58 protein-coding genes and 1 pseudogene (2 of these 59 cut by a window edge) are annotated in these 54,289 nt (G+C 68.3%); 17 read left to right on the top strand and 42 right to left on the bottom strand.

Annotation, left to right across the window (positions count from 1 at the left end):
• Positions 1-156, top strand: the 3' end of a protein-coding gene (locus KW83_RS09365; RefSeq protein ID WP_036177742.1) for a DUF6478 family protein. The gene continues 597 nt to the left of window position 1, outside the view; only the last 156 of its 753 coding nucleotides appear in the window; its start codon lies beyond the left edge, outside the window; its stop codon occupies positions 154-156.
• A 465-nt stretch (positions 157-621) separates the two neighbouring features.
• Here KW83_RS09365 and KW83_RS19130 read toward each other — a convergent pair whose 3' ends face one another.
• From KW83_RS19130 to KW83_RS09345, 4 genes are all read right to left on the bottom strand, one after another.
• Positions 622-1,074, bottom strand: a complete 453-nt coding sequence (locus tag KW83_RS19130) for an OmpA family protein (RefSeq protein WP_161785475.1) — start codon at positions 1,072-1,074, stop codon at positions 622-624.
• A gap of 454 nt (positions 1,075-1,528) precedes the next feature.
• Complete coding sequence (locus KW83_RS09355) at positions 1,529-2,095, bottom strand: peroxidase-related enzyme (protein ID WP_036177740.1); 567 nt, start codon at positions 2,093-2,095, stop codon at positions 1,529-1,531.
• A gap of 11 nt (positions 2,096-2,106) precedes the next feature.
• Complete coding sequence (locus KW83_RS09350) at positions 2,107-2,808, bottom strand: GNAT family N-acetyltransferase (RefSeq protein ID WP_036177738.1); 702 nt, start codon at positions 2,806-2,808, stop codon at positions 2,107-2,109.
• On the bottom strand, positions 2,805-3,536 hold the full coding sequence (locus KW83_RS09345) for a competence/damage-inducible protein A (protein ID WP_036177736.1): 732 nt from the start codon (positions 3,534-3,536) through the stop codon (positions 2,805-2,807). The genes KW83_RS09350 and KW83_RS09345 overlap by 4 nt, the downstream gene beginning before the upstream one ends.
• 46 nt (positions 3,537-3,582) lie before the next feature.
• Between KW83_RS09345 and sfsA the strand changes: the two genes are divergently transcribed.
• The 3 genes from sfsA (at position 3,583) to KW83_RS09330 (ending at position 6,316) form a co-directional block, all read left to right on the top strand.
• Positions 3,583-4,287, top strand: coding sequence for a DNA/RNA nuclease SfsA (gene sfsA / locus KW83_RS09340; RefSeq protein WP_036177734.1), 705 nt, complete (start codon positions 3,583-3,585; stop codon positions 4,285-4,287).
• Between the two features lie 69 nt (positions 4,288-4,356).
• Positions 4,357-5,166, top strand: coding sequence for a type I methionyl aminopeptidase (gene map, locus KW83_RS09335; protein WP_036177732.1), 810 nt, complete (start codon positions 4,357-4,359; stop codon positions 5,164-5,166).
• A gap of 16 nt (positions 5,167-5,182) precedes the next feature.
• Positions 5,183-6,316: an MFS transporter gene (locus KW83_RS09330; RefSeq protein ID WP_161785474.1), complete on the top strand. Its 1,134-nt coding sequence runs from the start codon at positions 5,183-5,185 to the stop codon at positions 6,314-6,316.
• On the opposite strand, the gene rsmD is transcribed toward KW83_RS09330, so the two are convergent.
• Both rsmD and KW83_RS09320 read right to left on the bottom strand, forming a co-directional pair.
• Positions 6,303-6,860, bottom strand: coding sequence for a 16S rRNA (guanine(966)-N(2))-methyltransferase RsmD (gene rsmD, locus KW83_RS09325; protein ID WP_036177727.1), 558 nt, complete (start codon positions 6,858-6,860; stop codon positions 6,303-6,305). The two genes, KW83_RS09330 and rsmD, sit on opposite strands and share 14 nt — an antisense overlap.
• Positions 6,857-8,059 (bottom strand): NAD(P)/FAD-dependent oxidoreductase, encoded by a 1,203-nt coding sequence (locus tag KW83_RS09320; protein WP_036177725.1) that lies wholly within the window; start codon positions 8,057-8,059, stop codon positions 6,857-6,859. The genes rsmD and KW83_RS09320 overlap by 4 nt, the downstream gene beginning before the upstream one ends.
• Before the next feature lie 72 nt (positions 8,060-8,131).
• On the opposite strand from KW83_RS09320, the gene KW83_RS09315 reads away from it, so the two are divergent.
• A complete protein-coding gene (locus KW83_RS09315; RefSeq protein ID WP_036177724.1) occupies positions 8,132-8,617 on the top strand; it encodes a peroxiredoxin in 486 nt (161 codons plus the stop codon).
• 45 nt (positions 8,618-8,662) lie between these two features.
• Here the strand turns inward: KW83_RS09315 and KW83_RS09310 are convergent, their stop codons facing one another.
• The 7 genes from KW83_RS09310 to KW83_RS09280 are packed head-to-tail and all read right to left on the bottom strand — an operon-like array spanning position 8,663 to position 15,389.
• Positions 8,663-9,598 (bottom strand): mechanosensitive ion channel family protein, encoded by a 936-nt coding sequence (locus KW83_RS09310; protein WP_036177722.1) that lies wholly within the window; start codon positions 9,596-9,598, stop codon positions 8,663-8,665.
• Entirely contained in the window at positions 9,598-9,891 is a 294-nt protein-coding gene (locus tag KW83_RS09305; RefSeq protein WP_036177720.1) for a 4a-hydroxytetrahydrobiopterin dehydratase, read from the bottom strand. The genes KW83_RS09310 and KW83_RS09305 overlap by 1 nt, the downstream gene beginning before the upstream one ends.
• Positions 9,888-11,069, bottom strand: a complete 1,182-nt coding sequence (locus KW83_RS09300) for a GNAT family N-acetyltransferase (RefSeq protein WP_036177718.1) — start codon at positions 11,067-11,069, stop codon at positions 9,888-9,890. Before KW83_RS09300 ends, KW83_RS09305 begins: the two co-directional genes overlap by 4 nt.
• 60 nt (positions 11,070-11,129) lie before the next feature.
• Positions 11,130-11,876 carry a glycerophosphodiester phosphodiesterase family protein gene (locus KW83_RS09295; RefSeq protein ID WP_036177716.1) on the bottom strand — a complete coding sequence of 249 codons (747 nt, stop codon included), beginning with the start codon at positions 11,874-11,876 and terminating at the stop codon, positions 11,130-11,132.
• Positions 11,873-12,334, bottom strand: coding sequence for a RidA family protein (locus KW83_RS09290; protein WP_036177714.1), 462 nt, complete (start codon positions 12,332-12,334; stop codon positions 11,873-11,875). The genes KW83_RS09295 and KW83_RS09290 overlap by 4 nt, the downstream gene beginning before the upstream one ends.
• A gap of 14 nt (positions 12,335-12,348) precedes the next feature.
• On the bottom strand, positions 12,349-13,653 hold the full coding sequence (locus KW83_RS09285; protein WP_036177712.1) for an HlyD family type I secretion periplasmic adaptor subunit: 1,305 nt from the start codon (positions 13,651-13,653) through the stop codon (positions 12,349-12,351).
• Entirely contained in the window at positions 13,650-15,389 is a 1,740-nt protein-coding gene (locus KW83_RS09280) for a type I secretion system permease/ATPase (protein WP_036177710.1), read from the bottom strand. The genes KW83_RS09285 and KW83_RS09280 overlap by 4 nt, the downstream gene beginning before the upstream one ends.
• Positions 15,390-15,509: 120 nt before the next feature.
• On the opposite strand from KW83_RS09280, the gene KW83_RS09275 reads away from it, so the two are divergent.
• On the top strand, positions 15,510-15,914 hold the full coding sequence (locus KW83_RS09275; RefSeq protein ID WP_036177708.1) for a hypothetical protein: 405 nt from the start codon (positions 15,510-15,512) through the stop codon (positions 15,912-15,914).
• 7 nt (positions 15,915-15,921) lie between these two features.
• On the opposite strand, the gene KW83_RS09270 is transcribed toward KW83_RS09275, so the two are convergent.
• Positions 15,922-17,892 (bottom strand): lytic transglycosylase domain-containing protein, encoded by a 1,971-nt coding sequence (locus KW83_RS09270; protein WP_051928398.1) that lies wholly within the window; start codon positions 17,890-17,892, stop codon positions 15,922-15,924.
• A 120-nt stretch (positions 17,893-18,012) separates the two neighbouring features.
• On the opposite strand from KW83_RS09270, the gene dapA reads away from it, so the two are divergent.
• Positions 18,013-18,888: a 4-hydroxy-tetrahydrodipicolinate synthase gene (gene dapA / locus KW83_RS09265; RefSeq protein WP_036177706.1), complete on the top strand. Its 876-nt coding sequence runs from the start codon at positions 18,013-18,015 to the stop codon at positions 18,886-18,888.
• A gap of 24 nt (positions 18,889-18,912) precedes the next feature.
• Here dapA and KW83_RS09260 read toward each other — a convergent pair whose 3' ends face one another.
• A complete protein-coding gene (locus KW83_RS09260; RefSeq protein WP_036177704.1) occupies positions 18,913-20,052 on the bottom strand; it encodes a hypothetical protein in 1,140 nt (379 codons plus the stop codon).
• A 447-nt stretch (positions 20,053-20,499) separates the two neighbouring features.
• On the opposite strand from KW83_RS09260, the gene smpB reads away from it, so the two are divergent.
• The 4 genes from smpB (at position 20,500) to KW83_RS09240 (ending at position 23,626) form a co-directional block, all read left to right on the top strand.
• Positions 20,500-20,973 carry an SsrA-binding protein SmpB gene (gene smpB / locus KW83_RS09255; protein WP_036177700.1) on the top strand — a complete coding sequence of 158 codons (474 nt, stop codon included), beginning with the start codon at positions 20,500-20,502 and terminating at the stop codon, positions 20,971-20,973.
• Positions 20,974-21,157: 184 nt separating this feature from the next.
• The gene (gene sseA, locus KW83_RS09250; protein WP_036177698.1) at positions 21,158-22,009 is read left to right on the top strand and encodes a 3-mercaptopyruvate sulfurtransferase; all 852 of its coding nucleotides are present in this window, start codon (positions 21,158-21,160) and stop codon (positions 22,007-22,009) included.
• Positions 22,009-23,193 (top strand): amino acid aminotransferase, encoded by a 1,185-nt coding sequence (locus KW83_RS09245; RefSeq protein WP_036177696.1) that lies wholly within the window; start codon positions 22,009-22,011, stop codon positions 23,191-23,193. The genes sseA and KW83_RS09245 overlap by 1 nt, the downstream gene beginning before the upstream one ends.
• A 52-nt stretch (positions 23,194-23,245) precedes the next feature.
• On the top strand, positions 23,246-23,626 hold the full coding sequence (locus KW83_RS09240; RefSeq protein ID WP_036177694.1) for a rhodanese-like domain-containing protein: 381 nt from the start codon (positions 23,246-23,248) through the stop codon (positions 23,624-23,626).
• 334 nt (positions 23,627-23,960) lie between these two features.
• Here KW83_RS09240 and amt read toward each other — a convergent pair whose 3' ends face one another.
• A complete protein-coding gene (gene amt / locus KW83_RS09235; protein ID WP_036177692.1) occupies positions 23,961-25,268 on the bottom strand; it encodes an ammonium transporter in 1,308 nt (435 codons plus the stop codon).
• 28 nt (positions 25,269-25,296) lie between these two features.
• Positions 25,297-25,635 carry a P-II family nitrogen regulator gene (locus tag KW83_RS09230; protein WP_036177690.1) on the bottom strand — a complete coding sequence of 113 codons (339 nt, stop codon included), beginning with the start codon at positions 25,633-25,635 and terminating at the stop codon, positions 25,297-25,299.
• Positions 25,636-25,895: 260 nt separating this feature from the next.
• Between KW83_RS09230 and KW83_RS09225 the strand changes: the two genes are divergently transcribed.
• A complete protein-coding gene (locus KW83_RS09225) occupies positions 25,896-28,091 on the top strand; it encodes a transglycosylase domain-containing protein (RefSeq protein WP_235191397.1) in 2,196 nt (731 codons plus the stop codon).
• Positions 28,092-28,151: 60 nt separating this feature from the next.
• Here KW83_RS09225 and KW83_RS21905 read toward each other — a convergent pair whose 3' ends face one another.
• The 9 genes and pseudogenes from KW83_RS21905 to rsfS all read right to left on the bottom strand — a co-directional run bounded on the left by KW83_RS21905 (position 28,152) and on the right by rsfS (position 34,445).
• The gene (locus KW83_RS21905) at positions 28,152-28,616 is read right to left on the bottom strand and encodes an integrase core domain-containing protein (RefSeq protein WP_407667855.1); all 465 of its coding nucleotides are present in this window, start codon (positions 28,614-28,616) and stop codon (positions 28,152-28,154) included.
• A pseudogene (locus KW83_RS21900) lies at positions 28,508-29,071 on the bottom strand (DDE-type integrase/transposase/recombinase); the annotation flags it as partial. The gene KW83_RS21905 and the pseudogene KW83_RS21900, both read right to left, overlap by 109 nt.
• A 91-nt stretch (positions 29,072-29,162) precedes the next feature.
• Positions 29,163-29,318 carry a transposase gene (locus tag KW83_RS21895; protein ID WP_407667853.1) on the bottom strand — a complete coding sequence of 52 codons (156 nt, stop codon included), beginning with the start codon at positions 29,316-29,318 and terminating at the stop codon, positions 29,163-29,165.
• A 224-nt stretch (positions 29,319-29,542) separates the two neighbouring features.
• Positions 29,543-29,824, bottom strand: coding sequence for a hypothetical protein (locus tag KW83_RS09215; protein WP_036177686.1), 282 nt, complete (start codon positions 29,822-29,824; stop codon positions 29,543-29,545).
• Positions 29,821-30,300, bottom strand: a complete 480-nt coding sequence (locus KW83_RS09210) for an RNA pyrophosphohydrolase (protein WP_036177684.1) — start codon at positions 30,298-30,300, stop codon at positions 29,821-29,823. The genes KW83_RS09215 and KW83_RS09210 overlap by 4 nt, the downstream gene beginning before the upstream one ends.
• Positions 30,297-31,658, bottom strand: a complete 1,362-nt coding sequence (locus KW83_RS09205; protein ID WP_036177682.1) for a S41 family peptidase — start codon at positions 31,656-31,658, stop codon at positions 30,297-30,299. The genes KW83_RS09210 and KW83_RS09205 overlap by 4 nt, the downstream gene beginning before the upstream one ends.
• Positions 31,659-31,917: 259 nt before the next feature.
• Entirely contained in the window at positions 31,918-33,441 is a 1,524-nt protein-coding gene (gpmI, locus tag KW83_RS09200) for a 2,3-bisphosphoglycerate-independent phosphoglycerate mutase (RefSeq protein ID WP_036177674.1), read from the bottom strand.
• A 61-nt stretch (positions 33,442-33,502) separates the two neighbouring features.
• The gene (gene rlmH / locus KW83_RS09195; protein ID WP_036177672.1) at positions 33,503-33,973 is read right to left on the bottom strand and encodes a 23S rRNA (pseudouridine(1915)-N(3))-methyltransferase RlmH; all 471 of its coding nucleotides are present in this window, start codon (positions 33,971-33,973) and stop codon (positions 33,503-33,505) included.
• A gap of 1 nt (position 33,974) precedes the next feature.
• The gene (gene rsfS / locus KW83_RS09190) at positions 33,975-34,445 is read right to left on the bottom strand and encodes a ribosome silencing factor (RefSeq protein ID WP_081904537.1); all 471 of its coding nucleotides are present in this window, start codon (positions 34,443-34,445) and stop codon (positions 33,975-33,977) included.
• A gap of 135 nt (positions 34,446-34,580) precedes the next feature.
• Between rsfS and KW83_RS09185 the strand changes: the two genes are divergently transcribed.
• On the top strand, positions 34,581-35,537 hold the full coding sequence (locus tag KW83_RS09185; protein ID WP_081904536.1) for a YihY/virulence factor BrkB family protein: 957 nt from the start codon (positions 34,581-34,583) through the stop codon (positions 35,535-35,537).
• Here the strand turns inward: KW83_RS09185 and KW83_RS09180 are convergent, their stop codons facing one another.
• Positions 35,538-36,269 (bottom strand): Crp/Fnr family transcriptional regulator, encoded by a 732-nt coding sequence (locus KW83_RS09180; RefSeq protein ID WP_036177670.1) that lies wholly within the window; start codon positions 36,267-36,269, stop codon positions 35,538-35,540.
• Between the two features lie 83 nt (positions 36,270-36,352).
• On the opposite strand from KW83_RS09180, the gene KW83_RS20555 reads away from it, so the two are divergent.
• Positions 36,353-36,745 carry a hypothetical protein gene (locus KW83_RS20555; RefSeq protein ID WP_152563540.1) on the top strand — a complete coding sequence of 131 codons (393 nt, stop codon included), beginning with the start codon at positions 36,353-36,355 and terminating at the stop codon, positions 36,743-36,745.
• Here KW83_RS20555 and KW83_RS09175 read toward each other — a convergent pair.
• The 3 genes from KW83_RS09175 to KW83_RS20930 all read right to left on the bottom strand — a co-directional run bounded on the left by KW83_RS09175 (position 36,690) and on the right by KW83_RS20930 (position 37,614).
• On the bottom strand, positions 36,690-37,052 hold the full coding sequence (locus tag KW83_RS09175; protein ID WP_036177668.1) for a hypothetical protein: 363 nt from the start codon (positions 37,050-37,052) through the stop codon (positions 36,690-36,692). The genes KW83_RS20555 and KW83_RS09175 overlap by 56 nt on opposite strands.
• Positions 37,053-37,057: 5 nt before the next feature.
• Positions 37,058-37,363, bottom strand: a complete 306-nt coding sequence (locus tag KW83_RS09170) for a DUF883 family protein (RefSeq protein WP_036177666.1) — start codon at positions 37,361-37,363, stop codon at positions 37,058-37,060.
• An 86-nt stretch (positions 37,364-37,449) separates the two neighbouring features.
• Positions 37,450-37,614 (bottom strand): hypothetical protein, encoded by a 165-nt coding sequence (locus tag KW83_RS20930; RefSeq protein ID WP_161785473.1) that lies wholly within the window; start codon positions 37,612-37,614, stop codon positions 37,450-37,452.
• Positions 37,615-37,714: 100 nt separating this feature from the next.
• Here KW83_RS20930 and KW83_RS09165 point away from each other — a divergent pair, with 100 nt between their 5' ends.
• Positions 37,715-38,317, top strand: coding sequence for a PRC-barrel domain-containing protein (locus KW83_RS09165; RefSeq protein ID WP_036177665.1), 603 nt, complete (start codon positions 37,715-37,717; stop codon positions 38,315-38,317).
• A gap of 8 nt (positions 38,318-38,325) precedes the next feature.
• Here KW83_RS09165 and KW83_RS09160 read toward each other — a convergent pair whose 3' ends face one another.
• The 6 genes from KW83_RS09160 to KW83_RS20550 are packed head-to-tail and all read right to left on the bottom strand — an operon-like array spanning position 38,326 to position 44,019.
• Positions 38,326-39,039, bottom strand: coding sequence for a gamma-glutamyl-gamma-aminobutyrate hydrolase family protein (locus tag KW83_RS09160; RefSeq protein ID WP_036177662.1), 714 nt, complete (start codon positions 39,037-39,039; stop codon positions 38,326-38,328).
• Positions 39,036-39,992, bottom strand: coding sequence for an amidoligase family protein (locus KW83_RS09155; protein ID WP_036177660.1), 957 nt, complete (start codon positions 39,990-39,992; stop codon positions 39,036-39,038). The genes KW83_RS09160 and KW83_RS09155 overlap by 4 nt, the downstream gene beginning before the upstream one ends.
• Before the next feature lie 34 nt (positions 39,993-40,026).
• Positions 40,027-41,580: a phospholipase D-like domain-containing protein gene (locus tag KW83_RS09150; RefSeq protein WP_036177658.1), complete on the bottom strand. Its 1,554-nt coding sequence runs from the start codon at positions 41,578-41,580 to the stop codon at positions 40,027-40,029.
• The gene (locus KW83_RS09145; protein ID WP_051928396.1) at positions 41,577-43,292 is read right to left on the bottom strand and encodes a sensor histidine kinase; all 1,716 of its coding nucleotides are present in this window, start codon (positions 43,290-43,292) and stop codon (positions 41,577-41,579) included. Before KW83_RS09145 ends, KW83_RS09150 begins: the two co-directional genes overlap by 4 nt.
• Positions 43,293-43,295: 3 nt before the next feature.
• Positions 43,296-43,862 carry an RNA polymerase sigma factor gene (locus tag KW83_RS09140; RefSeq protein ID WP_036177656.1) on the bottom strand — a complete coding sequence of 189 codons (567 nt, stop codon included), beginning with the start codon at positions 43,860-43,862 and terminating at the stop codon, positions 43,296-43,298.
• Positions 43,855-44,019 (bottom strand): NepR family anti-sigma factor, encoded by a 165-nt coding sequence (locus KW83_RS20550; RefSeq protein ID WP_235191396.1) that lies wholly within the window; start codon positions 44,017-44,019, stop codon positions 43,855-43,857. Before KW83_RS20550 ends, KW83_RS09140 begins: the two co-directional genes overlap by 8 nt.
• A 111-nt stretch (positions 44,020-44,130) precedes the next feature.
• On the opposite strand from KW83_RS20550, the gene KW83_RS09130 reads away from it, so the two are divergent.
• Entirely contained in the window at positions 44,131-44,955 is an 825-nt protein-coding gene (locus KW83_RS09130) for a response regulator (protein WP_036177652.1), read from the top strand.
• A gap of 303 nt (positions 44,956-45,258) precedes the next feature.
• Here the strand turns inward: KW83_RS09130 and KW83_RS09125 are convergent, their stop codons facing one another.
• The 4 genes from KW83_RS09125 to KW83_RS09110 form a co-directional block, all read right to left on the bottom strand.
• Entirely contained in the window at positions 45,259-45,450 is a 192-nt protein-coding gene (locus tag KW83_RS09125) for a DUF1328 family protein (protein ID WP_051928395.1), read from the bottom strand.
• Positions 45,451-45,562: 112 nt separating this feature from the next.
• Entirely contained in the window at positions 45,563-50,332 is a 4,770-nt protein-coding gene (locus KW83_RS09120; RefSeq protein ID WP_036177650.1) for a translocation/assembly module TamB domain-containing protein, read from the bottom strand.
• Positions 50,333-50,341: 9 nt separating this feature from the next.
• A complete protein-coding gene (locus tag KW83_RS09115) occupies positions 50,342-52,126 on the bottom strand; it encodes an autotransporter assembly complex protein TamA (protein WP_235191395.1) in 1,785 nt (594 codons plus the stop codon).
• 81 nt (positions 52,127-52,207) lie between these two features.
• A complete protein-coding gene (locus KW83_RS09110; protein ID WP_081904535.1) occupies positions 52,208-53,074 on the bottom strand; it encodes a formate/nitrite transporter family protein in 867 nt (288 codons plus the stop codon).
• Positions 53,075-53,155: 81 nt separating this feature from the next.
• Between KW83_RS09110 and KW83_RS09105 the strand changes: the two genes are divergently transcribed.
• Positions 53,156-53,413, top strand: a complete 258-nt coding sequence (locus KW83_RS09105; protein ID WP_036177646.1) for a DUF7218 family protein — start codon at positions 53,156-53,158, stop codon at positions 53,411-53,413.
• Between the two features lie 3 nt (positions 53,414-53,416).
• On the opposite strand, the gene KW83_RS09100 is transcribed toward KW83_RS09105, so the two are convergent.
• The gene (locus KW83_RS09100) at positions 53,417-54,094 is read right to left on the bottom strand and encodes an FAD-binding oxidoreductase (protein WP_036177644.1); all 678 of its coding nucleotides are present in this window, start codon (positions 54,092-54,094) and stop codon (positions 53,417-53,419) included.
• A gap of 54 nt (positions 54,095-54,148) precedes the next feature.
• Positions 54,149-54,289: the final stretch of a 15-cis-phytoene synthase gene (gene crtB, locus KW83_RS09095; protein ID WP_036177642.1), read on the bottom strand. It continues 873 nt past the right edge of the window; 141 of the gene's 1,014 nt are visible here — the last part of the coding sequence; its start codon lies beyond the right edge, outside the window; the stop codon is at positions 54,149-54,151.

The raw sequence follows: 54,289 nt of genomic DNA, 5'->3' as shown, positions 1-54,289 counted from the left end.
GGCATCGCCGTGACCGAGTTCGACCTTGCCTACGCAGGCCTGGGCGGCTCGCGGATCGACCGCGCCTGGATTGACGTGATCCTGCAAAAGCCCGCGCTGAACCGGCTGGTCCTCGGCGATTTTGTCTGCAGCCGCCGCCTCAGGGCCGAACTCTGACAATCTGCCCGCGCGCTCTGCTGTGCGCCAGGATACGGTGGCCGTTCCTGCCACTGTTGGCCACAGCAAGCATTCGCAGCGTACTGGCTCTGTCAACGCATGTCGTGAGGCGACGGGTTGCCGCGGTAGAGCGGTGTTTCGTCCGTTCAGCCGACAATGCGTCGGCCGTGTGCCTTTCCGTTTCTCAAGTCCGCTTTCACGGCGGGGGGATGCCCCGAAACTCTGCCGATAGTTCCCAATCGGCCGTGTCGGCTTTCGCCGCCGCCCAAGAAACGCCGCTGCCGAGCAAGGTCCACGCTTGATGGACGCGCGGGCAGTGTGGGGCGCAGCCCTGGGTGCCACGGCCCTTTGCCGGACGGGCACCGGCTCGCTCCCACTCCGCCGGGCAATGACCTCGGATTACGTCGGTGGCGCACACACGGAACGGCAGGCAGCGGGGCAGACATGCACCGGACCGAAGCGCGGCTAGCGGGTCAGGACGACCTCGACCCGCCGATTGACGCGACGCCCTTCCGGGGTGGTGTTGGCGGTCCGCGGTGCCAGAAAACCCACGCCCTGCGCCGTGATCCGCGAACCATCGATGCCGTAGGTCTCTACCAAGGCGTCGCGCACGGCAGAAGCCCTGCGGCGGGACAGCGCCATGTTCGGACCCAGCGCACCGCGGACGTCGGTATGGCCGACCAGCGCTATGCGCGCGTCGGGCCGGTCCCGGAGCCCCTGGGCCAAGGCCTGGAGTGACCGGAACGGCCCGCCCTCCAGCGCCGCGGAGCCGGTGGCAAAAGCCAGGTCGTCCAGAGGCGCGTGCCCCTCCCGCTCCAGCTTGGCCCATATATCACCGGACGAGAGCGCCGCCCCGGCCGCATCGGAACGCACCGCAACCGGATCCGGTGCGCCTTCGGACACCGTGGTGAGCTGCACGTAACCGCTTCCCCCGGCCTGACTGATCAGCAGCGCGGCCAGCCCCCCCCCCGGATGCCGCGCCCAGGACATACCGATAGTCGCCGAGATCTACGAACATGTCCGGCGCGGGCAGCGTCGGCGTCGAAAACCTGAAATCGTATCCGCCGCAGGTTTCCGCCGCGCAGTCATAGACCACATCATAGCCCGCAGCGCGGATCTGGTCCGCCAGATCCCGGGCCAGCGCGCCGGTATCCACCGCGCCCGCGATGCGCCAGGCCGTACGTCGGACGGTGCCTTCGGCGGTGCGCATCCTCTGCCCGGCATCGGTCCAGGGACCGGCGGGCAGGGACAGCTCTCCGGTCTCCCGCTCCTCCGCCGTCTGGGTGGACGGGGCCGGAAAGGTCAGGTCCAGGGCTGCGGCCGGCCCCGCCGCACATATTAGAAAAAGGACCGCCGCCCTCACGCCGGGCGCCTATCGCGCGCGCGCGTGATACTCGTCGTTCGGCCGCATTTCCGACGCCGTCGCCACCCGGTTGGTCATGTTGAAGAACCCCGCCACCGACGCGATGTCCCAGATGTCCCGGTCCGAGAACCCGGCCGCGCGCAGCGTGGCCCGGTCATCCTCGGTCACCGTGGCACAGGATTCGGTCAATTTGGTGGCGAAGGCCAGCATCGCGCCCAGGCGCGGACCGAGGTCCGCGACCCGCCAGTTCATGACGATCTGCTCGCCCAGGATCGGGTCCCCCGACAGTTCCCGCACCGCCGCACCATGGGCGACCAGGCAATAGTAGCAGCGGTTGCAGGCCGATACCGCGACCGCGATCATCTCCCGCTCAAGCTTGCTGAGGTTCGACTGTCCCAGCATCAGGTCGTTGTAGAGCGCGGTGAAGGCGTTCAGCTTGTCGATGTCGAAGGCGTAGGCGCGCAGCACATTGGGCACCAGGCCCAGTTTCTCGGCGCAGATGTCGAAGTATTTCGCGGTCGCTTCGGGCAGCGGGTCCACCTGGGGCAGGTCGAGCGCGGTCGGCTGGTCGGTCATGGGCCGGATCCTCAAGGTCTGAGACGATAGTGATAACACCGACCGCCCTGCAATCCGAGACCCCGATAGAGCGCGATCGCGGGATCGTTGGCCTCTGTCACCAGGACGGAAAGGCAGTCGGCACCGCGATCCTGCCCCCAGCGCGCGGCATGGGCCATCATGTGGCGGCCGAGTCCCCGGCGTCGATGCGCGGCGCGGATCTCCAGCGCATGGACGACGACGGCGCGGCCGGACAGGGCGACAAAGCACGTGCCCGAGGGCTGATCCGACACGCGTCCCAGGATCGACACCCTGGGCACCGCGACCCGTTCCATCACCGCGATGCGGTCGGGGCCGATCCGCCCCTCTGCCCAGATGTCGCGCTGGACACGCAGCGGCGGCCAGACGGTGAAACCGCTGACCGGGGGCGGTGCATGGGCGGCAAGGGGGGCCGTCGGCCCCTGGAGCAGCAACGTCGGATCGAGCACCAGATAGCCGCGCTCGGCCAGCATCCGGTCCAGCTCCCGCTGATCCGGCGCGACAGAGACCAGCGCGCGGCGCCCGGCCCCGTCCATGGCGCGCTCTGCGCGCGCAAGGTCGTCGTGGGTGGGGACGCCATCGCAGGTCGCGGCCTCGACCCGCTTGCCGCCGCCGCCCTCCCGCAGGGTGAACGGCCCGATCCGCCGCGTGTTGACCGGCGGCCAGGTTTCGGCCAGCAGGCGCGCGACACTCATTCCCGCGCCTCTGGAAAAGCGGCGCGCAGCTTGCCGATCGCGGCGCCGATCTCATCGTCGTCCGCCCCGCGCACCACGACGGCGACGCGGTAGCCGTCGCCGGTCCAGGACGGATAGCTGCCCAGGGACAGCGCCGGATGCTCCTGGGCGACGCGGGACAGCGTCTGGGCGATATCGCCCTCCCCCCGGTCGAGCGTCAGGGTCCGGCTGGCCACCGGCGTACCGCCGGCAAGGCGCGGCAGAAGGCCCGCCAGCATCGCATCGAAGATCTGCGGGACGCCGGCCAGGACGTGGATGTTGCCCAGAGAGAACCCGGGCGCGGCCGAGACCGGATTCGCGATCAGCGTCGCACCGTCCGGGATCCGCGCCATGCGCAGCCGGCTGTCGTTCAGTTCGGTGCCGCGCTCGGCATAGTGCCGGGCCAGGATCTCGCGCGCGTCGTCCCGCACGCCGATGGGCGCGCCGGTGACGGCGGCGATGCAATCGGCGGTGATGTCGTCGTGGGTCGGCCCGATTCCACCGGAGGTGAACAGGTGGTCGTGGGTTTCGGAAAGCGCCCGCGCCGCCGTGGTGATCGTGTCCGCGACGTCCCCGACGACGCGGATCTGGCGCAGGTCCATGCCGTGGAGCGTAAGCGCCCGCGCCAGGGCGTGTGCGTTGGAATCGCGGGTGCGGCCCGACAGGATCTCGTCGCCGATGACCAGCATCGCGGCGGTGGGGTTGGGCATGGGGCTGTCCTTGCGCATGGGTCCATGGGCGGTATAGCCCCCCGCCATGCGCTTTCAAACGCCCCTGATCCGCGGCCATCTGGTCCGCCGATGGAACCGGTTCCTGTCCGAAGTCACCCTGGACAGCGGAGAGACCGTGCGCGCCCACTGCCCGAACCCCGGCGCGATGCTGGGCCTGACCGCGCCCGGACTGCCCGTCTGGGTAGAGCCCAACGACGATCCGGGCCGCAAGCTGGGCCATGGCTGGCGGCTGGCCGAACTGCCCGGCGGACATTGGGCGGGGATCGACACCTCCGTTCCGAACCGCGTCGTGGGCGAGGCGCTGCGCGCCCGCGCCGTGCCGGAGCTGGCCGCCTACGGAACCGTCCGCCCGGAGGTCCGCTATGCCATCCGCAGCCGTGTGGATTTCCTGCTGTCGGAACCCGGCCTGCCCGATGCCTATGTGGAGGTGAAGAACGTCCACCTCCGCCGCGACGGCGACTGGGCGGAGTTTCCCGACTGCGTGACCGTCCGGGGCGCGCAGCACCTGGACGATCTGGCGGGCATGGTGGCGGAGGGGCACCGGGCGGTGATGCTCTATCTGGTCCAGCGCACGGATTGCGCGCGCCTGCGCCTGGCCCGCGATCTCGACCCGGCCTACGGGACCGCCTTCGACCGGGCGGCGGCTGCGGGGGTGGAGACGCTGGCGTGGGACACTGCGATCTCGCCCGGGGGCGTGTCGATCCGGGCACCGCTGCCGTTCTCGCCCTGAACGCTTCGCGGTGGAAACCGTACGATTCAGGCCTTATATTGCACCGCAGAAAACAATCGGAGACCGGTTTTGGACGAATCCACCGGCAGGCTGACCAAGGACGGGATCCGCATCCATGAGGCTGCGGACTTCTCCGGCATGCACGAAGCCGGCCGTCTTTCCGCGCAGATTCTGGACCGGATCGCGCCGCTGGTCACGGTCGGGCAGACCACGAAGGAGCTCGACCGCCTGATCACCGGCTGGGTGGAAGAGGCGGGCGCGACATCGGCCACGATCGGATACCGCGGCTACCAGCACGCAAGCTGCATCAGCGTGAACCACGTGGTCTGCCACGGGATCCCGGGCGACAAGCGGCTGAAGGACGGCGACATCCTGAATATCGACGTGACGGTGATCGTGGACGGCTGGTACGGCGACACCAGCCGGATGTACGTGGCCGGCAAGCTGGGACGCAAGGCCGAGAGGCTCATGCAGGTCACCCATGACGCGTTGATGGTCGGGATCGAGGCGGTGCGTCCCGGCGCCACTTTCGGGGATATCGGCCACGCGATCCAGACCTTCGTCGAAGGGCGCCGCATGAGCGTGGTGCGGGATTTCTGCGGCCACGGCCTGGGCCGGGTGTTCCACGCGCCGCCCAACGTCCTGCATTACGGCCGCCCCGGCACCGGTCCGCGGCTGGAAGAAGGCATGTTCTTCACCATCGAGCCGATGGTGAACCTGGGCCGGCCGGAGACCAAGGTTCTGGCCGACGACTGGACCGCCGTGACGCGGGACAAGTCGCTGTCGGCCCAGTATGAGCATTCGGTCGGCGTCACCGCCCAGGGCGCGGACATCTTCACCCTGTCGCCCGCCGGCCTTTTCCACCCCACATATGCCTGAGGGCGATCACCGCGCGGTGATCTGGACCCTCTCGGCATCGAACTTCGTCATCGGAATGGGGGCGTTCGTCCTGATCGGACTGGTGGCGCCCATGGCCGAGGGGCTGGGCATCCCGCCCGCGCGGATCGGCGCGGCGATGACCACCTATGCGCTCGCCTATGCGGTGCTGTCGCCGGTGCTGGTCGCGCTGACCGGATCGCTGGGGCGCCGGCGGCTGCTGGCGATGGCCTTGGCGCTCTTTGCGGGCGGAAACCTGATGACCGCTCTCGCGCCATCGGAAACCGTGATCCACCTGTCCCGCATCGTGGCCGCCGCGGGGGCGGGCATGTTCACGCCGGTCACGTCCTCCGTCGCGTCGGCGCTGGCCGCGCCTGGCAAGCAGGGCACCGCGCTGGCCGCCGTTATCGTCGGGCTGACGGTCGCCCAGGTGGCCGGCGTGCCGGTGGGAAGCTTCGTGGGCTACACCTTCGGCTGGCGGGCGGGATTTGGGCTTGTCTGCCTGCTTTCGCTGCCATGCCTGTGGCTGATCTGGACGCGGGTGCCGCGCGGCCTGTCGATCCCGCCCGCCGGCCTGTCCGACCTGGGCCGCACCCTGTCCAACGGCCCCGCGATGCTGGCGATCCTCTTCACCGCGACCTTTCTGGGCGGGATCTACGTGGTCTACACCTATCTGTCGCCCCTCCTGACCGACACCATGGGATACACCCGCAACGGTGTGACCGCAGCGCTGCTGGTCTTCGGCGTCGGCGCGGTGCTGGGCAATATCGCCGGGGGCTGGATGGCCGACAGGCTGGGGCCTGTGCGCACGCTGCTGATCCTATCGGGCGGGCAGATGCTGACCATGCCGCTGCTGTCGCTCCTGCCCTTCGCGGATTGGGCGGTGTTCGCGCTGATCGGGGTCTGGTCGCTTCTGGGCTGGTCCTTCATGGCGGCACAGCAGGTGCGCATCCTGGGCATCCTGCCGGAGCGCCCGGGCGTGGTCCTGTCGCTCAACGCCGCGGCGATCTACATCGGCGCGGCGGTCGGATCGGCCGTCGGGGCCGTGGCGCTGGGCCGCGCCGGCTACGCAGCGCTGGGCCTGAACGGCGGGGTCGTGGCGGCCGGCGCGGTGGCCCATGTGCTGATCTCGCGCCGGATCAGCGGGCGGTAGCCACCGTGATCCAGGTGTCGCCGTAGCGGCGCGCGTCGGCACGGATCAGCGCGTCGGGCAGATCGGCCTCCCGGCTGTCCTCCCAGACCACCAGCGCGCCGGGTGCGATCCAGCCGCCCGCCAGCGCCGCCTCCATCGCCCGCCGCCCCAGGCCCGTGCCGTAGGGCGGGTCGAGGAACACCAGCCCGAACGCCGCCTCCGCCGGTCCCAGCCGCGTCGCGTCGCGGCTCACGATCCGCGCCCGCGCGTTCTCTTTCAGCGTGCCGATATTGGCGATGAGCAGCCGCTGCGCCACGCGGCCGGACTCCACGAACACCGCCTGCGACGCCCCGCGCGACAGCGCCTCCAACCCCAGCGCGCCCGTTCCGGCAAAGAGGTCGAGCACCCGCGCACCCGTCACCGGGTCTGCGAACCGGCCGCCCTGGAGCATTCCGAACAGGCTCTCGCGCACGCGGTCGGTGGTGGGGCGCAGATGCGCGGCCGTATCGCCCTTGCCGACCGATGCCAGCACCCGGCCCCGGTGCGTGCCGGCGATGATCCTCATGTCAGCAGGGATTTGAGGTCGGTCTCGGGGTCGGTCAGCGCGTCGGGGTCCGGTGAGCGGCCGGCTTCCAGCAGGCGCTTGCCCACCATGTAGGCCCGGCTGTCGTTCACCCCGTCCACCGCGCAAAGCACCTCGCCCCGGTAGTACCAGTGCGACACCGGCAGACCGTCTCCGCGCACGATGACCCTGTCGTAGCCTGTATTGAGGCCCGCGATCTGAAGCTTGACGTCGTATTGATCCGACCAGAACCACGGCAGCGGCACGTAGGGCGCGCCGGCGCCCAGGATGTTGCGCGCCACGGCGGCGCCCATGTCGATGGCGTTCTGCACCGACTCGATCCGGATGCGGGCGCCGCGAAAGGGGAAGGAGGCGCAATCCCCCGCCGCCCAGACATGCGGGGCAGAGGTGCGGCCCAGGGCGTCCACCTTGACGCCGCCCTCGGTCTCTATCGCAGCCGCTTCGGCGATGGCGCAGCGTGGAAGGAGACCGATGCCGACGATCACCAGGTCGGCGGCGATCCCGGTGCCGTCCGCGAGCATCGCGCCGGTGACGCGTCCCGTTCCCGTCAGCCGCTCCAGCGTGACGCTTTCACGGATATCGACGCCCTGCGCGCGGTGCAGGCGGCGCATGACATCGGCGGTCGGGGCGGACGCGACGCGGCCCAGAATTCGCGGCCCGGATTCAATCACCGTGACATCGGCGCCGAGTGTCCGCGCGACGGCGGCGGCTTCCAGCCCGATATAGCCGCCGCCGACCACCAGCACATGTTTCGCGGCCCGCAGCGGCGCCTCCAGCGCGTCGATATCGGCCAGGGTGCGGATGGTGAACACGCCCTCCAGCGTTCCGCCGGCCTCCGCCGGCAGGGTCCGCGCCACCAACCCGGTGGTCAGGGCAAGCGTGTCATAGGCCAGCGTGCCGCCGCCCACCCGCACCGTCCGCGCGGCGGTGTCGATGTCGGATGCCGCCTGCCCCAGCCTGAGGTCGATGGACCGCTCCGCGTACCAGGCGCGGGGTCGGAGGTAGAGCCGCTCGCGGGCGATGTCCCCCAGAAGATACCCTTTGGACAGGGGCGGACGCTGATAAGGCGGCTCGGGCTCTGCGCCGACAAGGGTGATGCGGCCGTCGAACCCCCCGTCCCGCAATGTGGCGGTCAGGGTCTGGCCGGCCTGCCCGGCCCCGATGACGACAACGTGGGACATGGCCCCTCCCTGCTGGCAACCGCGCCCCGTCCGGCTATATCCGGGCGACACCGGATGTCAAAGGAGCCCGACATGCCCATCGCCCAAGGCGACACGCTGCCCGACGCAACGCTTCTCAGGATGGGCGAGGACGGCCCCGAGGACGTGCGCCTGTCGGACCTTCTGACCGGGCGCAAGGTGGTGCTCTTCGGCCTGCCCGGCGCCTATACCGGCACCTGCACCACAGCGCATGTGCCGTCCTTCATCCGCACCATGGACGCGTTCCGCGACAAGGGCGTGGATGAGGTCATCTGCATCGCCGTCAACGATCCCTTCGTGATGGCGCAATGGGGCAAGGACACCGGCGCGACCGAGGCCGGGATAACCATGCTGGCCGACCCCGGCGCCGAGTTCACCAGGGCGGCGGACATGGCGTTCTCCGCGCCGCCGGTGGGGTTCTACGACCGCTCGCGCCGCTATGCGCTGGTGGCCGAAGACCGCGTCGTCCGGGTGATCCAGGAGGACCAGCCCGGCGTCTGCGACCGCGCGGGCGGCGAGGCCCTGGTGCAGTCGCTCTGAACCGCGGCCAGATTTTCGTACCGAAAATCTGCTGCGACGGCACGCTCAGTCCGCGACGATACCGCCGTCTTGGCGCACCTCATCCTCCGAACTGTGGCGCTTGGGCCCGTGATCGGGTGCCGCGCCGCCGTCGCGCTCGATATGGAGCGTCCGGGTCGGGAACGGGATGGCCACGCCCGCGGCGTCAAGCTCTTCCTTCACCTTGCGCTTCATGTCGGCCTGATAGGCGAAGTAGTCGTCCGCCGAGACCCATGCGCGGCATAGAAAATCGACGGAGGATGCGTTCAGGTCGTTCACCTGCAGGAAAAGGTCCTCGTCGGTGAGCGTGCGGGCGTCGCCCAGGACGGTCTCGCGGATCACCCGTTCGGCCTGGGCCAGGTTGGCGCCGTAGCCGACGCCGAAGATCCATTCCGCCCGCCGCCGGTCGTAGACCGAATAGTTGACGATGGTATTCCCCCAGACCTGGGAGTTGGGAATGATGATCTGGGCATTGCCGATGCTGGCGAGTTCGGTGAAGTTCAGGGTGACCTCCTTGACCGTGCCCATCTGGCCGCTCACCTCGACGAAATCGCCCTCCTTGATCGGGCGGAAGAAGATGATCATCACCCCCGCCGCGACATTGGTAAGCGTGCCCTGAAGCGCCAGGCCGACGGCCAGCCCGGCGGCGCCGATGGCCGCGACGATGCTGGTGGTCTGCACGCCGAAGGTATTGAGCACAAAGAGGAACGTGAAGGCGAGCACCACGTAGCGCGCGACGTTGCCGAGAAAGTTGAACAGCGTCGTGTCGAGCTGCGGACGTTTGCCGCCGATGTTGCGGATGCGCCGCTTGAGCCAGCCGGCGATGGCGTATCCCACGATCAGGATCGCGATCGCCGCCAACACGTTGCCCAAGAGCGATACCAGCATCTGCACGCTCAGAAGATCGCGGATCGACGTGCCGTTCAGATTGAACGACAGGATCGCATCGACGACACCGCCCATTACGCCAGCCCGTCCATGATGTCGGCCAGCGCCACGTCCTTGTCGCTCAGACCGTCGACGTCATGGGTGGTGAGCGTGACCGTCACCCGGTTGTAGGTGTTCGACCACTCCGGGTGGTGGTTGGCCTGTTCGGCATGGATCGCGGCTTTTGTCATCCAGCCGAACGCGCCGACGAAACCGTCGAACTTGAACGATTTGGTGATCGCGTCGCGGTCCTCGACCTCGCTCCAGCCGGTGGCTTTCAGCCGCTCCAACGCCTCGGCGCGGGCCGCGCCCTGCAGTTTCTCGGTCATTCGCGTTCTCCTTCGACCTTTCTGAACGGGCCGTAGCTGGTCAGGATCTCGATTTCCTCGTCTACCGCGGCGCGTTCGGCAACCAGAAAATCCTCGACCGCCGCGCGGAAACCCGGCTCTGCGATCCAGTGCAGCGAATGCACGGGATGGGGGAGGTAGCCGCGCGCCAGCTTGTGCTCTCCCTGTGCGCCGGCCTCCACCCGGGTCAGCCCGTGGGCCAGGGCCCAGTCGATGGCCTGATAGTAGCAAAGCTCGAAATGCAGGAACGGCACCTCGCGCGTGCAACCCCAATAGCGGCCATAGAGCGTCTGACGGCCGACGAAGTTCAGCGCGCCGGCCACCGGCGTGTCGCCGTCATAGGCCAGGCACAGGAGCGTGTCGTTCCGCAGATGCGCCTGGACTTCGTCGAAGAAACCGCGCGTCAGGTAGGGCTGGCCCCATTTCCGCGCACCGGTGTCCTGATAGAAGGTCCAGAACGCCTCCCAGTGGTGCGGTTCGATCTGACCTCCCGTGAGGTTGCGGAAGGTCAGCCCTGCGCCCCGCGCCTCCCGCCGTTCGCGGCGGATGGTCTTGCGCTTGCGAGAGGAGAGCGAGGCCAGGAACCCGTCGAAATCGCGGTAGCCATCGTCGAACCAGTGGAATTGCTGGCCCGTACGGTGGAGAAGGCCCATCGCGGCGCCCGCCTCGGCCTCCGCCTCGGTGCAGAACGTGGCGTGGAGCGTGGCGATGTCGTTCTGGTCGGCGATGCGCACCGCGCCTTCGACAAGCGCGGCCAGCGCGGTGTCGGCATGGTCCGGACGGGTCAGGAAGCGCCGTCCGGTGGCCGGCGTGAAGGGCACGGCGATCTGCAGCTTGGGGTAGTAGCGCCCGCCGGCGCGCTCATAGGCATGGGCCCAGGAATGGTCGAACACGTATTCGCCCTGGCTGTGGCCCTTGGCGTAGAGGGGCGCGCAGCCGATGATCTCATCGTCGGCGCGGGCCGTCAGGTAGTGCGGCTCCCAACCGGTGCCGCGCCCGACGGAGCCGGAGGTTTCCAGCGCCAGCAGGAACCTGTGCGTGGTGAACGGGTCCAGCGGGCGGCCGCCGTCCGCCGTCTCCGGGCAGGCGCAGGCATCCCAGTCGGAAGGGTCTATGGCGGTGAGCGATCCGTGGGAGGCGATCTCGATCCGGGCGGTCATGGCACGGGAAGTGGTCCCTTGCCGACCGATATCAACCCGGCACCATGCCGCATCGCGGCGTCAGGGGCGGAACCCCTCAAAGGTGATCTGGTCGGCGGTTTTCAAGGCGATGCGGGCCTCGGCTTCCGAGCGGACGGTCCAGCACAGGATCGACGCGCCCCTTGCCCTGAACCCGGCGACACGCACGTCCCGGAGATGCCGGTGATCGTGGCTGACGAAGGCCAGGGGCGCGTGGGACCCGTCGGCGGAAGACAACGCGTTGCGGGGCGGCGCCGCCAGGTCGGCGGCGTCGTCGGCCGCCGCTCCGGTGGTCAGGCCAAGGGGGATGTCGGAACCGATCTGGGCGATCTCGCGGATCGCGTCGGGATCGAAGGACATGATGGCCACCCTGGCGCCCGTCCGGTCCCGCGCCGCGCGGCAGGCGGCGCCGGCCGCCCGGGCCAGCGCGGCGCTGCCGCCCGGCTGGGCCTTGATCTCCACCAGCACCGGGACCGCGGCGCCGATCGAGGCCAGCACGTCCGCCAGCGGCAGGATGGTGTCGCCGCTGCCGGTCAGCCGCACCGTGGCCAGCTGCGCGGCGGTGAGGTCGCGCACCGCACCCTTCAGCGCGGTCAGCCGGCCGAGCGTCGCATCGTGGAACACCACCGGCACACCGTCGCGGCTGATCTGCACGTCAAGCTCGATCCCGTAGCCTGCAGCGACGGCGGCGCGGAACGCGCCGGGGCTGTTTTCGATCCTGCCGACCGCGCGGTCGTGCAGGCCGCGATGGGCGAAGGGGCGTTTCAGGAACCCCTCCGGCAGGGTCACGCGACCTCGAAGATCGCTTCGATCTCGACCATGACGCCCATCGGCAGAGCCGCAACGCCAACGGCCGAGCGGGTATGCCGCCCGGCCTCTCCCAGCGCCTCGGCCAGGAGGTCGGAGGCACCGTTCACCACCTTCGGCTGGTCGGTGAAGCCGGGATCCGACGCGACGAAGGCGGTCAGCTTGACCACACGGGACAGCCGGTCCAGGTCGCCGTCCAGCGCCGCCCTGAGCTGCGCCAGTAGCGACAGGGCGCAGGCCCGTGCCGCGGCGCGGCCGGCATCGATGTCGTCGGGACCGGACAGGGTTCCGGTAATCATGCCGTCGGGACCCTGGCTCACCTGCCCGGACACGAACACCAGGTCGCCCACACGCATGTAGGGCACGTAGTTGGCCGCCGGTGCGGGAGCGTCCGGCAGGGTGATGCCAAGCTCGGCCAGGCGGTCGTCGATTTGTCCCATGTGCTCTCCTCTGCTCAGCCCTCGCGGAAGGCGCGGGTGAAGTAGTCTGTCAGAGGCTTGGTCAGATAGGCAAGCGGCGTGCGCTCCGCGGTCCTCAGATAGGCCTCGACCGGCATGCCGGGGATCAGCGACAACCCGTCCGGCAGAAGGTCGATCTCACCGGGGGCGAGCACGATCTCGGCGCGGTAGAAGGGCTGTCGGCTGGCCTCGTCCACGAAACTGTCGGCGGACACGCGCAGCACCTGGCCGCTGAGCTCCGGCGTGGTGCGCGCGTCGAAGGACGGGAACCGCAGCACGACCTGCTGTCCGATGGTCACCTGATCCACATGGATCGGCGGCACGCGGGCCTGGATGACCAGCGGACGGTCCTGGGGGACGATGTACATGACAGGCTCCGCCGGCCGGACCACCGCCTGCGGCCCGAACACCGTCAGGTCGTAGATCACACCGCCCACCGGTGCCTCGATCTCGGTCCGGGCGCGCTGGTCGGTCAGGGCGGCGACCTCCTCGCGCAGTTCGGTCTCTCGAACGCCGAGATCGCGAAGCTGGGTGATCGCGTCTTCGCGGCGCTGCACGGTATAGGTCAGGATCTGGTTGCCGATCTCGCCGATGCGCTCCTCTGCCTCTCCGCGCTGGGCCACGAGTTCGCCGATCTGACCCTGCAGCCTGGCCTGCTCGCGGCGCAGGCCGAGGACGCGCCCCGCCTGCGCCAGGCCCCGGTCCAGCAGCGTCTGCTGGTCGGCCACTTCCTTGCCCAGAAGGTCCACCTGCGCGCCGAGCGCCTCTTGCTGGGCCGCGATGCCCTCTATCTGGAGCCGGATCTGCTGCTCGCGCCCGGAAAGCTGGGAGACGGTGGTCTTGGCGGTATCGCGGCGCGCCCGGAACAGCCGCAGCTGGCCCTGCACGAAATCGTCGATCTCCGGATCGGCGGCCGCCGCGTCGCGCAGGGCCTCCGAAAAGACCACCTCTGGCGCGTCGTCGCGCTCTGCTTCCAGACGGGCGCGGCGGGCGCGCACCTCGGCCAGCTGCGCCCGCGCCGAGGCCAGGCGGCTGTCGAGAACCGTGGTCTCCAGCAACACCAGAACATCGCCGCGCGCGACCTGGTCGCCCTCCTGGACCCGGACCTCCCGGACGACGCCGCCATCGGGATGCTGGACCACCTGGCGGTTCTGGTCGACCTCGATCTGCCCGGTCACCACCACGGCGCCCGAGATCTGTCCCAGCGCCGCCCAGGATCCGAAACCGCCGACCAGCAGGACAAGCGTTAGAAGCCCCAGAATCACCGGCCGCCGGGCCGACCAGTCGCGCGGCGCGCTCATGTCAGGCCCCCCGGATCGGCGGTGGCGGCGATCTCCCGGTGGTTGGAGACGGACTGTTTCAGCACCTCGTCGCGCGGACCGTAGGCCCGGCGGATGCCATCCTGAATGACCATGAGAGTCTCGCACCCTTCGATGGCAGACGGACGGTGCGCCATGATCAGGACAGACCCGCCGCGTGCCTTGATCCGATCCATGGCACGGTTCAGCGCCACCGTGCCTTCGTTGTCGAGGTTCGAGTTCGGCTCATCCAGGACCAGCAGGACCGGGTCGCCGAACATGGCCCGCGCCAGGCCGATACGCTGCATCTGTCCGCCCGACAGATGACCCGTCGCGCTGGACACCTGGGTGTTGTAGCCCTCCGGCAGCCGCACGATCATGTCGTGGGCGGCGGCGCGCTGCGCGGCGGCGACGATCGCCTCGTCGTCGGCATCGGGCTGGAGGCGGGCGATGTTCTCCGCGATGGTCCCATCGAAGAGCTGCACCCGCTGCGGCAGGTATCCGATATGCTGTCCCAGCACGTCGGGTTCGTACTGGTCGAGCGTGGCGCCGCCCAGCCGGATGCGGCCCCCGGCGGCCGGCCAGACGCCGACGATGGCGCGCGCCAGGGTGGACTTTCCGGACCCGGACGGGCCGATCACCCCGACCGATTCGCCGGGCCGGACCTCGAACGACACCATGCGGACGGACGCCTGGTTCTGGCCGGGGGGGATAATCGTCACCTGCTCCACGGACAGATGGGCCTCTGGCCGCGGCAGGGCGGTGCGCGCAGGCTCCGGGCCGACGGCGGACAGCAGATCCGCAAGGCCGCGCCAGCCGCTCAGGGCGCGCTGGACCAGCGGCCACTGGCCGATCGTCACGTCGATGGGGGCCAGCGCCCGGCCCAGCAGGATCGACGACGCGATCATCGCGCCGGGGGTCAGCTGCTCCTGCAGCACCAGCCACGCGCCCAGCGCCAGCACCGCCGATTGCAGGAACAGCCGGAAGGTCCGCGTCCCGGAAGAGAACCCGCCGGTCAGGTCGGCTCCCTTGATCTGGGCGCGGAGCGCATGGGAGCGCTCTTGCTGCCAGCGCGAGAACGCCGCCTTCTGCATCCCCAGAGAGCGCACCATCTCGGCCTCATGCCGGATCTGCTCGGACAGGCGCTCCGAGCGGATGCCCGCTGTCTGCGCCCGCGCCTGCGCTCCGCGCGACGCGGTCTGGTTCAGCATCGCCACCGCCACCAGGATCGCGGCGCCGCCCAGTGCCAGCCAGCCCATGAGCGGGTGGAACACGAAGATCAGCGCCACGAAGAACGGCGTCCACGGCATGTCGAAGAGTGCGCTGACCACCGGAGAGGCGACCATCCGCTGGACCGATTCGAGATCGGCCAGGTAGTTGCGGGAGGCATCGTGCCCCGGCGCATTGGCCGAACGGCGGACCATCGCCTCGAACACCCGGCGGTCGAGCCGGGACTGGAACCGCGCGCCGGCCCGGGCCAGGATCCGCCCCCGCGCGAAGTCCAGCAGACCCATCATCGCGAACAGGAACGCCATCAGGAGCGTCAGGGCCATCAGCGTCGCCTCCGACCGGGAGCCGAGGACCCGGTCGTAGACCTGCAGCATGAAGAGCGGACCGGTCAGCATCAGAAGGTTCACGAAGAACGAAAACAGCCCCACGGACCAGAAGAGACCGCGGCTTTCGCCGCGGACGCTCACAAGCTCTGCCCGTCCCTGTCTGGTGTCCGTTCCCGGCCGCATGGCGTCTCCGTGGCTGTGCGAACTTGCTCGTGCGCCGTGTCATCCTAGTTTCGGGGGATTACCGGACCGTTAATCAGTTTCCAACAAGGTGCCCGAAAACCAAGCGGGGAGACGCTGTCCATGATCCGAATTCCGGCGGCCTGTCTGGCCGGTGCCATTGCCCCCGCGGCCCTTGCGCAGGATCTCAGCTTCGAAGGGCTCTGGCGCGCCAACCCCACCACCGAATGCGCCTATACCGGCGGCGAGGGCACCGCCCTCAAGGTCGAGGACGGCGTGCTCTACGGGGTCGGCAACCAGTGCGAGATGACCGCACCGGTGGAGGTTCGGGACATGCAGGCGGTGCTCTACGACATGTCATGCACCGGCGAGGACGAGACGTTCACCGAACGCGCCCTGTTCATGGAGGCAGCGGACGGGGGGCTGTATCTCATCTGGGACGGCATCGCCTTCAAGTACGAGTCCTGCGGCGCGGATGCCGCCGTCGGCACGGTGACCACCGCCGATCAGCTGGGAATCGCCGACTGAGAGCGGGTCACCGCCCCTTCAGCTCCGCGGTGAGGCCGATCTGCTGTCGCGACGTTCCCAGCCTGGCCCGGTAGACTGGCAGTGATTCGGCCACGCGCATGACGTAGTTGCGCGTCTCGTCGAAGGGGATCATCTCTATCCAGTCGATCACGTCCACATCCGCGTCGCGCGGATCGCCGCGTTCCTTCATCCAGCGCAGCGGACGGCCCGGGCCGGCATTGTAACCGGCGGAGACCAGCACCGGGTTGCGTCCGAACCGGCGCTCCAACCCGGCCAGGTACGCGGTGCCGAGCGTCGCGTTATAGCTGGGATCGCTGAAGAGCCGGTCACGCGAATAACCGATCCCCAGCGAGGCGGAGACCTCTTTGGCGGTGCCGGGCATGAGCTGCATCAGACCGCCCGCGCCGACGCCGGAGGAAACCACCGGGTCGAACTCGCTCTCGCGGCGGGCGATGGATAGCGCCAGTTCGTGGGAGACGGGCAACGTGTCGAGCCCCAGGTCCACGACCGGATAATAGGCGCGGGGCAGGACGATGCCGTTGCGGGCAACCGCCTTGGCGATCAGCAGCCCCAGGTGCGGCTCTCCCAGAGCCAGGGTCACGTCGGTCAGGGTTCCGGCCTCATCTGCCTCTAGATCCGCGGCCAGGTCGGTCAGAAAGGTCTCTGCCAGATCGCGGGCGCCGGCGGCCTGGAGCAGCATGGCGGCCTCGAAGCGCGAATCGTCTGTAAAGGAGACCTCCGAGAGCGGCGGATAGGTCTCTGTCCCCGACAGGCGCGGGTCGAGCGGCATTCCCGCGGCCTCTGCGGCAAGCAGCCCGTAGAAGCTGGTCTGCCACTGGCCGCCCTCCTCATAGGCGGCCTGCGCCTCCGCGTCCTGGCCCAGAGCCACATGCGCCCGCCCGATCCAGTAGCCCGCGCGCCCCAGCGATATCGGCGTGAACACGGCCTTGCGGAAGCGCAGGAAGTGACGCAGCGCATCCTGCGGCCGATCGAGCCGCCGCAGCGCCAGATAGCCCGACAGCCATTCCAGATCCGCGTAGTCGGATCCCTCCGTGAGCCAGTGCGACGAGGCCACCGCATAGGACGCGTCGACATCGCCGGAGCGCATCAGGCGGCGGGCCAGGTCGCGCCGGCCCCGCGCCCAAGCGGAGGGATCGCCCAGCGTCTCGGCCGATACGGACTGCTCGCGCAGCAGGGTGGCGGCGGCGTCGTACTCCTCGGCGGTCAGAAGCCGGCGGAACTCCGTATAGGCCAGGCCCGGATCGGCGCGCATCGCGGCGGGCAGATCGCTTGCCGCGCGCCCGGCGGACGTTCCCTGCAGCGCCGACAGCCGCGCCTGGATCAGCGCGCCGGCGTCGCCCTCTGCCCGTTCGCCGCTTCGCGACAGCGCCTGGCCGGCGCCGTTCCAGAACATGGCATCCGCCCGCACCGACTCCAGCGGGGTGAGCACGCCGGGGTAGAGGTCCAGAAGCCGCCGTTCCGCCGCATCGGTCATGGAGAGCGCGGTCCAGGCCAGGGCCGCCTGCGCCTCTGCATCGCCGTCCCGGCCGAGCGCGCGGTACGCGTCGATGAGAGACACCACCCCCTGCCCGGTCGCGGGCGCGCCGCCGTCGAAGAAGGCGACGATGCGGGCGGCCTCTTCCGGGCCGTCGGGCAGGAGCGGCAGGGACGACTCCGCCCCCCGGCGCACGCGGTCCAGCCCGGGCCAGTCGGGACGCCGGGCGACCAGCGCCATGGCGGCCTCTGCCGTGCCGAAACCCGCGCGCAGCCACAGCCACAGGACGATATCCTCCCCCACCGGACCGGCACGGGCGCCCGCCTCGACCGCCGCCAGCCAGCGCCCGCCGGCGACGTGATCCATGGCCTCGGCGATGCCGACATGCTGTCCGCCGGTCCCGGGCGGCTCCTGCGCCGTCACGCGGGCGGCGAAAGGCGCCGCAATGACAAGGACGATGGCGAAAAGCAGGGGATGTCGCATGGCGCGCATCCTTATCCGACGCGCCCTCACAGGCCAAGACACGACCTTGGCAACCTGGACCGGCGCGCATAGGGTCCGCGCCATGCCGGGGCGTCCCCGGCCAGCGCTGGGGAGAGCACCATGTTCGCAGGGTCGATCGTCGCATTGGTCACGCCGTTCCGGGACGGCGCGCTGGACCTGGACGCCTTGAAGCGCCTGGTGGACTGGCATGTGGAAGAGGGCACCAGCGGCATCGTTCCCGTCGGCACCACCGGCGAGACGCCGACCCTGACCCATGCCGAGCACGAGACCGTCGTGGCCGAGGTCACCCAGGCCGCGGCGGGCCGTGTCAAGGTCATCGCGGGCGCCGGTTCCAACAACACCGCAGAGGCGATCCGCCTGGCCCGGCACGCCCGGGACGTGGGCGCGGACGGCGCGCTGGTGGTGACGCCCTATTACAACAAGCCCACGCAGGCCGGGCTCTATGCCCATTTCGAGGCCGTGCATGAGGCCACCGACATTCCGATCGTCATCTACAACATTCCCGGCCGGTCGGTGGTGGACATGACCCCCGCCACCATGGGCGCGCTGGCCAAGCTGCCGCGCATCGTCGGCGTGAAGGATTCGACCGGCGACGTGGTGCGCGTGTCCCAGCAGCGCCTCACCTGCGGCCGGGATTTCGTCCAGCTGTCGGGAGAGGACGCCTCGGCGCTGGGGTTCAACATCCATGGCGGCACCGGCTGCATCAGCGTCACCGCGAACGTGGCCCCGCGCCTCTGCGCCGAATTCCAGGCGGCCATGGCGGAGGGCGACTGGGCAAGGGCGCAGGACTATCAGGACCGGCTCCTGCCGCTGCATCAGGCCGTGTTCACGGAGCCGGGACTGGTCGGCGCGAAATACGGGCTGTCGCTGCTGGGGCGCTGCTCGGACGAGGTGCGCTTGCCGCTGGTTGCGCTGACCGAAGGCAGCCGGCTGATGCTCAAATCCGCGATGGAGCGGCTGGGCCTATTGGGCTGACCGCCCGGTCCCTGCCCCGCCGGCTCAACCGGATCGCGCGGACGCTCCCGCCGGGCCGGCCGGCGGGAACACCCGGTCCAGCAGCCGGTCCACGGTCCTCGCGTAGCCCGCCGCGATCCGCCCCGGCAGCGGACCCAGAACCGCGTGGATCAGCGATCCCTCCCGCAGCCGGTCGACGGAAAGCGCCACCAGCACCACCATGAACAGGCCGATCAGGTAGAGGCTGACCGCCACGCTCTCGCCCCGGTAGACCGGGAGGGAGGTCAGAAGGATGTTCCCGAACCCGTAGAGGAACAGCGTCTGCCGGCCCAGAAAGCACAGCCCGTCGATCAGCGCGGCGACACGGCCCAGCAGCGAGCAGACCCAGATCAGCAGGGCCGAGCCAAGGATGCCGAACACGTAGTAGTCGGGATGATCCCCCGACCGCTTGGCCCAGGTCACAAGGTCGCCGATCCCCGCGTAGGAGACCTCGCCCAACGTCATCCAGAGGCCCAGCAAGGCCATGGCAAGGACCAGGCCGGGCAGCACGGCACTCCTGTTTCCGTTCATCGCCTCGCCGATCCAGAACCCGAAGGCGACGAAGGCGAAGCTGGGAAAGATGCTCGGGCCGAAACCGCCCGCGGCATAGCCGAACAGGAAATCGAGGAAATAGATGCCGGGCACGCCCAAGCCGGCCAGCGCGACCTTCATGGTCCACCCGACCAACGCCACCGCCGCGAGCGCCGCGCCGCCGTATCGCCGGAACAGGGGCAGGATGAGGATTATGACAAGGAACAGGATCGCGTAGAGCTTCAGGATCGTCCCGAACCGTCCGTTCGCGGTGTAGGTCACCGCTTGAAGCGCATCGAACCAGCCCATCTTGCCGGTCAGGAATCCGGCGATGGTGATGAGAGCGAAGAGCACATAGCAAAGAATGGCCCGCTCGGCCAATCGCCTCCGCATGCCCGTCAGGTCCGTCCCTCTGCGAAGCCTGCGCAGATAGACGATTTCCAGCATCGCGCCCAGCAGCACCACGAAGGTCGGCGTGGCCAGCCGTGTCAGGGGGCTGACCGGATTGTCCGGTCCGAACACCACGAAAGAGTGGGACAGCATCGCCAGCATCACGGCGACACCCCGCGCCGCATCCAGCGAGACGATCCTCTTGCGCGCGCCGCCATTCCCCATGTCTCTACCAATCCTGTCAGGCCGTGCCGGTGGTCGCTGTCCGCGGCACGAAGGCCGGACCCCTGGTCGGAGCTGGCCAACGGGCGAAAATCAGGTCGCGTGCAAACCGGACCGGTTCGCGGGACCATAGGTCCATTTCCCCACCCAACGGATTCAAAGCGACGAATCAGATGAGCATCTGGCCGGCTCTTCCGGTAGGTGCAAGGGGTCTCCTGCGCCCCTTAGCGGGAATCGCCTGTACCGATTCGCGCCCGGCCCTTCGCCCTTTCCTTTCGATTTCCCTGCCCCACCGTGACGTCGGGACAGCATGTGTACAGGTGGCGTACCCTGCCGGGACGCCCTGACGACCGGGTCGGCACGGGGGGGGGGGCACGCCCCGCGCACGCGCGGTGCATGCGATGCCGACAGGTGGTGGACAGGGCGGGCGGGCCTCCCTAGATCGATGGCATGGCCAAGCCCAGCGACAATCCGAACTACAAGGTGATCGCCGAGAACCGGCGCGCGCGCTACGACTACGCCATCGCGGACGACCTGGAATGCGGCATCCAGCTTCAGGGGTCCGAGGTCAAATCCCTGCGCACCGGGCAATCAAACATCGCCGAAAGCTACGCCACCGTGGACGACGGAGAGCTGTGGCTGGTGAACGCCTACATCGCCCCCTACGACCAGGCGATGTTCGGCCATGAGGACCGGCGCCGGCGCAAGCTGCTGGTCAACCGCAAGGAACTGGCCAACCTGTGGTCGGAAACCCAGCGCAAGGGCATGACGCTGGTGCCGCTGGTGCTCTACTTCAACCATCGCGGCATCGCCAAGCTCAAGATCGGCATCGCCAAGGGCAAGAAGGCCCCCGACAAGCGAGAGACGGCGGCGAAACGCGACTGGCAGCGCCAGAAGCAGCGCCTTCTGAAGGAGCACGGCTGACCCGCGCGCCGATTCGCGCGCTGCGCCCCGGGCCCGGGGTGCCCGCGCCCGTCTCTTGAACGTTTCGTGCGTGCGCCCTGCCCCGGCGATGCACGTTCTTGCGTTTCCCCGAATGCCCGCTTGCCAGGCCAATCCCCCGATACTACCGCTTTTCCGGACCTTTCATGCCGCCCGAGGAGCGCCCATGACCGACGATCCGAAAACGCTCGTCTCGACCGACTGGCTTGCCCGCCACCTGGACGACCCCGACCTGCGCATCATCGACGCCTCATGGCACATGCCCGACGCGGGCCGCGACGCCCGGGCCGAGTTCGCGGACCGCCACATCCCCGGCGCGCGGTTCTTCGACATAGACGAGATTTCGGACGCGCGGTCGGATCTGCCGCACATGGCTCCGCCGGCGGAAAAGTTCATGTCGCGGCTCAGGGCCATGGGCGTGGGCGACGGCCATCAGGTGGTGATCTACGATTCGGCCGGCATCTTCTCCGCGCCGCGGGTCTGGTGGCTGTTCAGGCTGATGGGCAAGACGGACGTGGCGGTTCTGGACGGCGGGCTGCCGAAATGGCTGGCAGAGGGCCGCGCGACCGAGGACATGCCCCCCGTCATCCGCGACCGCCACATGACCGTCAGCCGCCACAACGCGCTTTTGCGCGACGTGACCCAGGTGGCCGAGGCCTCGAAGCTGGCCGAGCAGATCCTGGATGCCCGCGCGCCCGAGCGGTTCCGCGGCGAGGTGCCCGAACCCAGGCCGGGACTGCGGGCGGGACATATTCCGGGCTCCAGGAACCTGCCCTTCGGTGAGCTGCTGTCGAAGGACGGCACGATGAAGGACCCGGACGCCCTGCGCGCCGCCTTCGAGAACGCCGGGGTGGACCTCAGACGCCCGGTCATCACCACCTGCGGATCCGGCATCACCGCCGCGGTGCTGGCGCTGGGGCTGGCGCGTGTCGGGCATGACGCCTGGTCGCTCTACGACGGATCATGGGCCGAATGGGGCGCGTTCGGCGACCTGCCAGTCGCAACGGGAGCAAGCTGATGCTTGGCAATCTCAAGGACCAACCGGCGGACAAGATCCTGATGCTCATGCAGAGCTACAGGGAGGATCCGCGCGACGACAAGCTGGACCTGGGCGTGGGCGTCTACAAGGACGCCGCCGGTCGCACGCCGATCATGCGCGCGATCAAGACCGCCGAGGATCGCCTGCTCCAGACGGAAACCACCAAGAGCTACGTGGCCCTTGGCGGCGACGCGGCCTTCGCCGATGCCATGCGCGACCTGGTGCTGGCCGAAAGCGTCGCCGCCGACCGGGTGGCGGGCCTGGCGACGCCGGGGGGTACCGGCGCCTTCCGGCAGGGCGTCGATCTGGTGCGCATGGCCAACCCGGACGCGCGGTTCTGGGTCTCTGCCCCGACCTGGCCGAACCACCTGTCGATCCTCAGGACCGTCGGTCAGCCGTTCTCGGAGTATCCCTATTTCGACGCTGCCACGGGCGGGGTCGATTTCGACGGGATGATGGCCGACCTGGACGGCGGCGTGGCGGCGGGCGACGTGGTCCTGCTCCATGGCTGCTGCCACAACCCGACCGGCGCAAACCTGACCGAAGATCAGTGGCACCGGGTCGCGGATCTGCTGCTGGCGAAGAGGGCGACACCCTTCGTCGACATCGCCTATCAGGGCTTCGGCGACGGCCTGGATGCCGACGCCGTGGGCGTACGCCATCTGGCCGCGACCCAGCCGGAGATGCTGGTGGGCGCGTCATGCTCGAAGAACTTCGGCGTCTACCGCGACCGCGTGGGGATCCTCTTCGCGACCTGCGACGCGGCCGACCGCAAGACCGTGCAGGGCAACATGAACCACCTCAACCGGCAGAACTACTCGTTTCCGCCCGATCACGGCGCCCGCGCGGTGACCACGGTCTTGACCGATCCGGGGCTGCGCGCCGACTGGCAGGCGGAACTGGAAGGGATGCGCACCGGGATGCTGGCCCTGCGCCAGAGCCTGGCCGATGAGTTGCGCCAGCGCACCAATTCGGACCGGTTCGATTTCGTGGCCCGGCACCGGGGCATGTTCTCGCGCCTGGGGCTCGATGCCGATCTGGTCGAAACGATGCGCCGCGAGCACGGCGTCTACATGGTCTCCGACAGCCGGGTGAACATCGCCGGCCTGAACGCCGACACCGTTCCCGTCCTGGCGGCCGCCATCGCCCAGACCTGCGCTTGAGAGACCGGCGATACGGATTACCCTCTTTTTCGGTAGCGAAAGGGAGGATCCCATGGACAGCGAGCAGATCGAAACCGGTACGTTCGAGCGCTGGACCCCGGACGAGGTCGAGCGCGGACTGGCCAAGGGCGAGATCGTCGTCATCGACGTGCGCAGCCCGGGTGAGTTCGCCACCGAGCATATCGAGGGCGCGCTGCTGATGCCGATGCCGTTCTTCCGCTCGGACTGCCTGCCGACCCAGGACGGCAAACGGATCGTGCTGCACTGCGCTGGAGGGCTGCGATCAGAACGGATGGCGAAGATCGCGTCGGAAGGCGGCTACGACCCCATCGCCCATCTCGAAGGCGGGTTCGCGGCGTGGAAGGCGGCGAAGAAACCCTATATCGGCGTCGATTTCATGTCCGGCGCGGCCAAGAAAACCATGCAGGAGTAGCCGGCCGCCCAGCCCGCGACATCGGCGCGGACAGGCCGCAGGCACCGGTGGACGTGCGACGACCCCGCCCTTCGGGCCCGGTAGGACGACACCAGCGCAGATCCCCGCATAGGGTAAACGGGCGTCGTTTTCGCCAGGAGTCCGAAACGCAGGCGGCAGGCAACCCATGACACTGGTGCGACCCACGGGGCCATCGCGGCCCTATTTCTTGAGGCACCTGCAGAACGGCGCGCGCCCCCGCCCGCCGCAAGGGAAAAGGCCCGGATCAGGCGACCCGAGCCTTCTTCGCGCGCGGCGGGCGGGGAGGAGGACGCCCGCCGCGGCTCTCCTGGGCTCAGCTCGTGCTGAACTCCGGATAGGCTTCCATGCCAAGCTCGGCGATGTCGAGGCCGTTGATCTCGGCCTCTTCGCTGACGCGCAGCCCCATCGTGGCGTTCAGAATCACCCACACCACAAGGCTCACCACGAAGACGAAGACACCTATGGCGGCCACGCCCACGAATTGCGTCACGAAGCTTGCCTCTGCCGTGTAGACCGGCACCACCATCGTCCCCCAGATACCCGCGAACAGGTGGACCGGAATGGCGCCGACCACGTCGTCGATCCTCATCCGGTCGAGCATCGGCACGGAAAGCACGACGATCACGCCACCGACGGCACCGATCCACAGCGCCCCGAAAAGCGTGGGGTCGAGCGGTCCGGCCGTGATCGAGACCAGCCCCCCCAGCGCGCCGTTCAGAACCATCGTGAGGTCCGGCTTGCCGTAGAGCGCCTGCGTCAGGAGCAGCGCGGCCACCGCCCCGGAGGCCGCCGCCATGTTGGTGTTGGCGAAGATGATCGAGACGTTGTTCGCGCTTGCCTCGGCACCCAGCGCAAGCTCCGAGCCGCCGTTGAAGCCGAACCAGCCCAGCCACAGGATGAACGTGCCCAGCGTGGCAAAGGCAAGGTTAGAGCCCGGCATGGGGTGGACCTTGCCATCCTTGAACTTGCCGATCCGCGAGCCGAGGACGAGCGCGCCGGCCAGGGCGGCGAAGCCCCCGGTCGCATGGACAAGGGTCGAGCCGGCGAAATCGTAAAAGCCCATCTCGGACAGCCAGCCGCCGCCCCACTGCCAGGACGCCTCGATCGGGTAGATGAAGCCGGTAAGCACGACCACGAAGATCAGGAACGGCCAGAGCTTGATGCGCTCTGCCAGGGTGCCCGACACGATCGACGCGGTGGTGGCGCAGAACATGAGCTGGAAAAAGAAGTCGGACGCCACGGAATAGCCGGTCGCCAGGTCGGGTTCGACATTGACGGCATAGGGCGAGAACAGCGTGCCGATATAGCCCGCGACGGTCCAGCCATCGCCCGGATACATGAGCCTGTAGCCAACGATCCAGTACATGATCGCCGCAATCGAAAAGAGCGAGATGTTCTTGAGAAGCTGCATCGTGACGTTCTTCGAGCGCACGAGGCCGGCTTCGAGCATCGCGAACCCCGCCGCCATCCAGAAGACCAGGAAGCCCCCGATCAGAAACAGCAGCGTGTTGAAGATGAAGGCGTTGTCGGGCGCTGTCGCCTCGGCGGCCTCCTGGGCGAAGGCAGCGGCCGGCACCAGTGCCAGCGCGGCCGTCATAAGCGTGCGATTCATGAGTTTCATCTTGTTTTTCCGTTTCCTTCCCAGGGCCTTAGATGGCATCGGCGTCTGTTTCGCCCGTCCGCACGCGGGTCGCGCCCTGGACATCGAGGACGAAGATCTTGCCGTCGCCGATCTTGTCGGTCTTGGCCGTCTTGGCGACGGTCTCCACGACCTGCTCGGCCATGTCCGACGTGACCACGATCTCCAGCTTGATCTTGGGCACGAAGTTCACCGCATACTCCGCGCCGCGGTAGATTTCCGTGTGCCCGGACTGCGAGCCGAAGCCCTTGATCTCTGTTACCATCATGCCGCGCACGCCGATGGCGGTCAGCGCCTCGCGGACCTCCTCCAGCTTGAACGGCTTGATCGCTGCAATGATGAGTTTCACATCTGTCCCCTTGTCGATGACGCGACAGGCGCGATGGCCTTGGCTGTCAGAGACACGCCGCGCGGGACCAAGGACAAGCGCGGCGACAGGCGGGCAACCCGTGGCACGGCGCATTTTGAACAACTTATGCGCAAATTCAGCCTTTTGCCTAATTATTGTGCGCCGGAGAATCCGCAGCGGGTTGCATGGCCGGTTCTCTCGCCCCATCTGCCGCGCTATGCTGCAAAGCAGAGCAGCAGTTGCAAATGACGGGAACGGTCATGGCACGACCCCCCCTTGTGGCGTCCCGGCGCCCGTCCAAAGGGCGCAAACCGAAGACATCCGCACCCACCCGGCGTCGGAAGGCGACCCGGTCCAGACCGCGCGCGCGCCGGCCCAGGTCGCTTCTGGGCTGGATCGCGCTGCCCTTCGTCTGGGCGCTGCGGCTGGTCATGCGCCTGGCCTGGCGCGCGGCGCTGGTGGCCGGGCTGATCCTGGGTGCCGCGGTGCTCTACGTCTACTCCACCCTTCCGTCTCCCGACGCGATTCTGGACGGACGGTCGCGCGGGTCGGTGACGATCCTGGATCGCAGCGGAGAGATCTTCGCCTGGCGCGGGGAACAGTTCGGCGGTCAGATCACCGCCGCCACCGTGTCGCCCAACCTCAAGAACGCGGTCATCGCGACAGAGGACCGGCGGTTCTACAACCATCCCGGCGTGGACCCGATCGGCGTCGCCTCTGCGGTTAAAATCAACCTGCGGGAAGGTCGCGGCCCGCTGTCCGGGCACGGCGGCTCGACGCTGACCCAGCAGACCGCCAAGCTGCTCTGCCTCGGCGTGCCCTACGATCCCGACAAATGGGACTCAGAGACCGCCTATGAGGCCGATTGCCGCGAATCCTCGCTCTGGCGCAAGGCCAAGGAGGCGGTCTACGCCATGGCCATGGAGGCCAAGTACTCCAAGGACGAGATCCTCACCATCTACATGAACCGCGTGTTCCTGGGCGCCGGGTCGCGCGGGTTCGAGGCCGCGGCACAGCGCTATTTCGGCAAGTCCGCCAACACCGTGGACCCCGCGGAGGCGGCGATGCTGGCCGGTCTTCTCGTCGCGCCGACCCGCTACGCGCCGACCGCCGACCTGCAACGCAGCCAGGACCGCGCGTCGGTGATCGTCGGTCTGATGGAGGAGCAGGGGTTCCTGACCCCCGCCGAGGCGGCCTTTGCCCGCGACAACCCCGCCCAGCTGTCGGAGGCCGCGGAAGCCCGCGCCGGCGGATATTTCGCCGACTGGGTGATGTCATCGGGGCCGGACTTCCTGACCAGCAAGACCACCGAGGACGTGATCCTGAGCACGACCTTCGACCCGCGCATCCAGACGGCTGCCGAGAGCGCCTTGCGCGACACGTTCGCCGACAAGGTCCGGGATGGATCGAAGGCCCAGGCGGCCATCGTGGTGATGTCCGCGGACGGTGCCGTGCGCGCCATGGTCGGCGGGCGCAAGTTCAAGGGCGTCGCCGGCCAGTTCAACCGCGCGATCATGGCCAAGCGGCAGACCGGATCGGCCTTCAAGCCGTTCGTCTACGCCACGGCCCTGGAAATGGGCTATTCACCGCTCGACACCATCGTGGACGAGCCGCTGACCATGTCGATCCCCGGTTCGGGCAACTGGTCGCCGCAGAATTACGACCGCCGGTATCGCGGCACGGTGACCCTGGTACAGGCGCTGGAAAATTCGCTGAACATTCCGACGGTGAAGGTGTCGGAGGCCGTGGGCCGCGACAACGTGCGCCGGATCGCCTCCGATTTCGGCATCGACAACGACCTGGCCGCGGGGCCGTCCCTGGCCCTGGGGGTGTCGGAATCCACATTGCTCGAAATGACCGGCGCCTATGCCGGGATCCTGAACGGAGGCACGTCGGTAGAGCCCTACGGAATCGTCGATTTGCGCGTGCGCGGCGACGACACTGCGCTGATCGGTCAGGAGGGCGGCATGGGAGAGCGCGTGATCTCTCAGGACGCGGCACAGCAGCTGGTCTATATGATGTCCAAGGTCATCGAAGAGGGAACCGGTGTGCGCGCGCGCCTTCCCGGACGCCCCGCTGGCGGCAAGACCGGAACGACGCAGGGCGCGCGCGACGCGTGGTTCCTGGGGTTCACGGCCGATTACGTGACGGGCGTGTGGATGGGCTACGACGACAACAGCCCCCTGACCGGCGTCACCGGTGGCGGCCTGCCCGCAGAGATATGGCAAGAGACCATGACCCGCGTCCAGGACGGCCTGCCGGTCCGCGACCTGCCGATGCAGCGCCCCAAGGCGCCCACCCCCGCACCCGCCCCGCAGACAGAGGGCGACCGGCAGATCGCCCGCTCTCCGGACGACCGGCTGATCGGTCGCGTGCCCGACCAGCAGCCGCAGAACGTGGGACAGGTGGCGGAGAAGATCATCACCGACGTGCTGGGCAGCATCTTCGGGCGGTGACGGTGTCTTCCTGGCGATCCCCGATGGGCGCCAAAGCGCCGCTGACCTGCCACTGAACTTTCATCCATGCGGAACCGGTGTCCGGTTGGTTGATACGCCGGTTGGCGCGATGTGAGCGACCGGTAGCGGCGCGGGGCTTTCATCTCGCGCAGCGCCGGTGTCGGTTGCGGTGGAGAGGCGCTCGGCAAGCGCGTCGGGCGTTCGGGATCCGAGGGCCGGACGGGGCCGTTCTTCGTTGTTATCCGTCGCCCGGGCTCGAACCCTGTCGCGGGCGTGGGGCATGCTTCGGAACATGGTCTCGTTCGATAGCGCGTCTCGCATCCGTCCGTCGAAACTCTCGACGAACCCGTTCTGCATGGGCTTGCCTGGCGCGATGAATGCCGCTCGATGCCCCGTGTGGCGGCAAAGGTTAAGATCGCGTTGCCGGTCAGTTCGGTGCCATTGTCGGACACGATCATGCCCGGGGTGCCGCGTCGCGCGATCGGACGGCCCAGGTCCCGGGCAACACGCTGTCCGGAGATCGATGTGTCCGGTAGCGCCGCGAGACAGTCCCGGGTCGCGTCGTCGACGACGTTCAGGACGCGGAACCGGCGGCCGCAGGCCAGCCGATCGTGGACGAAATCGAGCGACCAGCGGGCGTTGGGCCGCGCCTCGACCGGGATCGGGGCACATGTGCCGATGGCCCTGCGCCGGGCACGGCGTTTGCGCACGGCCAGCCCTTCCTCTCGGTAGGGCCGGTAGATGCGGTCGATCCCGGACACCTCTTTCTCCCGGCGCAGCAGCACGAACAGGCGCCTATACCCGAACCGGCGACGTTCATTTGCCAGATCGCGCAGCCGCTCCGCCTCCGGTGGCGGGCACGACCGATACCGGACCGTCTTGCGGTCCGCCCCGACGATCCGGCGGGCCCGCCGATCCGACAGACCCGACCGGGTCCGCACATGCGCGACGGCTTCACGCTCGACGGTGGGCCTTACCATTTTTTTGCCAGCAACTCCTTCGTCGCCGCCGCATCGAGCATCTGCTCCGCCAGCAGCTTCTTCAGCTTGGTCTTCCCGTCCGCAAGCGCTTTCAGCCGTCTGGCATCCCACCGAACTCAGCCTTCCAGGCGTAGAAGGAGCCTTCCGACATCCCGTGCTTGCGGCACAGGCCGGCGCAGTTCGCGCCCGCCTCATGTTCGGTCGGAATCCCGATCTGTTCTTCTGAGTATCTCGATCGTTTCCTCATGAAGGAAAAATCCCGTGGCAGGTCACCGCGCGCATCGGCTGCGCGGACATCCGTGGTGCATTCATCGGCGTCGCGGGACTCTGGGCGCAGATTTTCGCATCGCGGTCACGCCGTAAGCGTCGGGCCCTGCCGCGCTGTCTGACCGGCGCCGGCATCGAGCACCCATGTGCCGCCCTCCCGCACCCGTTAGGCGAGCGTCAGCGCCCCGGCTCCAGAGACCCGCATCACGCCCCCGTGCAACCGAAGCGGAGCATGACATCTCCCGCCGTTTCCGCGGTCAGCGCCGTGCCTTCGAACGCCGCGCGGCGCTGGGCCGCCTGCGGCGCACCATTCGCCGGCGGCGGCACCGGCGCGGATTCGAACCGCCCCAAGACGATCCGGAACGTATCGTCCGACGCGACGGCCCGGGCGGTGGTGTCGGCCACGGTCGGCCGAAGGCAAGACAGCGCCCAGGCTGGTCCCGACCAGGCGATCGCCAGCGACAGAAACAGGGCGCGCCGGATCACAGCATGTCCCCGAACCGTTCGAACACGGCCCGATAGACCGATTGCTTGAAGGGCACGATCTGTTTCACCAGATCCGGCCAGGCCATCCAGGTCCAGGCGCTGAACTCTGGCTGGGGCGTCGCGATATTCACGTCGCCATCCTGGCCCCGGAACCGGCAGAGCAGCCATTTCTGCTTTTGTCCCCGGTACTTGCCATTCCAGATCCGGCCCAGCAGATCATCCGGCAGATCGTAGTGAACCCAGTCCTCCATCTCGTCGGCGACCTCGACCAGATCGCGGGACAGGCCGGTTTCCTCTTCAAGCTCCCGCAGGGCGGCCTCGCGCACCGATTCGCCGGGATCGATTCCGCCCTGGGGCATCTGCCAGGCGCCGGCGGCATGGTCGATCCGGCGCCCGGCGAAAACGTGGCCATCCGCGTTGACCAGCACCACGCCGGCGCAGGGCCGATAGGGCAGATCCTCGCGGCGGACGGTCACTGGCCGGCGCCCGTCCGCTCGGTGTTGAGAGCCAGGAAACCCTTGAGGATGTCGATGGCATAGGCCAGCTGATAGTCCTCCTCGCGCAGCTTGGCGGCATCCTCGGCGGCCTGCTGTTCGTCGCGGATGATGTTCTGCTCGTCCTCGCTCAGCGAATCGTTGTCGAGCGCACCGCGGAGGTCGGCCTCGGACCGGCTCGGCATCACCGGCAGATCCGCGTTCTCATCCTCCGGCGCGGCGGCGGGATCGACCGGCGGTTGCTGCACCACGATGTCGGGCGACACGCCCAGCGCCTGGATCGACCGGCCGGACGGCGTGTAGTAGCGCGCCGTGGTCAGGCGCATGGCGCCATCGCCGCGCAGCGGCATGACCGTCTGCACGGATCCCTTGCCGAAGGATTTGGTGCCCACGACGATGGCCCGGCGGTGATCCTGGAGCGCGCCGGCGACGATCTCCGACGCGGAGGCCGATCCGCCGTTGATGAGCACCACCATCGGCTTGCCTTCCGTAAGGTCGCCCTCGGTGGCGTTGACCCGGTCGCTGTCGGACTGGTCGCGGCCACGGGTCGAGACGATCTCACCCTCGTTCAGGAAGGCGTCCGACACCTTGATCGCCTGCGTCAGCAGGCCGCCGGGGTTGTTGCGCAGGTCCAGCACGAAGCCGTTCACCTTGTCCATGCCGCCGACCGCCTCGACCTGGGCGTTCAATTCCTCTTCCAGCTTGGGATAGGTCTGGTCGGAGAAGGTGATGACCCGCAGAACCACCGTGTCGCCTTCCAGCCGGCCGCGCACGGCGGTCAGCTCTATGGTGTCGCGGACGATGGAGACGTCGAAGGGCTCGTCCTCGCCCTCGCGGACCACGGTGATGACGATCTCCGAGCCGATGGGACCGCGCATCATTTCCACCGCGTCGTCCAGGGTCAGACCCAGCAGGCTTTCGCCGTCCACATGGGTGATGAAGTCGCCGGCCTGCATCCCGGCCTCGTCCGCCGGGGTGCCGTCCATGGGCGAGACGACCTTCACGAAGCCGTCCTCCTGCGTCACCTCGATGCCCAGCCCGCCGAACTCGCCGCGGGTCTGGGTGCGCATCCGCTCGGCGTCGTCGGGCGACAGGTAGCTGGAATGCGGATCGAGTGAGGTCAGCATCCCGTCTATGGCGGCCTCGATCAGGTCTTTCTCCGACACTTCCTCGACGTATTGGGCACGGATCCGCTCGAAAATGTCGCCGAAAAGGTCGAGCTGCTCATAAACGGTGGTGTTGTCCCGTGTCTCCTGCGCGATCAGCGGGCCGGCGACCTGGGTGGTCAGAACGACTCCGGCAAGCGTGCCTCCGATCGCGGCAAGTGCGAAATTCTTCATCTCTGCCTCATCCTCTGTCGGACCCGAACCGCATGGCGGGATCCGGTGGCCGGCCGTGTCGCAGGCCCTTCATCTCTCACGTCCCGGCACGCCCGGGCGCCGCCCGTCGGCCGATCTCATCGCCGCGCCGTCGCGGCACCCTAGACCGCCGCCGGACCGGGGAATACCGTCAGGTATCCTCCGGCGCGCTCCGGGACCATCACATTCTTGTCGTCAGGCAGCGATCCGCGGAAACGGATCGTCGCAGGCGGTGGAGGCCTCATCGGCGGATCAGGCTCCGTCCGGTCATTTCCTCTGGCGTCTCCAGCCCCATGAGTTCGAGCAGGGTCGGCGCAAGGTCGGACAGCCGCCCGTCGGCCAGCGCCGCGCCGTCCGGGCCGCCGACCAGGATACAGGGCACCGGATTCATCGTGTGCGAGGTATGCGGCCCGCCGGTTTCCGGATCCACCATGGTTTCGCAATTGCCGTGGTCGGCGGTGACGATCATCGCGCCGCCCGCCGCCCCCAGCGCGTCGAGCACGCGCCCAAGGCCGCGGTCCACCGCCTCGCAGGCCCCCCTGGCGGCGTCCAGGTCCCCGGTGTGGCCGACCATGTCCGGGTTGGCGTAGTTGCATACGATCAGATCGTATCCCGCCTCTATCGCCTCCACGAAGCGGTCGGTCACCTCCGGCGCGCTCATCTCCGGCTGCATGTCGTAGGTGGCGACGTCGGGCGACTTCGGCATGGCGCGGTCCTCCCCCTCCTGCGGAGTCTCTCGCCCGCCGTTCAGAAAGAAGGTCACGTGGGGGTATTTCTCCGTCTCGGCCAGGCGGAACTGGCGCAGGCCATGCCTGGCCACCCATTCCCCCAGGGTGTTCACCAGCTTGCGCGCGGGGAAAACGGTCGAGAACCAGTCGTTATGGGCGTCGCTGTATTCGACCATCCCCAGGCGGGCGGCGAAGTCGGGGCGTCCCTCCACGGGGAAGTCCGAAAAGTCCGGCTGCCCCACGGCGCGCAGGATCTCCCGCACACGGTCGGCGCGGAAGTTCAGGCAGAACACCCCGTCGCCATCGGCCATGCCCCCATAGTCCCCGACGACCGTGGCGGCGATGAACTCATCGGTCTTGCCGGCGTCGTAGGACTGGCGGACCGCGGCCTGCGGCGTCTCGGCCTGCGCCTCGCCGCGGCCCAGCACCATGGCCCGATAGGCGGTCCGGACCCGGTCCCAGCGGTTGTCGCGGTCCATGGCGAAATACCGGCCCGTCACGGTGCCGACGGTCACGCCGTCGGGCAGGTCCGCCATCAGGTCGTCCAGAAACCCCAGGGCCGATTGCGGCGCCACGTCGCGCCCGTCGGTGAAGGCGTGGACGACCACGGGAACGTCCGCGTCGTGGATCGCGCGGGCGGCGGCGGCGATGTGGCGGAGATGGCCATGCACCCCGCCGTCGGACGCGACGCCCAGAAGATGCGCCGTTCCGCCGGAGGCGCTGAGATTGGCGATGAACCCCTGCAGCGCGCCGTTCTCGAAGAACGATCCGTCCTCGATCGCCAGGTCGATCTGGCCCAGGTCCATCGCCACCACGCGGCCCGCCCCGATATTGGTGTGGCCGACCTCCGAATTGCCCATCTGCCCCTTGGGCAGCCCGACATCGGGGCCGTGGGTCACAAGCTGCGACGATGGCCCCGCCGCGCGGATCCGGTCGAAATTGGGCGTGTCGGCCTGGGCCGGTGCGTTCGCCTCCGCCGTGTCGCGGTCGCCCCAGCCATCGAGGATGCAAAGAACGACGGGTTTCGGGCTGGGCATGGCGGATCCTCAGGGTTGGATGTGCGGAGTTCTACCGACAAGCGTGCGGCAACGGAACAACCTAATCCCGGTGATAGGGGCTTCCGCCCAGGATGGAAACGGCGCGGTAGAGCTGTTCGGCCAGCATGACGCGCGCCAGCATGTGCGGCCAGACCATCGGCCCGAAGGAAATCGCCAGGTCGGAACGGTCGCGCAGGGCCGGCGCAAGCCCATCCGCACCCCCGATGACGAACGCGGCATCGCCGCGCCCCTGGTCGCGCCATTCCGCCAGCCGGCCCGCAAGGTCGGGTGAGCTGAGCGTCTTGCCCCGTTCGTCCAGGACCGCGATCAGGGCGCCTTCGGGAATGGCGCGTGACAGGGCCTCGGCCTCGGCATCCCGCCCGCTCGCCTTGCGGGTCTCGACCTCGACCTCTTCGAGCGGACCCAGCGAGAGGCCGCGCCCGGTCCGGTCGAACCGGGCCACGTAATCGTCGATCAGCGCGCGTTCCGGGCCAGAGCGGATCCGGCCCACCGCGCAGATGCGCAGCCTCACGTCAGAAGCGGGCCGCGGCCTGCTCCGGGCTCAGCCACATCTTCTCCAGCTGGTAGAACTCCCGTACCTCGGGGCGGAAGACATGCACGATCACGTCGCCCGCGTCGATCAGCACCCAGTCGCCGGCATCCTTGCCTTCTGCCTTGCTGGACACGCCATGGTCCTGCTTGAGCCGCTCCATCAGCTTGTCGCTGATCGACACCACCTGGCGGGTCGAGCGGCCGGTGCACACGATCATGTAATCCGCGATCTCGGACTTGCCGCGCAGGTCGATCTGCACGACATCGTCGGCCTTGTCGTCGTCCAGGGATTTCAGGATATGGGCCAGCAGCTCCTGGCTGTCCGGCAGAGTGTCGGCCCCGGCAGTCAAGCCGTCGGACCGCGGTGCAAAGCCGTCATCGACGGCGACATGCGTAAGAGACAGGACATCGTCCTCCTTGACAGAGCGCCGCATGGCCCCGGCGCGGGGCATGATTCTAGTGTAGTCACTCCTTGCGGCGATTCCAAGAATTCCGCGCCGGATGCCACTCTGTGTCCTCAGGGGTACAGGGACGCATCTGTTCCGGACGCCTGTGCCCGTCCCGAAGGATGCGCTATATTGCGCCCCATGAGTCCCGCAGTCCCCTCCTCTTCCCCAAAGCGCGCCTCGGCGCTGTCTCCCGGCCTTGGCTGGCGGGCCTGGTGGGGCGCCTCCAAAGCCGTGGTCATGGGGCTGAACGACAGCAACCTGGGCCTGATCTCGGCCGGAATCGCGTTCTACGGGATGCTGGCGATCTTTCCCACCGTGGCCGCGATCATCGCTATCTGGGGGTTCTTCGCCGATCCCGGCGCGGTGCGCGAGCAGCTGGAGACCATGCGCGGCCTCATTCCGGGCGACGCCTACGACATCATCGACCAGCAGATCACGTCCCTGATCACGGCCAACAGTTCGACCTTGGGGTGGGCGACGGCGATTTCCCTGTCCGCCGCGCTGTGGTCGTCGCGCGCCGGGGTCGCCGCGCTCATCCGGGGGCTGAACGCCATCTACCGCGAAAAGAACCGCGTCGGCCTGCGCCAGATCACCACCGCCTTCGGCGTGACCTTTTTGCTCATCGGCGTGGCGCTGGTGGCCCTGCTGTCGGTGGTCATCCTGCCGATCGTCCTGGCGGTGTTGCCGCTGGGGCCGATCACCGCGCTGCTGATCGCCAGCGTGCGCTGGGTGGTGGCGCTGGCGGTGGTGATCGGCGGCATCGGTGTCCTCTACCGATTCGGCCCGAACCGGCGCAAGGCGCGGGTGCCGTGGCTGACACCGGGGGCGCTGGTCGCCGTGGTGATCTGGGGCGTAATCTCCTACGGATTCAGCTATTACCTGTCGAACTTCGGCCGCTACAATGAGATCTACGGCGCGCTGGGCGCCGTGATCGCCCTGCTCATGTGGCTGTATCTCAGCGCCTTTTCGGTTCTTCTGGGGGCCGCGCTGAACGCCGAGCTGGAGCTCAGGACGCGTGAGGATTCCACCGTCGGGCCAAGCCGCCCCATGGGGGAACGGCGCGCCGCCGTGGCGGACACGTTCGTCGGCGACTGATCACATCAGCGGCCGCTTGCGATGGATCTCGGACCGGTCCATCAGCGCCATCCGTTCCAGCGCCTCCACGTCCAGAACCCGCAGGCGGCGGTCGGTCCAGGCCACCAGTCCGCGCTCCTTCAGTTTGGCGAGCGTCTTGTTGGTGTGAACCAGAGACAGGCCCAGCGTATCGGCCAGATCCTGCTGACGGAACGGAAACAGCAGCGTGTCGTTCTTCAGCAGGTCCAGGTCGCCGGCCCGCGTCCAGATCTGCACCAGGCCCCAGGCGATCCGCTCGATCGCCGAGCGCTGGCCGATGCTGGCGAGCGATTCGCCCAGGAAATGCTCTTCGGTGGCGGCGATCCAGGTGACGTCATAGGCGCGGTCGGGATGGTTCTTGAACAGCGTCCAGATGTCGGACCGCCGGAACACGCAAAGGCGCATGTCCGTCGCCGCCTCGACGCTGTGGCCCATTTCACCGCCCACCGCGGCCTGGAGTCCCAGGAAATCGCCGGGCATCACGAAGTTGATGACCTGCCGGCGACCGTCCTCCAGCGTCTTGTAGCGAAGACCGAGACCGCTCAGCACGGTGAAGAGCTGCGGCGAGCGCGCGCCTTCCACCAGGATCGGCGTGCCCGGCCCGACCTCCAGTTCACCGGCCTTGAACCCCTCCATGAAACGGACTTCGTCTTCGGAAAACTCCTCGAACACATCCAGTCGGCGCAGCGGGCAGTCGTGGCAGGCAAAGGGCATAGGTTAATCCGGGCCTCTATGTCGCAGTTTATTGTGGATTGCGCCAGTCAAGGCCACACTAGGCCGAAAATCAAGGTCTGCTCATGAACACGCGGTATGTCATCGTACTTAACGGATCGGGATTGATCGCCCGGGACATCCGGGAAGAGATCATCTCCCTTGCACCGGACACCCGGGTCGAGACCGCTTCGAACCCAAAGGCCGCAGCCCGGTCGGCAACGGGCCTCGACGCGCTGGACCTTCTGGTGGTGTCAGAGCGGTCCCACGCGGCGCAGGATCCGCATCTTCGCCAGTTGGCGGACGCCGCACGGGCGATCCTGGTGATCGGAGAGCGCCCGGTCGACCTGCCGGGCGGCAAGACAATGTACGCATCGGACGCACCATTCTCGGCAGACAGCCTGCGCCGGGATCTCATGTCCATCAATCTCGACGGCGGACCGCTCTTCCCGCGTTTATCCCCAGCACCACAGCATTGAGGATTGCCGCGGTGCTGAGGGCGGGGCTGTTCATGGGGTTCTGCATCTGCCGCGCGGCGGGCTTCGGCACGACACGCGGCGGTCGCCGGGCATAGGCCAGGGACAGCGCGCCGAACAGCGTCAAAACCAGGCCGAACCCGACCGCCGTATTGGCCGCGCCGTAGCGAACCTCGAAGAAGATCCAGATCGCCACCGTGAAAAAGCACAGCGCCGCCAGCAGGAAGAGGCCTCCGACGATGCTCCAGGCGGTTCTGCGGGCGGCGCTCTTCGCGGCAAAGCGAAGCGCGGCAAGCTGGGGCTGGAACATCGGCCTCAGCGCCGGCTGAAAAGACCGATGAGCAGGCCGATCCCGGCCGCGATGCCCAATGCCTGGGCCGGATTGGTGCGCACATAGGCCTCCAGATCGTCCACATGGCCCTGCGCCTCGTCACGCAACTCATAGGCGCGCCGCTTTGCCTCGGCCTGATAGGCCCGGCCCTTGGACTTGCCGTAATCGCCCAGCGTCTCCGTCAGGCGCGAAATGTCGGCCTTCAGCGCTTCCACCTGACGGGACAGATCCTCTGTGGTCGGTTTCGTCGCCGTGGTCGTCGGGGCGTTCGTGTCCACTGCCTTCACCATGATAAGGCTCCTTCAGCCAAGCGTTTCGTCACCGGCACAATGCAACGGCACGGCTTCGGTTCCGGTCCGGGCCGCCCGGTCGGGCGTCAGGGTGCCTTGCGGTGACTGTCCCCATCGGCGGCGAGCGACGAGTTCGGGATGTCGGCGCGCCTCTTGCGGCGTTCCGTCGCCTCCTTGGACCAGAGCGCCACGCACAGACCGGCCATGATCGTCATGAGGGCCAGCAACGGTATCAACCACGCGAAATCCATCGTCCGTCTCCAATTGCTTACCCTGCGGCAACGGCCGATCTTCGACATTCGTTCCGGAACCCAGCCCCACTGCGACGCTTTGGCCATGAAGGAGGCGAATATGACTCACAAGTTGACACATCTTCTGTCGCTCAAGGCCGCCGCGGGCGACGAGCGGTTGCCCGTCCGCGCTTTGTTCCATGACGCGCAGACGCGGAGGCTTGCCCGGGTCGCGCTGGATGCCGGCGGTTGGTTCGACCGCCGGGAGGTTCTGGTCGCCATCGACAGGTTCGGCCCCCCGTCGGAAGAGACCTGGCCGCTTTCCATGACCTCGGAAGAGATCGCCGACGCGCCGGAATGGCAGGGCGACCACGACCCTGCCCTGTCGCTGCCGCCACTCGTCATCGGTCCGCTGGGCTACACGTTCTCGCCGATGATGATGGCGGCCGGAATGTCGGTTTCCGCCGACCGGCAGATGCCCAAGGGCCCGGAAGGGGCCTCGGATCTCATGGCCGACGGCGGCGGCACGCTCGAAGGATTGGAGCGCAGCGGCGACTGGATCGGTAAGGAAGCATTCGCCGAGGACGGGTTTCTGGGTCGGGTCGAGGACGTAATTCTCGATCCGGATCTGACCTTGACGGAAGTGGTCCTGGAAGACGGCACCGAACTTGCCCTGACCCGCCTGCGCAACGCGCCCGAACAGGGGCATCTTGTGTTCGCCTGAAGGGGCGGTCAGGCGTGGGCGGCGCGGTCCACTTCCGGCAATTGCGCCCCATCCGCCCGACGGGCCGCCGCCGCCCGGACCAGAGCGCGAAAGATCGCCCTCTGGCGGCGGGCGTAGAACAAATGCTCCGGGTGCCATTGGACGCCCAACGCAAACGGCTCCTCCGTCCGCTCCACGGCCTGGATCATTCCGCCCGTGTCCCGCGCCGCAACCCTCAGTCCCCGCCCCAGCGTGGAGACTGCCTGGGAGTGGAGTGCGTTGACCTTCATCGGCTCGGTCCCCGAATAGTCGCCCAGGCGGGTCTCGGGCACGACTTCGATGGTTTTCCTGGGCAGGATCGTCCAGAACCGCTCGGACGTCTTGTAGGTCCCGTAGGCATCCTGATCCAGCCGCCCGCCCAGCGCCACGTTCAGCATCTGCGAGCCGCGGCAAATGCCCAGGACCGGCTTGCCCTGCTCCATCGCCTCTGCGACGAGCAGCTGTTCCATCGCATCCCGCTCCGCGTCCAGCCGGGACGAGCTGATGAGCCGCCCGCCGTAAAGATCCGGAGAGATGTCGTCCCCGCCGCCGATCACGATGCCGTCGACGTCCGACACGTCCGAAGGGCGGCCCGCGACCCAGCGCACGCCCTTTCCGCCGGCGAGCCACAGGTTGAACGCCACCAGCGGGAAGATCCGCCAGCCCGACCGCGCCGATGTCGTCACGCCGATCCGTGGCCTCATGGGAAAGTCCCTTCGTGGTCCAGAATCTCGGCCGAGGTTCCGGCCCATTGCCCCGGCACCGGGATCCGCCGCCGCCGGTAGTCGCGCCAGGCCGTGACCAGCCGCTGCATCAGGACGGGATCCGCGGCAACACGCTCTACCCAGCACCAGCGGTTCCATTCCAGCGCCACCGACCAGCCCTCCTGGTCGATCCGGCAGTCCGGCAGGCGGTAGTGCCAGGCGGGTCGCGCGCTCTTCGTCTTCATCGCGGGAACGGCGTCGACCACGCGCGCGGCGTCGATCTCTTTGAGGATCGGCAGAACGTCCAGGGCGTGGTTCCGGGTCGGCGCCGTCTCCAGATAGGCCGACATCAGCCGGGCCAGGGTCCAGGTCGTCTCGGGGTCGCACAGCCGGTCCAGCAGCACCGTGGGATAGGTGTCCACGAACGGCAGCAGCCGCCGCGACGGGTCCAGCCGCATCCGTGCGCGCATCCAGTCCTCGACCAGGGCAAAGGCGGTCAGGACCGGCTGGATCCCGTCCAGATCCAGCCCCGCCAGCGCCACATTGAGGTGAACGCCGAACCCCAGCGCGATCCCGTCCTGGGTGCCGGTCGCGCCCGCCGCCGCCAGACGCCGGCAAAGCGAGTCGATCCGGGGAATCTGCCCGGGCAGGATCGGCTGGGTGACGAACTCCACGGGAATGACCGCGCGGCCCAGATCCAGGCCGGCCCGGCCCACATCCCCCTGCACGCGGTCGCGCATGGCCGTGTCCAGCAGGACCTCGACCCGGCCAAGCTCACCGCCCGGCACCTCCCAGACATAGGCGCCGGTGCGCCGCGGCGCGCCGCCCAGCTCTTCCGCGACAAGTTCGGCCACGCGATCCTCGGGAAGGCCGCCGCATTCGACCTCGATCCCGACGCGGCGCGGCTCTCCGGCACGGTCGTTCGGCTCCGGCAGGACATCGAGGATGGTCATGGCGCGCAAACGTCCGCGTATCCGGATCGTTCCCTCACACCAGACCTTCGGGAACCGGCAGGTTCATCCCGAAGGCTTCTGCCCGCGTCACATCGTAGGGCAACAGATAGCTGGACCGGTTTTCTGGCTGGCGCACGGCGTCGAGTTCCGCGATTTCCCTGATCTGCCCGACCAGTGGGGCGTCGGGGTCCACGGGCGCGTCCGGGATCCAGTGGGCCAGCGACCGCTGCAGGACGGTGCGCGCGAATGCGGGATCGTCGCGGATCAGGCCCGCCTCCGTATCCCACTGCAGGGATCGGCTGTTGAGATTGGCGGAACTCACCAGCACCGATGTGCGGTCGAAGACCGACACCTTGGCGTGCACGTAGATCAACGGGGCGCCATGATGGACGGCGCGGTCGTTCTCGTCGCACAGCCCCGCGCGGGCGCTTCGGCGCTGGGCCGGGGAGGCGAAATAGACCCGGTCGCCGAAGGCGGCCATCAGCTTGCGGACGCATTCGGCCTGCAGGAACTCGCCGTAGCGCGCGTCTAGCTTGGTGCGCTTCTCGAAGGCGATGACCTCTGGCGCGGCCGGCAGGACGAACAGCACTTCCAGGTCCGGCACCTCCCCAGCGCGCCGGGCCAGCGCGTCGGCCAGTGCCCTGTCGCGGAAGAACTGCGTTTCGAAGTACAGGCAGGTCGTTGCGCGGGACACCCGGTCCATCGTGTGGTCGGCGATCGATGTCCGCACGATCTCCGGCGCCATGGAAACCCGGTTCTTTTTCCAGCGCGACAGGGTGCGGCAGAAGCCGTGGCCGTCCGCGCTGATTTCGCCCCGTCCGGCCACGGCGTCGAGCATCGTGTCCAGATGCGCCTCCGCATGGCCGGCGGCCTTGCCGGTGACCAGGATCTGCACGTCGTGCCAGGTCTCTTCGGCCGCGCGATGGTGGACCTTGGTATCGTAGCGCCGCGGGTTCAGGTCGAGTCCGCCGATATAGAGAACGTGCCCGTCGATGACGGCCAGCTTCTGGTGGTGCGACACCGTATGCAGCGGCGGCGGGCTGGGGCTGTGGGTCTCGATCCGGCCCTCGTCGTCGAGCCGGAGCCAGGCGTGAGTGCCCGGCAGATCCGTAAAGCAGGTCCGCCGCTCCTCCGGGGGGCGGTCGTTCAACCAGTCGCGGACGTCGTGAAGCTCCTGCCAGACCTTCGGCCAGAGCGCCACCTGCGCCACGGCGCCGGCCTCCGCGGGGTGCATGGCCGGGATCACCGAAAGCCGCGCATCGGGGCCGGCGGCCTCTCGCAGGGCCGCGAACTTGCGCATGCTGGACCACGTGAGCTGATGCATGTCCGGCGCAACGATAGGGTCGAAATCCGACAGGATCAGGTCCAGCCGCACCCCCTTGCCCAGGACATGGACCAGCAGATCGAACCAGTCGTCGCCGACCTTCCGGCCCGCCTCGGAGCGCAGCTTCGTCGCCGGGTCGAAGACGCGGAACCCGCCGACGATGCGGCTCTTCGCGTCCAGCACGGCCTCTTCGAAGGCGGGCCATGCCTCTTCTGCGGTGAGAAGATAGCGGACCGTATCTAGGGGCTCTGGCCGGTCTGTCATTGCTCTTCGGCGAACTGGCTGGGCCGGAACGCGGCCTCGACGGTGAACTGCCCGTCGTCCTCGGCGATCGTCGCATCGGCATCGAGCTGGAGCGCGAAGGCCTGGATCAGCTGCGTGCCCAGCCCGGTGGAAAAACGCGACCCGTCGCCCAGGGGTGTCCCCAGGGAGTTCGCGACATAAAGGCGAACCGTCCCGTCGGGCTGGGTGCGGAGCGTCAGTTCGATCCAGGCCGGACCGTCCTCGGGCTTGCCGACGTATTTCAGCGCGTTGGTCACCGTCTCGGTGATCAGAAGCGACAGCGGCACAGCCTGGTCGGGATAGAGCGCGACCTCATCCACATCGACGCGCAGATCCACGGCGCGCGCTTCCGCATCGGCGCTCCGTACGGATTGCGCCACCAGTTCATGGATCAGCTTGCTGGAGTTCACCCGGCTGAGCACGGTGGCCTGATAGAGATTGCGGTGGATCGTCGCCAGCCCCAGCACACGGTCCTGCAACCGCCGCAGGACGAATTTCGTCTCGCCCTCCTCGGCCTTGCGAAGCTGCATGTTCATCATCGACGCGATAAGCTGGAGATTGTTCTTCACCCGGTGGTGGACCTCCTTCAGCAGGACGTCCTTTTCGTGCAGGTTGTTCTCCAGATCCGCCTCGTCGCGGACGATCCGCTCGGTCATCTGGTGGAACGCCTCGATCACCTCTCGCAGGTCGGACGGCGTGTCGGGTCCGTATTGCGGCGCCATGATCCGGCGGTTGGCTGTGAACGCGCGGATCCTCAGCCGCAGATAGCGGATATGGCGTACGACCAGACGGTGGACCGCGAAATAGGCCACTCCGATAGACACCAGCCACATCAGCAGCGGGAACAGGATCGCGCTTGCCGCGGTCAGCCCGGAGGTACGCGTCGCGTTCGGCGGCCAGACCGCCAAGGCATATATCTCTCCCGGCACCAGCGGGGCTACGGTATAGATCCGCTTGCGGCCGCTTTTGGACCGGGCCGTCATGGTCATCGGCCCAGCCGCCGCGAAGGCGGACAAGGGCTGGTCGGCCGGCAATTCCGCCGCCAGCGCGTCACCCTCATCCGGGGCCCAGAGCAAGCGCCCGGCAGCGGTGAAGGTCAGCGACAGGATCGGGGACAGGCCCAGACTCTCGTCCATCGGCAGGCTCAGCGACCTGTGCGGCACCGACAGTGCAACGTAGCCTGCCAATTCGCCGCGGATCAGGACCGGTTCCGTCACGACAAGCACGTTGCGGCCGCTGACCTGTCCGAACACCGCAGAGATGTCGGGGCGCGGATCGGCCCGGAAGTCCTGGAATACCTTCGATCCGCTGACATCGGCACCGGCCCCGTCCGAGCCGCAAACGACCCGTCCCTCTCGGTTCACGAACCCGGCGAACGTCAGAGTGTCGGATGCCTCGACGAAATCCGACATGTAGTCCGAGCACAGCCCGGGCGTGTCCAGAAGGCTGGGAATCAGCTTGGAGGCCACCTGGCTTCCACCCCGCACGCGCAGCAGCGTCTCGCGCTCGACCGTCGCCGCGCTCAGAGTGGCGCCGGTGAGCGCGGCCTGGGCATTGCGGTCGGCCTCCGAGATGACGCGGTAGGTCTGGACCATGGCGATCAGGCCGATGGGCAGCAGGGCCAGCCCCAAGAGCGCCACAAGACGCACGTCCAGCCGGTCGAGCCCGTCTATCCCGCGTCCCGCAGTCAGCATGGCCTACCCCTGACGCGATTGGCTCGACGTCATCACCGAATCGTTGGTCGTGTCGCCGATCACCGGATCTTCATGCGGGTCGAGACCCATGAGTTCGGCCAGGCGCCGGCGCCCGCGGTTCGCTCGGCTCTTGATCGTGCCGACCGCGACGCCGCACATCTCCGCCGCCTCCTCATAGGCAAAGCCGGAGGCGCCGACCAGCATCAGCGCCTCGCGCTGTTCGTCGGGTAGCTGCTCGAACGCCTTGCGGAAGTCGTTGAGCGCCAGCCGCCCGTCGTGCGCGGGCTTTTCCGACAGGGACGCGGCCATCGCCCCGTCCACATCCGCGACTTCCCGCTTGGCCTTGCGCCGGATCGAATAGAAGGCGTTGCGCTGAATGGTGAACAGCCAGGCGCGCAGGTTGGTGCCCGGCTGGAACTTGTCCATGTTCTTCCACGCCTTCTCGATGGTGTCCTGCACCAGATCGTCCGCCGCGGCCGAGTTCCGCGTCAGCGACATCGCGAAAGCGCGCAGCGCGCCGAGATGCTCGACCAGTTCGTCTCGCGGATCGCGATGCGCGACCTCAGTCATTCCGGGCGTCCCTGTCTTTCTCGTTTTCCTTTTCCTTCAACTGCTGGAGCAATTGCTGGAAACGGTCCGGAACGTCATCCTCCTGCTCGTAGACTTTCCGCAGGTTCTCGTTGAATTGCTGCATGAAGCTCGATGTCTTTTTCTTGTCTTTCGACATAAGGATGGGTGCCACTTGTGGTGTGAAGAATATATCGGCCCGAGACGGGAACAAACGCCGCATGGTCCTGTTTGTTCCCCAGTGAATTCAGTTTCAGGAGCCGCCCTCCGTATGTCCTTCAAAGCCGAGCAGATCGACCTCTCCGACATCATCGGTGACGAACTCCCTTTCCTGCGCCGTTATGCCCGTGCCCTGACCGGGTCGCAACGGACCGGGGACAACTATGCCGCCGCCACGCTGGAGGCCATCCTGCAGGAGCCGGCGATCTTCGAGCGCTCGCTCGACCCCAAGGTCGCGCTGTTTCGGGCATTCCACATGATCTGGTCCACCGCCGGGGCGCCCACAGCCGATACCGAAGATCCCGTGAACCGGATGGAGAGCCGCGCACTGGACCACATGTCGGGGCTGACGAACAACACCAGAGAGGCGCTGCTTCTGTCCACCATCGAAGGGTTCGATCACGAAGAAATCGGCCGGGTGATGGATCTGGCCCCGGAAGAGGCGTCCAGCCTGGTAGACATCGCCATCGCAGAGATGGAGAAATCCATGACCGGCAAGGTGATGATCATCGAGGACGAGGCGATCATCGCCATGGACATCCACTCCATCGTCTCGGAAATGGGCCACAGTGTCACGGGTATCGCCCGCACTCGCGATGCTGCTGTCGATCTTGGGGCCAAGGACCGGCCCGATCTCATTCTGGCGGACATCCAGCTGGCCGACAACTCCAGCGGCATCGACGCGGTGAACGATATTCTGGCACAGTTCGGGGATCTGCCGGTGATCTTCATCACCGCTTTCCCGGAGCGGCTCCTGACCGGCGACAAGCCGGAACCGGCCTTTCTGATCGCCAAGCCCTATTCCGAAGAGCAGGTCCGCTCCGCCGTCAGCCAGGCGATGTTTTTCTCGTCTACGGAGCCGCTCAAGGCCGGCTGAGACCTGCGCGAAGCTGGCGGCCGCGGGGGGGGGATCATCGGCGGACCGTCAGCGGAGCTTGCGGGATCCGCTTGACAGTCAGGTGGCGCATTTCCCTCCACCGAACGGCCCGCCGGCTCTCTCTACTGCGGAACCGTCGTGCACAGAGGTTCTTGCGCCTCACACAGCGCCGGGACGGGAAGTCTTCTGACAGAGAATGTCATACCACCATCGAACCGGTCCGGTCCCTCATCTCCGACCATCGGCTGCGGCGATCGTTGCGTCCTTGGGTTGGAGGGTTCGCCTCGTCAAACCCCTCGCGGATCACTCCGCGTCGGTAAACCGCCCGGCCTCGTGGTCGCGCGCAAGCTTCACAGCGAAGAGGACGACCGACAGCGCGAAAAAGACAAAGAACACGATCTGGAACACACCCGCGGCCGCACTCGCGGAGCCGCCGAACCCGAACAGGCCGGCGACCAGGGCAATCGCAAAGGAAATGAATGACCAGAAGATCATGGCTGCTCTCTCGTTCTACCGCCCCCTTGACCGACCAATACACGGGGCCGCGGTTTGGTTTCCTGAGAGTCAGCCTAATCCTGTTCAATCAAGAAAACGTGTCTTTTGTCTCTCAGTAGTCGCGCTCGAAAAAAATTCCCAGCGTCGTCTCTCCGGTATTGGCCGCGCCGCCGCGCACCGTGATCGAATCCGTCACGTCGAGGTTCAGGTTGATCTGCGCCTCCCCGGCCGAGTCGATCTCCACATTCGTATAGACGTTTTCCGAGACATACTTGCCCGCCCGCAGGCCGACATTGCCGGCCGCGTCCGTGGTCACGTCCAGGTCGTCCAGCCCGGTGCTCTGGCGCAGCCGCGACACGATCCCGTCGCCGCCCCGACCCGCCAGCGTCGCCACGGCAGACGCCAGCTGCGCCGCCTGCAGCGGAGAGATGTTCTCGATCGACTTGCCGAACAGCAGCCGCGCCAGAACCTCATCCTCCGGCAGTTGCGGTTCCGACCGGAAGGCGATGTTCGGCTCGGTCGCCTGGCCCTCGACCACGATCAGCACCGTAACGTCGCCGGCGTCGGTCCGGGCGACCAGCCGCAGCCTGGGGTCGAAATCGCCCTGCAGCGTCACGCTGCCTTCCTCCAGGACCAGCCGCTTGCCCAGGATGTTGATGCGGCCGCGGATCAGGTCGAACTGCCCGGACGGGATCACGTTCGCCGTGGTTCCGCCAAGGGCAAGCTGCCCGCCCAGCTCCGCATCCACACCGCGGCCGCGCACGAAGATGCGGTTTTCCGCCCGGATCGTCAGATCCAGCGGGAACGCCACGCCGCCGCCGCCGCCCCCGCCGCCGCCGGAACCCGGCGTCTCGACCAGGCCGGCACGCTCGCGCGTCAGGCGCACGTCCGAAGGTTCGTTCTCATGCACCAGCCCGTCCGGAATCGGCCCGGTCACGCCCAGCCCGGTGGACGGGATCCGCAGTTCCGTCTCACCCAGGCGCAGGTCGCCGCCGATGGTCGCCCCCCCCGTCAGCGGGCCCGCCACGGTCACGGTGCCATTGATCCGCGTGCGGTAGAGACGCGGATCCTCGAAGACCAGCCGCGCCAGCTCAAGGCGCAGATCGGCGTCATAGCCGGGGTTCAGCGACACCGGACCGGTCAGGCGCAGCGACCCGCCGTCCTGCTTGTTCGCCGACAGGTCGATCTGCGCCTGGCTGCCCTGCAGCCGCGCGGTGCCCTGGATGTCGTTCAGGACCAGCGGCACCCCCGGATCGACCAGCCGCCCGCCGGATACCGTCACCGTCCCGGTGACGGAGGTCGGCGCCAGCGGCCCGTCCAGCGCCAGATCGAACCGGGCATCGCCCGACAGGGCGCGCGGCGTGATGAACGTGTTGGCCAGCCGCAGCGGCGCGTTGCCGGTCACGTTCAGGTTCGCCCGGTCGAAGGTCTCGGCCACCTCGCCGGAGACGCGGGCGGTGATCCCCTGCGGACCGGTCAGCGCCACGTCCAGCGTCACGTTGCCGCCCGATTGCCCGGCGCGGCCCTCTGCGGTGAGCGGGCCGTTCAGCCCCGGCGCGAACTGGCCCAGATCGGCCAGCCGCGCGTCGAAGGTCAGGTCGCTCGCCCCGCCCAGGATCTGGCCGTCCGCCGTGGCGTCCAGCCCCGGCGAATCGAGCCGCAGCCGCTGGACCCGGATCGGCGCCTCCGCCCCGTCGCGCGACAGGGCCGCCGTCAGGGTGGTCTGGCCGCCCGACAGGATGCCGTCCGCCTGGGCGATGCCCGTGCGCAGCCCGTCCGCCTGCACGTCCGCCGTCAGATCGAAGGCCGAGCCGTCCACGGTCGCGCTTCCGGAAGCGTCCACCGTTACCGAACCGGACAGCGGCCGGTTGGCAAGAGTGCGGAACCGCGACAGGTCGGACGCCCGCACCGAGGCTTCGCCGTCGAAGCGCGGGGTCGCCTCCAGGTCCGACACCTGCCCCAGCACCTCGACCGCGGCACCCGCGCCGCTGCCGTCGAGCGACACCTGCCACGCGCCGCCGGTCTCTTCGGCAAAGAGCGTAACCTCGCCCCGCCCCGACATTTCCGGGACCACGGCGGCAAGGTCGGGCATCACGATCTTCGCCTCCACCGCCCCGTCGCCGGTGCCGTAGCGCACGTTGCCGTCCACGCCGATCTGCGGGTTGGTCAGGGACAGGCGCGGCACCAGCAGCCGGCCACCGTCCTTCGACGCCTGGATGTCCAGGTCCGTGACGCCGGCCAGAAGGCGGTCCAGCTCGGGCTGGCCCAGGGCCAGGTCGGTGGTCTGGCCGGTGATCCCGGCTTCCGCCCGGCTCAGGTCGGTGCGCAGCCGCCCGTCCACGGACAGGTCGAACGACCCGCCCAGATCGCGGTCCGCGATGGCCGAAAAGACCGACAGATCGGCGGCCTGCACATTGGCCGTTCCCGCCACCAGCGGCGCCTCCGCGTCCAGTTCCGTCACCGTCGCGTCGGCCGCGATCTGTGCGCCAGCGCCGTCGCCGTTCAGATTGACGGTCCAGCCCTCCGCCGTCTCCTGCGCGTCCAGCACGATCTCGGCCGGGCCGCTCATCGCGTCCACGATCCGCGACAGCTCCGCCAGCGAGATCCGCGCCTGGACGTCGCTCTGGCCGGAGGCGATCAGCGCCTCTCCGGTGGCCGTGATCTGCGGGTTCGCGATCCGCAGCCGCGGCACCCGGATCTGCGGACCCTCCCGCGCCACCTCTGCCTCTATGTCGGTCGTGCCGGCCAGCAGGCGATCCACCTCCTCCTGGGCGATCCACACATCGGTCATCGTCCCCGAAAGCGTCGCGGTCGCATCGCGCAGGTTCAGCCGCGTCTGACCGTCGGTCGACAGATCCACCGACCCGCCCAGGTCGCGCCCGGCAAAGACGGTGAAGTTCGACAGATCCGCCGCCGCGACCTCCAGGTCGAACCGCGCCAGCGGGCTTTCGGCATCCAGCTCCGCGATCGTGGCGTTGCCGATGATCCGCGCGTCGGCGCCAGAGGCGTCCAGATCGACGGTCCACACGTCCTGCGGCCGGGCGGCGCTGAAGGCCAGCGTCGCCGGACCCTCCAGGTCGGGGTCGATCCGGCCCAGATCGTCGATCCGCACATCCGCCTGCGCCGTCCCCCCGTCAGAGGTCAGATCCGCCGTCGCGGTCACATCCAGCGCGTCGCTGGTCAGCGCCAGTTCGCGCACCGTCAGGCCGCTTTCGTCCCGCGCGGCGTCCACCGACAGCGCCGTTGTGCCCGCCAGCAGCGGATCGACCTGCGCGATGCCCACGCCCAGCTCCTGCCCGCGGCCCTCCAGCGTCACGTCGAAAGCCCCCGACAGCGCCTGCGCGGACAGGTCCAGATCGGCGGACGCGCCGCCGGTCAGCGTCTGCCCCGCAAGCGCGGAGAACACCGACAGATCCTCTGCATCCAGCCGCGCGGTCAGCGCAAGCGGCACGTTGTCGCCGTCGGGATCGACCTGCCCGTTCCCCTCCAGGCGGAACCCGGCGCCAGCCAGCCGCAGCAGGTCCATGACAATGGGATCGCCGGCCCTGTAGCCCAGTTCGATCCGCCCGTCGATGCTGTCGCCCAGCGCCGCGCCCAGCCCGCCGTCGTCCAGCGACAGGCCCTCCACCCCGAAGTCGAACCCGGCCGCGACCGCCAGCGTGTCGCCGCTGCCGGCGATGGTGCCGCCGCCGTCGAGCGCGACCCGGCCGGCGGCCACGCCCGGCCGGTCCAGACCCTCGACCGCCACACGCCCGGTCCAGTCCTCGCCCTGGCTCGCGTCGAAGGCCACGTCCAGATCGACGCGGTCCACCCGGACCTCGCCGCCGACGGGCAGCAGCACCGGCCCGTCCGCGCTGGCGATCTCGCCGGTCACGTCGATGAGGTCGGGCACGCCGTCGGCCCCGACCGACACCTGCCCCTGCAACTGCAACGACTGCGCCGACAGATCCAGCTCGCTCAGGCGGAAGCCGCCACCCTGCAACTGCGCCCCGGTGGCGCGCAGCTGCACGTTGTCTCCGAAGAACGGGCGGTAGGTCGGTAGGAACAACGCCGTCACGTCGCCCCCCAGATCGACCACGAATCCCTGCGTGCCGTCCACTTCGCGCAGCGCCACCGTTCCGGCCAGCCGCGGCTCGCCATCGGTGGTCAGCTCTATGCTGGTGTCGAACTCGGACAGCGGCCCCGATCCGTCGATGGTGGCGCTCAGCGCGGGACGGCCCGGCAGGTCGATCAGGCTGGCGATGATGCCGTCGGGGCCCTCGTCCACGCTCACGTCGATCTGCAACTCCCGAGAGCCGCTGTCGAAGCTGCCGGCGATGCGGAACGTGCCGGTCTCCGCGTCCAGACGTTCGGCGGTGATGTCCACCGCGCCGCTGCCGTCCGCCAGGCTGGCCGATCCGTCCAAGCTCAGTTCGGCGGCCTCGCCGATCACCGGCTGGCCCAGTTCGATCCGCTGCGCGGAGATCCGGCCGATCTCGATCGCGACCGGCAGATCGGGCAGGGAGAACGGCTGCGCCTCCGGGGTCGGCGCGTTGGTCTTGGCCTGGCCCCGGGGACGGCGCGGCATCACGATTTCCTCTGCCGTCAGCTCCTGCACGTCAAGGCGGCCGCGCAGCAGCGCCCGGCGGTTCCAGTCCAGGACCGCGCCGTTCACCGTCAGCCACGGGCCGTCGGCATCGGAAATCTCGATCTGCGCGATCGTCGCCCGGCTCGACAACGCACCTTCGAACCCGCGCACCCGGACCTGCGTCCCCTCGGTGGACAGCCGGTCCTCGATCAGGTTCTCCAGGAACCCGCCGCCATCGTCGGCCGTGTCCTGGGCCATGACCGGGATGGCGCCCAGACCGGCCGCCAGGACTGCAATCCGCATGAGGTTCCGCATGTTCACTCCTCAGAATGCCTGGCCGATGCCGATATAGACCTCGACACCGCTGCCCCCGCCCGAAACCGGCGCGGCCACGTCCAGCCGGATCGGTCCGATCGGCGTCAGGTAGCGCAGGCCCAGACCCGCACCCGCGTGGCTGTCGCTGTCGGCCGACGGGAAGCTGTCCCGCCCGACGATGCCGTAGTCGTAGAACGCCACTGCGCCGATATTGTCGGTGATCCCGGCACGCAATTCGCCCGACAGCCCGACAAAGGAGCCGCCGCCCGACTCGATGCCGCCCGGAAGGGTCACGTCCAGGCTCTGATAGGCCTGCCCGCGCACGGTGCCGCCGCCGCCCGAATAGAAGCGGTAGTCGTTGGGCACGCTCAGCAGGTCGGCGCCGACGATCGACCCGCCCTGGACCCGCCCGGCGACCGTAAAGCGGTCCTCGGCGCCGAAGCTGAGATAGGTCCGCGCGTCGTAGGTCAGCCGCGCGCCGTCGCCGGTCTGCGGGTTCAGCCCGTAGAACGGCGTGGCGGTGAGGTCCAGGAACAGCCCGGACTTGGCGTCGAGCGGCTCCTCGCGCGTGTCGTAGGTGGCCGCCAAGGGTGCCGTCAGCAGGCTGTAGTCGGTCCGTCCGGTGGCGTCGTCCACCCGCGAGAACCGGTAGGCCAGCCCGTATTCCAGCTCCAGGTCGTCGTTGACGTAACGCAGGATCCCCGCGCCGACGGTACCGGTGTCGGAGGTGAAGTCGGGTTCGTTCAGCCGCTCCAGCCGCGCCTCGACAAAGGCGGTGTTCTCGGGCGAGAAGGTCGCCGGACGCTCGAACCGCGTGCCCAGGCTGTAGTCGGTGCCGCCCTGCCCGCCCAGGCCGGAGACCGCCGCATCGACGCGGAACCGCTCGGCCCCGCCCAGCAGGTTGCGGTGCAGCCAGTAGCCGGTGAGGGTGGCGCCATCGACGCTGGAAATCTCCGCCCCGAAGCCGATCCGCCGGGGTGGAAAGGCGACCAGGTCGGCCTCTACGTCCATGGTGTCGCCGGGACCCAGCCGGTCGGATTCGACCAGCGCCACGGATGAGAACACCTGCGTCCGCCGCAACCTCCGCTCGACGCTGTCCAGCTCGTCGGGGTCGAAGACCTCTCCGGATGGAAAGCCCGCGATGGCGCGCAGGCGCTCCGGCCGGACGGTCAACTCGCCGGTCAGGATCAGATCGCCAAAGGTGACGCGCGGACCCGGCGCCACCCCGATGGCAGAGGCGATGCGGTTGTCGCCGTGCTGGGCCACCACATCCTGCGACGCGATGTCGGCCTTGGCGTAGCCGACGGCGCGCCAGGCGTCGATGGACACCCCGGCCGCGTCGCGGATCACGCCGGACCGCGCATCCTCGCCCACGGCATAGCCGTCCGGCAGCGTGGTTTCGGGCGCCAGCGGCCCGATGTCGGCGCGGGAAAAGCGGTAGACCGGTCCGGGCTGGACGGTGATGCTGATCGTCCCGATCCGCCCCAGCTGCGCCAGCGGAGAGATCGCGTCCGCCTCGCGCCCGTCCACCTTGATGGAGATCACGCCGCCGTAGCGGCCCTCGGCATAGAGAGCGCCCACCAGCCGGCCGTAATCGGCGCGCGCCGCCGCCAGGAGTTCCGCGGGATCGGTGACCTCCTCGGCCTCTGCCTGGGCGACCAGCGACGCGTTCCTGAGGCTCTGCTCAAGATCGTCGTTGCCCTGCACCGTGAACACCAGCCGTTCCAGCGCCGGCGCGGGACCGGCCAGAACCAGCGTCACCGCCCCCACGGCGGCCAATCGCAAACTCTTCACATTCCGCCCCCTGCCACCCGACAGGCGCATGATAGTCCCCGCGAAACCCCGAGGCTACCCGTTCCGCATCACATAATGGTCTCAGTTCTCCACCTCGGCGGCCACCTGCGCCCAGGTGATCAGCGTGAACACCGCCGTGCCGCCCACCACGTTGCCCAGAAGCACCGGAAAGAAGAACGCCACCGACTCCATGAATGAGATGTTGCCGGTCACGGCCAGATAGGCCATCTCGACCGATCCGGCGATGATATGGGTGAACCCTCCCGCGGCGATCAGCCAGGTGAAGGTCACGATGATGAAGAACGGGTTGTGCGGCACCGTGGGCAGCATCCACACGATCGCGGCCACGATGACCCCCGCGGGAACCGCCTTGGCAAAGCCTTCCAGCGGCGGATAGAGCACGGCATCCTCGGAGATCGACTTGACTGCCCCCAGGATATTGTCCCCGAACGCGCCGGAGTGGGCGATGAAGGTCGCCGCGATGAACGCCCCCACCACATTGGCCAGCAGCACGATCGTCCAGAGCCGGGTGGTCAGATAGACATATTCCCGGCACGGCTTGGAGATCAGCGGCAGCACGGTGGTGATCGTGTTCTCGGTGAACAGCTGCATCCGCCCCTTGATGACCAGCAGGAACCCCAGCGTGTAGCCGAAGCTCTCGACCAGCGGGCGCCACGGCTGGTCCGGTAGATGGGCGCGGAACACCGCCTCTCCAAGGACGGAGAATGCCATCAGGATGCCGGCGGCCAGGCCGGAGAACACCAGCGACGTCTTGGGGCGCACCATCTCGTCGGCGCCGTCGCGGCGTATGACCTCGTAGATGAGCCTGGCCGACAGGCGCGACGCCTCTCCGACCTGCTGCTCGTCCTCGTGGTCTATATCGTCCTGGCCCTTGTCCTTGTTCTGGAGTTCCATGGCGCGAACGCGCTCTTCGGTGCTGTCGACCATGGCGATTCCCTGCTGTTGTACCAACGGGGAACGAACCAGGCGGCCCGCGGGTTCCGAAAGCGCCAAAGGACGGAGGCCGGCATGGGCAAGACACCCTCGATCAAGGATCCCGACACCTACGACGCCCTGCGCGAAAAGGGCATGTCCAAGGAAAAGGCCGCGCGGATCGCCAACGCGCAGGCCAGCGACGACATGAACCCGTCCGAAAAGGGCGGCGCGCAACCGCCCTATGAGGACTGGACCCGGGACGAGCTCTACGCGCGGGCGCAGGAGATCGGCATCGACGGCCGGTCCGACATGACCAAGGACGAACTCATCTCGGCCCTGCGCGACCGCTGACGCCTACCAGCCGTTCTCGGTCACGATGCGGTCCTCTGCCACGCCGATGGATTTCAGCGCGTCGCGGATGTCGTCGACCATCTGCCGCGGGCCGCAGATGTAGAAAGGCTGGTCGAGATCGTCGAGGTGACGCTTCAGGAACCCCTCATCCACCTTGCCGGTCTCCACGGCGGCATCGTCCTGATCGGTGACGGTAAAGACGCAGCGCAGACCGTCCATCGCCTCCCATTCCTCGCGCAGGATGATGTCCTTTTCGGTCTTGTTGGAAAAGATCAGCGTGCATCCGTCCAGCGTCCCGTCCTTCGCGCGGCGGCGCAGGATCGGGATGTAGGGCGTCACCCCGGCCCCCCCGGCGATGAACACGCCCGCGCCGTGGTCGGTGATCGCGCCGTCGGGCTCGTCCGCGATGACCTGCGCGCCCGGTTCCAGGCCGGGGATCTTCTTGGTCACCCCGTCGTGGTCCGGATAGGACTTGATGACGAACTCCACCCGGTCGTCCTCCTCGGGCTGGGAGGTCATGGTGAAGGGGCGGTCCTCGTCCCGCCAGCCGTCGCGGTCCAATGCCCAATGGGTGCATTGCCCGGACTCGAAGGTGAAGCCCTTTGGCCGGTCGAACACCAGCCGGTAGACGTCATGGGTCACCGGCGATTTCTCTTTCAGGGTCATCGTGTAGGTCGTCATCGCGTGCCTCCTTGGGGGTATCGCGGAAAACACCGGCGTCCCGGGGCTTGTTCCTCAGATCCCGGCGCCCGCGCGATCGTGCCGCTCCAGCTGCGCGAAGACCTCCACCAGCCCGTGGCCCCAGGCGTGCGACGGCGGCGCGTCGCGCCGTGCCGCATCCACCAGGAACGCCGTCTCGGCCAGGGGCGGGGCGTA

Source organism: Palleronia rufa (assembly GCF_000743715.1).
In the GTDB taxonomy this organism is placed as follows: Bacteria; Pseudomonadota; Alphaproteobacteria; order Rhodobacterales; family Rhodobacteraceae; genus Palleronia; species Palleronia rufa.
The sequence above is the reverse complement of the archived record's forward strand: the minus strand, read 5'-3'. Positions and strand labels throughout refer to the sequence as shown.

What these genes read in the sequence shown, in the direction of transcription:
- KW83_RS09355 (WP_036177740.1), bottom strand. Translation starts at nt 2,095, where the DNA reads ATGACCGACCAGCCGACCGCGCTCGACCTGCCCCAGGTGGACCCGCTG.
- KW83_RS09350 (WP_036177738.1), bottom strand. Translation starts at nt 2,808, where the DNA reads ATGAGTGTCGCGCGCCTGCTGGCCGAAACCTGGCCGCCGGTCAACACG.
- KW83_RS09345 (WP_036177736.1), bottom strand. Translation starts at nt 3,536, where the DNA reads ATGCCCAACCCCACCGCCGCGATGCTGGTCATCGGCGACGAGATCCTG.
- sfsA (WP_036177734.1), top strand. Translation starts at nt 3,583, where the DNA reads ATGCGCTTTCAAACGCCCCTGATCCGCGGCCATCTGGTCCGCCGATGG.
- rsmD (WP_036177727.1), bottom strand. Translation starts at nt 6,860, where the DNA reads ATGAGGATCATCGCCGGCACGCACCGGGGCCGGGTGCTGGCATCGGTC.
- KW83_RS09320 (WP_036177725.1), bottom strand. Translation starts at nt 8,059, where the DNA reads ATGTCCCACGTTGTCGTCATCGGGGCCGGGCAGGCCGGCCAGACCCTG.
- KW83_RS09315 (WP_036177724.1), top strand. Translation starts at nt 8,132, where the DNA reads ATGCCCATCGCCCAAGGCGACACGCTGCCCGACGCAACGCTTCTCAGG.
- KW83_RS09310 (WP_036177722.1), bottom strand. Translation starts at nt 9,598, where the DNA reads ATGGGCGGTGTCGTCGATGCGATCCTGTCGTTCAATCTGAACGGCACG.
- KW83_RS09305 (WP_036177720.1), bottom strand. Translation starts at nt 9,891, where the DNA reads ATGACCGAGAAACTGCAGGGCGCGGCCCGCGCCGAGGCGTTGGAGCGG.
- KW83_RS09300 (WP_036177718.1), bottom strand. Translation starts at nt 11,069, where the DNA reads ATGACCGCCCGGATCGAGATCGCCTCCCACGGATCGCTCACCGCCATA.
- KW83_RS09290 (WP_036177714.1), bottom strand. Translation starts at nt 12,334, where the DNA reads ATGGGACAAATCGACGACCGCCTGGCCGAGCTTGGCATCACCCTGCCG.
- KW83_RS09285 (WP_036177712.1), bottom strand. Translation starts at nt 13,653, where the DNA reads ATGAGCGCGCCGCGCGACTGGTCGGCCCGGCGGCCGGTGATTCTGGGG.
- KW83_RS09280 (WP_036177710.1), bottom strand. Translation starts at nt 15,389, where the DNA reads ATGCGGCCGGGAACGGACACCAGACAGGGACGGGCAGAGCTTGTGAGC.
- KW83_RS09275 (WP_036177708.1), top strand. Translation starts at nt 15,510, where the DNA reads ATGATCCGAATTCCGGCGGCCTGTCTGGCCGGTGCCATTGCCCCCGCG.
- KW83_RS09270 (WP_051928398.1), bottom strand. Translation starts at nt 17,892, where the DNA reads ATGCGACATCCCCTGCTTTTCGCCATCGTCCTTGTCATTGCGGCGCCT.
- dapA (WP_036177706.1), top strand. Translation starts at nt 18,013, where the DNA reads ATGTTCGCAGGGTCGATCGTCGCATTGGTCACGCCGTTCCGGGACGGC.
- KW83_RS09260 (WP_036177704.1), bottom strand. Translation starts at nt 20,052, where the DNA reads ATGGGGAATGGCGGCGCGCGCAAGAGGATCGTCTCGCTGGATGCGGCG.
- smpB (WP_036177700.1), top strand. Translation starts at nt 20,500, where the DNA reads ATGGCCAAGCCCAGCGACAATCCGAACTACAAGGTGATCGCCGAGAAC.
- sseA (WP_036177698.1), top strand. Translation starts at nt 21,158, where the DNA reads ATGACCGACGATCCGAAAACGCTCGTCTCGACCGACTGGCTTGCCCGC.
- KW83_RS09245 (WP_036177696.1), top strand. Translation starts at nt 22,009, where the DNA reads ATGCTTGGCAATCTCAAGGACCAACCGGCGGACAAGATCCTGATGCTC.
- KW83_RS09240 (WP_036177694.1), top strand. Translation starts at nt 23,246, where the DNA reads ATGGACAGCGAGCAGATCGAAACCGGTACGTTCGAGCGCTGGACCCCG.
- amt (WP_036177692.1), bottom strand. Translation starts at nt 25,268, where the DNA reads ATGAAACTCATGAATCGCACGCTTATGACGGCCGCGCTGGCACTGGTG.
- KW83_RS09225 (WP_235191397.1), top strand. Translation starts at nt 25,896, where the DNA reads ATGGCACGACCCCCCCTTGTGGCGTCCCGGCGCCCGTCCAAAGGGCGC.
- KW83_RS21895 (WP_407667853.1), bottom strand. Translation starts at nt 29,318, where the DNA reads ATGAGGAAACGATCGAGATACTCAGAAGAACAGATCGGGATTCCGACC.
- KW83_RS09205 (WP_036177682.1), bottom strand. Translation starts at nt 31,658, where the DNA reads ATGAAGAATTTCGCACTTGCCGCGATCGGAGGCACGCTTGCCGGAGTC.
- gpmI (WP_036177674.1), bottom strand. Translation starts at nt 33,441, where the DNA reads ATGCCCAGCCCGAAACCCGTCGTTCTTTGCATCCTCGATGGCTGGGGC.
- rsfS (WP_081904537.1), bottom strand. Translation starts at nt 34,445, where the DNA reads ATGCCCCGCGCCGGGGCCATGCGGCGCTCTGTCAAGGAGGACGATGTC.
- KW83_RS09185 (WP_081904536.1), top strand. Translation starts at nt 34,581, where the DNA reads ATGAGTCCCGCAGTCCCCTCCTCTTCCCCAAAGCGCGCCTCGGCGCTG.
- KW83_RS09180 (WP_036177670.1), bottom strand. Translation starts at nt 36,269, where the DNA reads ATGCCCTTTGCCTGCCACGACTGCCCGCTGCGCCGACTGGATGTGTTC.
- KW83_RS20555 (WP_152563540.1), top strand. Translation starts at nt 36,353, where the DNA reads ATGAACACGCGGTATGTCATCGTACTTAACGGATCGGGATTGATCGCC.
- KW83_RS09175 (WP_036177668.1), bottom strand. Translation starts at nt 37,052, where the DNA reads ATGTTCCAGCCCCAGCTTGCCGCGCTTCGCTTTGCCGCGAAGAGCGCC.
- KW83_RS09170 (WP_036177666.1), bottom strand. Translation starts at nt 37,363, where the DNA reads ATGGTGAAGGCAGTGGACACGAACGCCCCGACGACCACGGCGACGAAA.
- KW83_RS20930 (WP_161785473.1), bottom strand. Translation starts at nt 37,614, where the DNA reads ATGGATTTCGCGTGGTTGATACCGTTGCTGGCCCTCATGACGATCATG.
- KW83_RS09165 (WP_036177665.1), top strand. Translation starts at nt 37,715, where the DNA reads ATGACTCACAAGTTGACACATCTTCTGTCGCTCAAGGCCGCCGCGGGC.
- KW83_RS09160 (WP_036177662.1), bottom strand. Translation starts at nt 39,039, where the DNA reads ATGAGGCCACGGATCGGCGTGACGACATCGGCGCGGTCGGGCTGGCGG.
- KW83_RS09155 (WP_036177660.1), bottom strand. Translation starts at nt 39,992, where the DNA reads ATGACCATCCTCGATGTCCTGCCGGAGCCGAACGACCGTGCCGGAGAG.
- KW83_RS09150 (WP_036177658.1), bottom strand. Translation starts at nt 41,580, where the DNA reads ATGACAGACCGGCCAGAGCCCCTAGATACGGTCCGCTATCTTCTCACC.
- KW83_RS09145 (WP_051928396.1), bottom strand. Translation starts at nt 43,292, where the DNA reads ATGCTGACTGCGGGACGCGGGATAGACGGGCTCGACCGGCTGGACGTG.
- KW83_RS09140 (WP_036177656.1), bottom strand. Translation starts at nt 43,862, where the DNA reads ATGACTGAGGTCGCGCATCGCGATCCGCGAGACGAACTGGTCGAGCAT.
- KW83_RS20550 (WP_235191396.1), bottom strand. Translation starts at nt 44,019, where the DNA reads ATGTCGAAAGACAAGAAAAAGACATCGAGCTTCATGCAGCAATTCAAC.
- KW83_RS09130 (WP_036177652.1), top strand. Translation starts at nt 44,131, where the DNA reads ATGTCCTTCAAAGCCGAGCAGATCGACCTCTCCGACATCATCGGTGAC.
- KW83_RS09125 (WP_051928395.1), bottom strand. Translation starts at nt 45,450, where the DNA reads ATGATCTTCTGGTCATTCATTTCCTTTGCGATTGCCCTGGTCGCCGGC.
- KW83_RS09120 (WP_036177650.1), bottom strand. Translation starts at nt 50,332, where the DNA reads ATGCGGAACCTCATGCGGATTGCAGTCCTGGCGGCCGGTCTGGGCGCC.
- KW83_RS09110 (WP_081904535.1), bottom strand. Translation starts at nt 53,074, where the DNA reads ATGGTCGACAGCACCGAAGAGCGCGTTCGCGCCATGGAACTCCAGAAC.
- KW83_RS09105 (WP_036177646.1), top strand. Translation starts at nt 53,156, where the DNA reads ATGGGCAAGACACCCTCGATCAAGGATCCCGACACCTACGACGCCCTG.
- KW83_RS09100 (WP_036177644.1), bottom strand. Translation starts at nt 54,094, where the DNA reads ATGACGACCTACACGATGACCCTGAAAGAGAAATCGCCGGTGACCCAT.